Source organism: Campylobacter concisus (assembly GCF_003048615.2).
Taxonomy (GTDB): Bacteria; Campylobacterota; Campylobacteria; order Campylobacterales; family Campylobacteraceae; genus Campylobacter_A; species Campylobacter_A concisus_C.
The window spans coordinates 1-57,671 of sequence record NZ_CP049263.1; the positions used below are offsets into that span (position 1 = coordinate 1).

52 protein-coding genes, 1 tRNA gene, 1 other RNA gene and 4 pseudogenes (1 of these 58 running past the window's edge) are annotated in these 57,671 nt (G+C 37.7%); 40 read left to right on the forward strand and 18 right to left on the reverse strand.

The genetic code is table 11. The annotated features are described in order from the left end of the window. The 5 genes from dnaA to CVS89_RS00025 all read left to right on the forward strand — a co-directional run bounded on the left by dnaA (position 1) and on the right by CVS89_RS00025 (position 6,733). Positions 1-1,311 (forward strand): chromosomal replication initiator protein DnaA, encoded by a 1,311-nt coding sequence (dnaA, locus tag CVS89_RS00005; protein WP_021085683.1) that lies wholly within the window; start codon positions 1-3, stop codon positions 1,309-1,311. A 154-nt stretch (positions 1,312-1,465) separates the two neighbouring features. After that, entirely contained in the window at positions 1,466-2,539 is a 1,074-nt protein-coding gene (gene dnaN / locus CVS89_RS00010; RefSeq protein ID WP_021085700.1) for a DNA polymerase III subunit beta, read from the forward strand. 14 nt (positions 2,540-2,553) lie between these two features. Continuing rightward, positions 2,554-4,863 (forward strand): DNA topoisomerase (ATP-hydrolyzing) subunit B, encoded by a 2,310-nt coding sequence (gene gyrB / locus CVS89_RS00015; RefSeq protein ID WP_103581634.1) that lies wholly within the window; start codon positions 2,554-2,556, stop codon positions 4,861-4,863. Positions 4,864-4,880: 17 nt separating this feature from the next. Then, complete coding sequence (queF, locus tag CVS89_RS00020) at positions 4,881-5,498, forward strand: preQ(1) synthase (protein WP_232523977.1); 618 nt, start codon at positions 4,881-4,883, stop codon at positions 5,496-5,498. Next, on the forward strand, positions 5,498-6,733 hold the full coding sequence (locus CVS89_RS00025; RefSeq protein ID WP_103643788.1) for an HD domain-containing protein: 1,236 nt from the start codon (positions 5,498-5,500) through the stop codon (positions 6,731-6,733). Before queF ends, CVS89_RS00025 begins: the two co-directional genes overlap by 1 nt. Here CVS89_RS00025 and ffs read toward each other — a convergent pair. After that, positions 6,720-6,817: signal recognition particle sRNA small type (gene ffs / locus CVS89_RS00030), an RNA gene on the reverse strand. The genes CVS89_RS00025 and ffs overlap by 14 nt on opposite strands. Positions 6,818-6,930: 113 nt before the next feature. Between ffs and CVS89_RS00035 the strand changes: the two genes are divergently transcribed. Continuing rightward, positions 6,931-7,362, forward strand: a complete 432-nt coding sequence (locus CVS89_RS00035) for a hypothetical protein (RefSeq protein ID WP_103643789.1) — start codon at positions 6,931-6,933, stop codon at positions 7,360-7,362. A gap of 59 nt (positions 7,363-7,421) precedes the next feature. Here the strand turns inward: CVS89_RS00035 and CVS89_RS00040 are convergent, their stop codons facing one another. From CVS89_RS00040 to CVS89_RS10205, 3 genes and pseudogenes are all read right to left on the reverse strand, one after another. After that, a complete protein-coding gene (locus CVS89_RS00040; protein WP_107848023.1) occupies positions 7,422-9,023 on the reverse strand; it encodes a flagellar hook-basal body complex protein in 1,602 nt (533 codons plus the stop codon). Between the two features lie 5 nt (positions 9,024-9,028). Further along, a complete protein-coding gene (locus tag CVS89_RS00045; RefSeq protein WP_103607233.1) occupies positions 9,029-9,736 on the reverse strand; it encodes a flagellar basal body rod modification protein in 708 nt (235 codons plus the stop codon). 8 nt (positions 9,737-9,744) lie between these two features. After that, positions 9,745-10,311: pseudogene (locus CVS89_RS10205) on the reverse strand (flagellar hook-length control protein FliK); the annotation flags it as partial. A gap of 995 nt (positions 10,312-11,306) precedes the next feature. Here CVS89_RS10205 and typA point away from each other — a divergent pair. The 3 genes from typA (at position 11,307) to CVS89_RS00065 (ending at position 16,321) form a co-directional block, all read left to right on the forward strand. Next, on the forward strand, positions 11,307-13,109 hold the full coding sequence (gene typA / locus CVS89_RS00055; RefSeq protein WP_004317297.1) for a translational GTPase TypA: 1,803 nt from the start codon (positions 11,307-11,309) through the stop codon (positions 13,107-13,109). 180 nt (positions 13,110-13,289) lie between these two features. Continuing rightward, positions 13,290-13,859, forward strand: a complete 570-nt coding sequence (locus CVS89_RS00060; RefSeq protein ID WP_103594449.1) for a hypothetical protein — start codon at positions 13,290-13,292, stop codon at positions 13,857-13,859. Between the two features lie 20 nt (positions 13,860-13,879). Beyond that, complete coding sequence (locus CVS89_RS00065) at positions 13,880-16,321, forward strand: molybdopterin-dependent oxidoreductase (RefSeq protein WP_107848025.1); 2,442 nt, start codon at positions 13,880-13,882, stop codon at positions 16,319-16,321. 48 nt (positions 16,322-16,369) lie between these two features. On the opposite strand, the gene CVS89_RS00070 is transcribed toward CVS89_RS00065, so the two are convergent. Together CVS89_RS00070 and CVS89_RS00075 are read right to left on the reverse strand one after the other, a co-directional pair. Further along, complete coding sequence (locus CVS89_RS00070; protein ID WP_233091255.1) at positions 16,370-16,687, reverse strand: YolD-like family protein; 318 nt, start codon at positions 16,685-16,687, stop codon at positions 16,370-16,372. Next, on the reverse strand, positions 16,677-17,945 hold the full coding sequence (locus CVS89_RS00075; protein ID WP_107848026.1) for a DNA repair protein: 1,269 nt from the start codon (positions 17,943-17,945) through the stop codon (positions 16,677-16,679). The genes CVS89_RS00070 and CVS89_RS00075 overlap by 11 nt, the downstream gene beginning before the upstream one ends. 106 nt (positions 17,946-18,051) lie before the next feature. Between CVS89_RS00075 and CVS89_RS10165 the strand changes: the two are divergent. After that, positions 18,052-18,495: pseudogene (locus CVS89_RS10165) on the forward strand (molybdopterin dinucleotide binding domain-containing protein); the annotation flags it as partial. On the opposite strand, the gene aroC reads toward CVS89_RS10165, so the two are convergent. From aroC to CVS89_RS00100, 4 genes are read right to left on the reverse strand one after another with little or no spacing between them, the layout of a single operon-like run. Next, complete coding sequence (gene aroC / locus CVS89_RS00085; protein ID WP_107848027.1) at positions 18,492-19,559, reverse strand: chorismate synthase; 1,068 nt, start codon at positions 19,557-19,559, stop codon at positions 18,492-18,494. The pseudogene CVS89_RS10165 and the gene aroC overlap by 4 nt on opposite strands. A gap of 8 nt (positions 19,560-19,567) precedes the next feature. Next, positions 19,568-20,239, reverse strand: a complete 672-nt coding sequence (rnc, locus tag CVS89_RS00090) for a ribonuclease III (RefSeq protein ID WP_107848028.1) — start codon at positions 20,237-20,239, stop codon at positions 19,568-19,570. Then, complete coding sequence (gene rnhA, locus CVS89_RS00095; protein ID WP_107848029.1) at positions 20,236-20,670, reverse strand: ribonuclease HI; 435 nt, start codon at positions 20,668-20,670, stop codon at positions 20,236-20,238. The genes rnc and rnhA overlap by 4 nt, the downstream gene beginning before the upstream one ends. After that, a complete protein-coding gene (locus tag CVS89_RS00100; protein ID WP_103575680.1) occupies positions 20,648-21,673 on the reverse strand; it encodes a tetratricopeptide repeat protein in 1,026 nt (341 codons plus the stop codon). Before CVS89_RS00100 ends, rnhA begins: the two co-directional genes overlap by 23 nt. A gap of 61 nt (positions 21,674-21,734) precedes the next feature. Between CVS89_RS00100 and dnaG the strand changes: the two genes are divergently transcribed. The 14 genes and pseudogenes from dnaG to CVS89_RS00170 all read left to right on the forward strand — a co-directional run bounded on the left by dnaG (position 21,735) and on the right by CVS89_RS00170 (position 37,871). Continuing rightward, positions 21,735-23,414: a DNA primase gene (dnaG, locus tag CVS89_RS00105; RefSeq protein WP_107848049.1), complete on the forward strand. Its 1,680-nt coding sequence runs from the start codon at positions 21,735-21,737 to the stop codon at positions 23,412-23,414. Positions 23,415-23,520: 106 nt separating this feature from the next. Next, positions 23,521-24,759 (forward strand): M20 family metallo-hydrolase, encoded by a 1,239-nt coding sequence (locus tag CVS89_RS00110; protein ID WP_107848030.1) that lies wholly within the window; start codon positions 23,521-23,523, stop codon positions 24,757-24,759. 2 nt (positions 24,760-24,761) lie between these two features. Then, complete coding sequence (locus CVS89_RS00115) at positions 24,762-26,081, forward strand: amidohydrolase (RefSeq protein WP_103616540.1); 1,320 nt, start codon at positions 24,762-24,764, stop codon at positions 26,079-26,081. Continuing rightward, entirely contained in the window at positions 26,078-26,776 is a 699-nt protein-coding gene (gene pepE / locus CVS89_RS00120) for a dipeptidase PepE (RefSeq protein WP_107848031.1), read from the forward strand. Before CVS89_RS00115 ends, pepE begins: the two co-directional genes overlap by 4 nt. Before the next feature lie 14 nt (positions 26,777-26,790). Continuing rightward, positions 26,791-28,101, forward strand: coding sequence for a C4-dicarboxylate transporter DcuC (gene dcuC / locus CVS89_RS00125; protein WP_107848032.1), 1,311 nt, complete (start codon positions 26,791-26,793; stop codon positions 28,099-28,101). A 9-nt stretch (positions 28,102-28,110) separates the two neighbouring features. Beyond that, positions 28,111-29,334, forward strand: a complete 1,224-nt coding sequence (pepT, locus tag CVS89_RS00130; protein ID WP_107848033.1) for a peptidase T — start codon at positions 28,111-28,113, stop codon at positions 29,332-29,334. Between the two features lie 59 nt (positions 29,335-29,393). Continuing rightward, on the forward strand, positions 29,394-30,383 hold the full coding sequence (locus CVS89_RS00135; protein ID WP_107848034.1) for an argininosuccinate synthase domain-containing protein: 990 nt from the start codon (positions 29,394-29,396) through the stop codon (positions 30,381-30,383). Between the two features lie 105 nt (positions 30,384-30,488). Further along, positions 30,489-30,565: transfer RNA gene (locus CVS89_RS00140), tRNA-Met, on the forward strand. Positions 30,566-30,833: 268 nt separating this feature from the next. Then, positions 30,834-31,985, forward strand: coding sequence for a Cj0814 family flagellar-dependent secreted protein (locus tag CVS89_RS00145; protein WP_107848035.1), 1,152 nt, complete (start codon positions 30,834-30,836; stop codon positions 31,983-31,985). A gap of 104 nt (positions 31,986-32,089) precedes the next feature. Then, positions 32,090-33,844: a response regulator gene (locus tag CVS89_RS00150; RefSeq protein WP_103639020.1), complete on the forward strand. Its 1,755-nt coding sequence runs from the start codon at positions 32,090-32,092 to the stop codon at positions 33,842-33,844. Between the two features lie 91 nt (positions 33,845-33,935). Further along, positions 33,936-35,069 carry a Cj0814 family flagellar-dependent secreted protein gene (locus CVS89_RS00155; protein ID WP_103607123.1) on the forward strand — a complete coding sequence of 378 codons (1,134 nt, stop codon included), beginning with the start codon at positions 33,936-33,938 and terminating at the stop codon, positions 35,067-35,069. Between the two features lie 39 nt (positions 35,070-35,108). Then, positions 35,109-35,873 (forward strand): cell surface protein, encoded by a 765-nt coding sequence (locus tag CVS89_RS00160; RefSeq protein WP_087584893.1) that lies wholly within the window; start codon positions 35,109-35,111, stop codon positions 35,871-35,873. Between the two features lie 16 nt (positions 35,874-35,889). Next, positions 35,890-37,056, forward strand: coding sequence for a Cj0814 family flagellar-dependent secreted protein (locus tag CVS89_RS00165; protein WP_107848036.1), 1,167 nt, complete (start codon positions 35,890-35,892; stop codon positions 37,054-37,056). Positions 37,057-37,068: 12 nt separating this feature from the next. Next, positions 37,069-37,871, forward strand: a pseudogene (locus tag CVS89_RS00170) (cell surface protein). 81 nt (positions 37,872-37,952) lie between these two features. Here CVS89_RS00170 and CVS89_RS00175 read toward each other — a convergent pair. Both CVS89_RS00175 and CVS89_RS00180 read right to left on the reverse strand, forming a co-directional pair. Further along, complete coding sequence (locus tag CVS89_RS00175; RefSeq protein WP_087584840.1) at positions 37,953-38,789, reverse strand: polyribonucleotide nucleotidyltransferase; 837 nt, start codon at positions 38,787-38,789, stop codon at positions 37,953-37,955. Between the two features lie 115 nt (positions 38,790-38,904). Further along, positions 38,905-39,900: a Cj0814 family flagellar-dependent secreted protein gene (locus CVS89_RS00180; RefSeq protein WP_233091256.1), complete on the reverse strand. Its 996-nt coding sequence runs from the start codon at positions 39,898-39,900 to the stop codon at positions 38,905-38,907. Positions 39,901-39,974: 74 nt separating this feature from the next. Here CVS89_RS00180 and CVS89_RS10210 point away from each other — a divergent pair, with 74 nt between their 5' ends. From CVS89_RS10210 to CVS89_RS10220, 3 genes are read left to right on the forward strand one after another with little or no spacing between them, the layout of a single operon-like run. Beyond that, on the forward strand, positions 39,975-41,159 hold the full coding sequence (locus CVS89_RS10210) for a recombinase family protein (RefSeq protein ID WP_021092745.1): 1,185 nt from the start codon (positions 39,975-39,977) through the stop codon (positions 41,157-41,159). Positions 41,160-41,165: 6 nt separating this feature from the next. Further along, entirely contained in the window at positions 41,166-41,561 is a 396-nt protein-coding gene (locus tag CVS89_RS10215; protein WP_429800343.1) for a DUF4368 domain-containing protein, read from the forward strand. Between the two features lie 34 nt (positions 41,562-41,595). Further along, complete coding sequence (locus CVS89_RS10220) at positions 41,596-41,817, forward strand: hypothetical protein (protein ID WP_430393988.1); 222 nt, start codon at positions 41,596-41,598, stop codon at positions 41,815-41,817. A gap of 2 nt (positions 41,818-41,819) precedes the next feature. Here CVS89_RS10220 and dcm read toward each other — a convergent pair whose 3' ends face one another. After that, on the reverse strand, positions 41,820-43,001 hold the full coding sequence (dcm, locus tag CVS89_RS00200) for a DNA (cytosine-5-)-methyltransferase (protein ID WP_009495138.1): 1,182 nt from the start codon (positions 42,999-43,001) through the stop codon (positions 41,820-41,822). Positions 43,002-43,103: 102 nt separating this feature from the next. Between dcm and CVS89_RS00205 the strand changes: the two genes are divergently transcribed. From CVS89_RS00205 to CVS89_RS00230, 9 genes and pseudogenes are all read left to right on the forward strand, one after another. Beyond that, positions 43,104-44,021: a type II restriction endonuclease gene (locus CVS89_RS00205; RefSeq protein ID WP_009495139.1), complete on the forward strand. Its 918-nt coding sequence runs from the start codon at positions 43,104-43,106 to the stop codon at positions 44,019-44,021. A gap of 77 nt (positions 44,022-44,098) precedes the next feature. Further along, positions 44,099-44,452 carry a cupin domain-containing protein gene (locus CVS89_RS00210; protein WP_009295467.1) on the forward strand — a complete coding sequence of 118 codons (354 nt, stop codon included), beginning with the start codon at positions 44,099-44,101 and terminating at the stop codon, positions 44,450-44,452. A 116-nt stretch (positions 44,453-44,568) separates the two neighbouring features. After that, positions 44,569-44,775 carry a hypothetical protein gene (locus CVS89_RS09910; protein WP_035142383.1) on the forward strand — a complete coding sequence of 69 codons (207 nt, stop codon included), beginning with the start codon at positions 44,569-44,571 and terminating at the stop codon, positions 44,773-44,775. A gap of 178 nt (positions 44,776-44,953) precedes the next feature. Further along, a pseudogene (locus CVS89_RS09915) lies at positions 44,954-45,142 on the forward strand (DUF3847 domain-containing protein); the annotation flags it as partial. 769 nt (positions 45,143-45,911) lie between these two features. After that, positions 45,912-46,256 (forward strand): hypothetical protein, encoded by a 345-nt coding sequence (locus tag CVS89_RS09870; RefSeq protein WP_009295465.1) that lies wholly within the window; start codon positions 45,912-45,914, stop codon positions 46,254-46,256. A gap of 200 nt (positions 46,257-46,456) precedes the next feature. Continuing rightward, positions 46,457-46,681: a hypothetical protein gene (locus CVS89_RS10225; protein ID WP_009295464.1), complete on the forward strand. Its 225-nt coding sequence runs from the start codon at positions 46,457-46,459 to the stop codon at positions 46,679-46,681. Continuing rightward, a complete protein-coding gene (locus CVS89_RS10230; RefSeq protein ID WP_223228625.1) occupies positions 46,635-46,994 on the forward strand; it encodes a hypothetical protein in 360 nt (119 codons plus the stop codon). Before CVS89_RS10225 ends, CVS89_RS10230 begins: the two co-directional genes overlap by 47 nt. After that, positions 46,995-47,291, forward strand: coding sequence for an ATP-binding protein (locus CVS89_RS10235; RefSeq protein WP_107698022.1), 297 nt, complete (start codon positions 46,995-46,997; stop codon positions 47,289-47,291). 62 nt (positions 47,292-47,353) lie between these two features. Next, positions 47,354-47,527: a transposon-encoded TnpW family protein gene (locus CVS89_RS00230; RefSeq protein WP_009295461.1), complete on the forward strand. Its 174-nt coding sequence runs from the start codon at positions 47,354-47,356 to the stop codon at positions 47,525-47,527. A gap of 666 nt (positions 47,528-48,193) precedes the next feature. On the opposite strand, the gene CVS89_RS00235 is transcribed toward CVS89_RS00230, so the two are convergent. From CVS89_RS00235 to CVS89_RS00255, 5 genes are all read right to left on the reverse strand, one after another. Next, the gene (locus CVS89_RS00235; protein WP_103606168.1) at positions 48,194-49,786 is read right to left on the reverse strand and encodes a relaxase/mobilization nuclease domain-containing protein; all 1,593 of its coding nucleotides are present in this window, start codon (positions 49,784-49,786) and stop codon (positions 48,194-48,196) included. Between the two features lie 47 nt (positions 49,787-49,833). After that, the gene (locus CVS89_RS10240) at positions 49,834-50,163 is read right to left on the reverse strand and encodes a plasmid mobilization protein (protein ID WP_103606169.1); all 330 of its coding nucleotides are present in this window, start codon (positions 50,161-50,163) and stop codon (positions 49,834-49,836) included. Positions 50,164-50,529: 366 nt separating this feature from the next. Continuing rightward, complete coding sequence (locus CVS89_RS00245) at positions 50,530-50,817, reverse strand: type II toxin-antitoxin system RelE family toxin (protein ID WP_021084979.1); 288 nt, start codon at positions 50,815-50,817, stop codon at positions 50,530-50,532. Beyond that, positions 50,807-51,058, reverse strand: a complete 252-nt coding sequence (locus CVS89_RS00250; RefSeq protein WP_084042015.1) for a type II toxin-antitoxin system Phd/YefM family antitoxin — start codon at positions 51,056-51,058, stop codon at positions 50,807-50,809. The genes CVS89_RS00245 and CVS89_RS00250 overlap by 11 nt, the downstream gene beginning before the upstream one ends. An 81-nt stretch (positions 51,059-51,139) precedes the next feature. After that, a complete protein-coding gene (locus CVS89_RS00255; RefSeq protein ID WP_107848038.1) occupies positions 51,140-52,921 on the reverse strand; it encodes a site-specific integrase in 1,782 nt (593 codons plus the stop codon). 1,306 nt (positions 52,922-54,227) lie between these two features. Between CVS89_RS00255 and CVS89_RS00260 the strand changes: the two genes are divergently transcribed. From CVS89_RS00260 to CVS89_RS00275, 4 genes are all read left to right on the forward strand, one after another. Further along, entirely contained in the window at positions 54,228-54,530 is a 303-nt protein-coding gene (locus CVS89_RS00260; RefSeq protein WP_035142770.1) for a hypothetical protein, read from the forward strand. Beyond that, a complete protein-coding gene (locus CVS89_RS00265; protein ID WP_107848039.1) occupies positions 54,508-55,053 on the forward strand; it encodes a hypothetical protein in 546 nt (181 codons plus the stop codon). Before CVS89_RS00260 ends, CVS89_RS00265 begins: the two co-directional genes overlap by 23 nt. Before the next feature lie 152 nt (positions 55,054-55,205). Further along, positions 55,206-55,568, forward strand: coding sequence for a plasmid mobilization relaxosome protein MobC (gene mobC / locus CVS89_RS00270; protein ID WP_084109992.1), 363 nt, complete (start codon positions 55,206-55,208; stop codon positions 55,566-55,568). Next, positions 55,558-57,671 carry the 5' portion of an aminotransferase gene (locus CVS89_RS00275; protein WP_107848040.1) on the forward strand. The gene runs 337 nt beyond the window's last position, so only the first 2,114 of its 2,451 coding nucleotides appear in the window; it begins with the start codon at positions 55,558-55,560; its stop codon lies beyond the right edge, outside the window. Before mobC ends, CVS89_RS00275 begins: the two co-directional genes overlap by 11 nt.

Sequence of the window (57,671 nt, forward strand, 5' to 3'; positions counted from 1 at the left end):
TTGCTAGCAGACGAAATTTTAGAAAATCTTTCTAACCAAATTTCACCTGAGGAATATCAAAGTTATATAAAACAATTAAAATTTAATGAAAAAGCTTCAGATGATAATTTAATAGTTTTTACTGCACCAAATGAATTAATGGCTAAATTCATTAATACAAGATATTCTGATAAAATCGCCCACTTATACGAAGTTAGAACAGGCATTAAACCAAATATCGAAGTCACAGCTACACAAAGAACTAAAATAACAAAACAAAGCCAAGTAAATGTAAATCAAATAAAAACTCAAAGTAGTATTTTAAATCCAAGCTATACATTTGAAAATTTTGTCTGTGGTGCTTCCAATCAATATGCATTTTTAAGTGCAAAAGCAGCCGCTGAAAAGCCTGGTGTACTCTACAACCCACTTTTTATATATGGTACAACTGGTCTTGGTAAAACTCACTTACTTCAATCAGTAGGAAATCATTGCCTAAATAAAGGCAAAACAGTTATTTGTGTAACTAGTGAACAATTTATGATAGATTTTACAAGCCACATAAATAATCACTCAATGCCAAAATTTCGTGAAAAATATAGAAACTGTGACGTATTACTCATTGACGACGTGCAGTTTCTTGGTAAGACAGATAAGATCCAAGAGGAATTTTTCAACACTTACAACGAACTTTTAGCTAAAAATGGTCAAATTGTTATGACTTCAGATCGTCCGCCAAAAACATTAAAAGGCTTTGAAGATAGGATGATATCAAGATTTGACAAAGCTTTCATGGCTGATATCACGCCACCTGAGCTTGATACAAAGATAGCCATCATCATCAAAAAATGTGAATTTGACAAGATCGATTTAAATAAAGAGGTTATAAACTACATAGCTACAAATATGGGAGATAACATCCGCGAAATCGAGGGAGCTATCATCAATTTAAACGTTTTTAAAACTCTTATGAAAGAGGAGATCACACTTGATCTTGCAAAGAGCATATTAAAAGATCTCATTAAAGAAAAACGTGAAAATATAAATTTCGATACCATCGTAGATATAGTAAGTAAAGAACTTAATATAAAACAAAGCGATATAAAAAGTAAATCAAGAGTCACAAATATTGTAGAGGCTAGACGCATCATCATCTACCTTGCAAAGATGCTCACAACAAATTCTATGCCACAAATTGCAAATTACTTTGGTATGAAAGATCATAGTGCCGTTAGTCATAATATTAAAAAAATTAACGAACTAATACAAACAAATGAAATTTTTAGCCTAAAAGTAACTGAACTAAAAAATAAAATTTTGACAAAAGGATAAAATAGAATATGAATTTAGTGAATAAATGTGAAAAAAATAGTACACATTTTCACGTTGAAAATGGCTATATTTCAATATTGAAATGTGATTTTCACTTTTTAACGCCACCAACTAAAATAAAAAATTTAAATATTAAAATAAGAGGGAGATATTAATGAAAGTTTTAATAAACAAAAACATGCTTGAAAGCATAGTAACAAACACTAATCCATATCTTGAAAAAAGAGATCTTAGTGCTATCACTTCTCACATCTACATCTCTGCAAAAGATGGAGTTTTAAACATAAAAGCGACTGATCACGAGATAGGACTAGCATATAAACTAAGCAATGCAAAGATCGTTGATGAGGGTTATGCAACTGCAAATGGTAAAAAACTACTTGACATCATCAAAAGCTTAAAAGATGAAGAAGTAATGCTTGAGACTGTTAACAACTATCTTTATATCAAGCAAAAAAACTCAAAATACAAACTTCCTATGTATAAATTTGAAGACTTCCCAGAGTTTCCAACGATAGAAGGTAAATCAAAATTCGATGTAGACGCTGTTATGTTAGGCAGAAGCTTAAAGAAAATTTTACCAAGTATAGATAGTAATAATCCAAAATTTGAATTAAATGGAGCGTTTTTAGATATTAAAAAAGATCTTATAAATATCGTAGGAACTGATACCAGAAGACTTAGTGTATTTAAATTTCAAACTCCAACTGAAAAGGAATTCTCATTAATAATCCCTAAAAAAGCCATAAATGAAATTCAAAAGCTATTTTTTGACAAGATAGAAATTTATTATGATGAAAATATTTTGATCGCACAAAGCCAAAATTTTGAGTTTTTCACAAAGCTGATAAATGGCAAATTTCCTGACTATGAGCGTGTCATACCAAAAGAAGTAAGAAAAAGACTTCAACTAAGTAGAGATAAAATGGTAGATGGTATCAAAACAATTTCGATGTTAAGTGATACAATGAAAATAACTTTTGCAAAAGAGAGCATAACATTTGAAAGCGTTATAGAAGACAACTCAGAAGCAAAAACGACGATAGATTATCAAACTGGTTTAGAAGCTGAAGATGAGTTCTTTATAGGTATAAAAAATAGATATTTACTTGATTTTTTAAGTAGTATTGAAGATGAAAATTTTGAGCTTGGATTTAATGAAAGTTCTCTAGCATTTGTTGTAAATTCAAAAGAGTTGACAACAGTAATAATGCCAATAAATTTATAAAATAAGGCAAGATTATGGAAAATAATTACGGCGCAGAAAATATTAAAGTACTAAAAGGGCTTGAGGCGGTTAGGAAGCGCCCAGGCATGTATATAGGCGATACTAACATAAGCGGTCTTCACCACATGATCTACGAAGTCGTTGATAACTCTATCGACGAAGCGATGGCAGGATACTGCGATACGATAGATGTTGAGCTTACACGTGAGGGCTCAGCGATCATTAGCGATAATGGCCGTGGTATCCCAGTAGATATGCACCCAACTGAGAAAATTTCAGCTGCGACTGTTGTTCTAACTGTGCTTCACGCTGGTGGTAAATTTGACAAGGACACTTATAAGGTCTCTGGTGGTCTTCACGGCGTTGGTGTATCTGTCGTAAATGCCCTTTCTAAAAAGCTAGTCGTAAATATCAAACGCGATGGCAAGCTTCACAGACAAGAATTTGCAAAAGGTATCCCTCAAAGCGATCTTGAAGTGATAAAAACTACAAACCGCACAGGTACGCAAGTTGAGTTTTGGCCAGATGATAGCATATTTGAAGTGACTGAATTTGACGATGAAATTTTAGTAAAAAGATTTCGCGAGCTAGCCTATCTAAATCCAAAGATAACTATAAATTTTAAAGATCAAAGAAATGGCAGAAGCGAGAGCTTTCATTTTGAGGGCGGACTTGAGAGCTTTGTAACTGATATGAACAAGGCAAATGCTGTTAGCAAAGCAGTCTCATTTAGCGGCGGCGAAGATGATGTTATGGTTGATTTTGCGCTGCTTTACAACGACACTTATAGTGAAAATTTACTAAGCTTTGTAAATAACATCAAAACTCCAGATGGCGGTACTCACGAGGCTGGCTTTAGAGCGGGTCTTACAAGAGTTATCACAAACTACGTTCAAGCAAACGCTGCTGCACGTGAAAAAGATACAAAGATAACTGGCGAAGATATCCGTGAGGGACTTATCGCAGTTGTAAGCGTAAAGGTGCCAGAGCCACAGTTTGAGGGACAAACAAAGGGCAAACTAGGCTCAAGCTACGTAAAACCTATCGTTCAAAAGATGGTTTTTGACGTGCTTACAAAGTATTTTGAAGAAAATCCTATCGAAGCAAGAGCGATAATGGATAAAGCCCTAATGGCAGCTCGTGGTCGCGAGGCAGCTAAAAAAGCTAGGGATCTAACTCGCAAAAAAGAGAGCATGAGTGTAGGCACACTCCCTGGCAAACTAGCTGATTGTCAGAGTAAAGATCCAGTAATTAGCGAGCTATACCTAGTGGAGGGCGACTCTGCGGGCGGTTCTGCAAAGCAAGGACGTGATAGAGTTTTTCAAGCGATATTGCCGCTTAAGGGTAAAATTCTAAACGTTGAAAAGGCAAGACTAGACAAAATTTTAAAGTCTGATGAGATAAAAAATATGATAACAGCGTTAGGTTGTGGCATCGGAGATGAATTTGATGCTGAAAAGCTTAGATATCATAAGATCATCATCATGACCGATGCTGACGTCGATGGTAGCCACATCCAGACACTTCTTTTAACTTTCTTCTTTAGATTTTTAAATAAAGTTGTAGAAAACGGCCACATCTACCTAGCTCAGCCGCCACTTTACCGCTATAAAAAAGGTAAGAAAGAAATTTATCTAAAAGATGAAAAGGCACTAAATGAATTTCTTATCGAAACTGGCATCGAGGGCGTTGATATAGAGGGTATTGGTAGTGCTGATTTGATTGATTTTTTAAAGATCGTTGCAGCTTATAGAAGCGTCTTAAAAGAGCTTGAAAAACGCTTTAACGTCCTTTCGGCGATCCGCTATATGATAGAAAATCCAGACATCGTCTCAAAAAGCTACAATGAAATTTTTGAAATTTTAAGAGACTTCTTAAAAGCTGAGGGTCACAACATCCTAAACCACTACGTTAGCGAAGATGAGGTTAGAATTTATGTCCAAACTGAAAGCGGCCTAGAAGAGCTTGTGGTAAATGAAAATTTATTTACAAATCCACTCTACGAAGAGGCGCTTTACATCAGCCAAAAGATAAAAGAGCGTGGCCTAGACTTGCATAGTGACGTTATAGACGTGCTTGATGAAGTAGAGAAAAATGCGAAAAAAGGTGCATATATCCAGCGCTACAAAGGTCTTGGTGAGATGAACCCTGAGCAGCTTTGGGAGACTACGATGAACCCTGAGAACAGAAGACTTTTAAAGATCGATATAAACGACGCTATAAGCGCTTCTGATACGTTTAATCTCTTCATGGGCGATGAGGTCGAGCCAAGAAGAAACTACATCCAAGATCACGCAAAAGACGTTAAACACTTGGATATTTAAAAGAAAAAGGATAAAAAATGAGCGAAGAGATGAAGTATGGCGAGAAAATTTTGAAAGAATTTGACGTAGAGAGTGACCTTGAGGTCTGGGAAAATAAGCAAACAAGGGACTATGTCATAAAGATCACTCTGCCTGAGTTTTGCTGCCTTTGCCCTCGCTCTGGTTATCCTGACTTTGCGACGATATATATTGAGTACATACCAAATAAGCTTGTAGTCGAGCTAAAAGCGATAAAGCTTTATATAAATAGCTTTATGAACCGCAACATCAGCCACGAAGATAGTATAAATGAAATTTACTCTGTTTTAGAGAAAAAACTTGAGCCTAAATTTATGAAGATAGTTGGCGACTTTAACCCACGTGGAAATGTCCATACTGTTATCGAGATCAGCTCTGATCTAGTGGTAAAAAAGCCAGCTGAAGAGAAAGAATACGCTCCAAGAAGTAGGGAGAGAAGCTTTAGCGACAAAGCGCGTGAAAGACGTAGCACAAGCGATCGCGCTAGTAGCAGAGGCAGCAGAGATGATAAATTTAAAAAAGATGACAAGCCAAGAAGAAGCTCAAACAAAGAGGGCTTTAGAAAGATAAGCTACGCCGATGATAAGAAGCCAAAAGTAGTCAAAAAGGATAAATAATGATAAGTGCTAAGCTTATAGAACATATCTTTAAAGCAGCATCTATATCACGTTGGAACGACTATCCAAAGATGACGAATTTAGTCGAGCTTGACAAACAGGCTCATAAATTTATCATCGCTTATTTTATAGCAAAACAAGAGCAAAATGCTGACATGAACTACATCATCGAGGCTGGAATTTTTGAGTTTTTAAGCAGGGTCGTAGTCACAGACATACGCCCTGACGTCTTTCACCACATCCAAAAGACAAAAAAAGAGCAGATAAATAGCTGGGTTTTAAGTAACCTTGAGACGCTCATCTCAGATATCGAGGACGGCGAGTTTTTGGAGAGGTTTAAAAACCACTATAAAAACGACAAAACTCACGAAAAAGAGCGCCTTATACTAAAAGCAGCCAGCTATCTTGCCACGAGGTGGGAATTTTCTATCGTCTATCAAACGAGCCAGTTTTTAAGTGACATCGACGAGCTTAAGGCGAAGGTCGAGGAGGAGATGGAGGATTATTACGAGCTAATTGGCGTTAGAAAGATCGCTATGAATCAAAAATTAGCCCGCCTTGTAGATCTAAGTGGCAGGCTAAGGTTTCAAAAGCGCTGGGCACAAACGCCTCGTATCCCTGAAACTGCGGTCTTAGGGCATATGCTAGTTGTTGCGATACTAAGCTACTTTTACTCACTCAAAGCAAAAGCTTGCAAAAAACGGCTAGAAAATAACTTCTTTTGTGCACTATTTCACGACCTACCAGAGAGCCTTACAAGGGATATCATAAGCCCTGTAAAATACGGCGTAAAGGGGCTAAATGAGATCATTAGCGAGTATGAGATGAGGCTTATTGATGAGAGGATTTTGCCATTTGTGCCTGAAAAGATCAAAGATGAGTTTAGCTACATCCTTGGCATCAGAAAAGATGGCGAGAAATTTATCAAAGATGAGTTTGAAAATAGAACTTATGAGCGCAAGATCATCTGCCACGAAGGGACTATGGAAAACGTAAATGAGGATAAATTTAACTCGATCGATGGCAAAGCGCTAAAATACTGCGACAAGCTCTCAGCCTACATCGAAGCTGGAATTTCCATAAGCTACGGCGTCAAGTCAAAAGAGCTAACTGACGGCTTTAATAATATGTATAAATTTTTTAGCGAAAAACCTAAGATCGATGGAGTGGATTTTTTAGAAATTTGCGATGATTTTAATGAGCATTTTGGTTTAGAAAGACCCCCTCTCAGATGACTGCGGCACACACTTAATACAAGTGCTCTGCTGTGTTCCCACCCTGAAGCGGTGCTCATAAAAAGCATTGCACAGGTCTAAGAAGGAGCTTCGCAATCATACAAAAACTATACTTAAATTTAGTTTTATAGTTACATTTTTAAAAATTTAGCTTTAAGAGTATATAATCTCACATAAATTTCACCAAAAGTAGGGCAATGTCAGGAAAGATCAAACTTCGTTTTTTATCGGCCTTTAGAGATTTTTTTGTCTATCATCACAAGTCTTTAGAGTTTCGTGCCAAAATTTTTGCTGCGATTATCTCGGCTAAATTTGACCCAGATGAGGATGATTTTTTCATCTTAAATGACATCGTAAATGAAATTTATGAAAACGATCAGACCAGAAAAGACTTCTTAATCCAAACCGTTAGAGAGTACGTGGCAAGGGTCAAAAGAAACGATAGGATCACGCTTGACACGCTTCTTTTAAGCATAGATAAAGATATGAAAGATCACAAAAGATATGCTAAAAAGATAGACTTTTCGCACCTTCGCCGCTTGATGAGTGGCTGCGAGGAGGAAATTTTAGTACAGCAAAGGGTCTATGAGTTTTTGATAAACGAGGTCAAACTCTACTCGCAAATTTAAAAATATTTTAATACTTTAAATTTTTAAGATTTTATTATCAAAAAGAGCCAAGATGAAGATTATTTCTTCATCTGGATAGCAGTTTGTATCATCTCATCACTTGTAGTGATGCTTTTTGCACTCGCTTCGTAGGCCTTTTGCGTGACGATCACCTCGCTTAGTGCTTGACCAAGATCGACGTTACTCATCTCAAGCTTATTTGCCAAAATTTGCGCCCCATAAACGGTCTCGCCAGCTTTGTTTTTGTAAAAAAATGGCTCGCCAGAGTTGGCTGTGGCTTCATAAAGGTTGTCGCCCACTTTTGCCACGCCTTGCTCGTTTATAAAGTGAAAAAGCGCCACTTTAGCCACCGCAAATGCGCGCGAGTTGTCAAAATTTGCCATGATGTTGCCGTGGTCATCGACGCTATATTTTGATAAAAGCCCCTCAGCGTAGCCATCTCTTTTTATGTTAAAGTCTTTTCTGGCGTTTGCTGAGCTTGTCATGCCGTTATAAACGTCCGCGTCGCCATCGCCTTCGAAGTTTAAATTTACGCCACCAACGCTTGTTAGCGTATTTGCGACAAGCCTGCCGCTGCCATTAAATGTAAGCGAGCCCATCGCCGTATTTTGCACGGCTCCGTTGGCGTCTGTTATGGTCGCCACTGCGTCCCAGATGGTCTGGTTGCCAGTTTGTGGGATCTGCTTGGTTAAATTTATAGTGACCAAACTCTTTGTGCCGTCTGCATTGTAGATATCAGAGGTTAGTTTCTCTTTGTTTGGCACTTCAACGAGCGAGGTGACTTCAGCATTTACCTCTAAATTTGCAAAATCCATAAATTTAAGGCTCTTGTCGTTTATCTGCCAAGTGCCATCACCCTCAAGCGTGGTAGAAAACTCGCTAAATTTACCATCGCCATCTTTTACTTTTACGACCACGCTGTCGCCAGCTTTTGCGCCAAGAGATGTGGTGCTTAGTGGGATCTGTCCGTTTAGTGAGATCGTCTTGTTTGTATTATCAAGTGTGTAGGTGTATTCGTTAGCCTCAAGCGCTGTCGTTTTTTTATCTGTTATGCGGGTTGAGTTTAGGTTGCCTTTTAGGCTGATGTTTGTAGTAGCCTCAGCTGGCATAAATAAAAAATGAGGCAGTGTTATGCCCTTTTGTGAGCCAGGATCGCCAAGACTTAGCTCCTCTTGCGAGACTGTGTAAGCTTGTGGGGCGCTTGAGGTTTGACCATATTTTTTAAGAGCGGTTGCACTTGGCGTGGTCGGAGTGAAATTTGCAAGCGTGCCAAGTAGCATATTTCCCCTAGTATCTACTAAATTTCCAGCCGCGTCTATGTCAAAAGTGCCTGTTCTTGTGTAGTAGTTTTTGCCTGTTTTATCGACAACACCAAAGAAGCCATCTCCGCCTATGGCAAGGTCAAAGTTGTTATCAGTGCTTTGAAAGCTGCCATTTGACATGTCAAGCGCGGTCGTTTGCTTAGTAGCTCCAAGTCCCACTTGATCGCTAGTTGGGCCACTTCCTGCTGATACTAGGTTTTGGTTTATTAAATTTTTAAACTCAGGGATTGAAGCTTTGAAACCGACATTGTTTATGTTTGAGATGTTATTTGACCAAACATCCATGCCAAAGCTTTGCGTCTTGATGCCGCTAACCCCGTTGTAAAAACCTCTCATCATGGCTTTTAGCCCTCGTAATATTCAGATACTTTATCCATAGAAACGTATTCGCCAGCTACTTTCATCATAGCCTTGCCATCTACAAATTTCACCGCCTCGACTGGGTAGTTGCCTATTTGCGTCTTGTACTCTTTGCCATCTTTGCCAGTGTAAGTTGCCGAAATGGTGTATGAGCCATTTGGCACTTGATTGCCAGACGCGTCTTTGCCGTCCCAAGCTAGGTTATGAACGCCTGCATTTGTCTCGTTTAGATCAGTTGTTCTTACGACTTGGCCATTTGCGTTTTTGACCTCGATTTTGCCATTTGCAAGATCTGTTTTAAAGTAAAGCGCAAATTTTGCATCTTTTTTCTCATCTGTTAGCGTGACTGCATTTGAGCCAGTTGAGACCATCTTGCCAAGGGCTGAGATAGCGTAGGCATTTGCGTTTGACTTTAGCTGACTTACTAGCTCTTTCATCGCTTTGTTTGTATTTTCTTGCATCTCGACTGATGCTAGCTGGCTAGTTTGCGTTAGCATCTTTTCAGTATCCATAGGACTTGTTGGGTCTTGGTGCTGAAGCTCGGTTAAAAGTAGCTTCATAAATGCATCTTTATCTAGCTGTCCATTTGGATTAGTTCCTGTGCTAGCTGCAGCGTCTTGTCTTGCTTTTGCCTTTTTCTCGGCATTTTTTTGCTGTGTTGTTTGTGTAGTTATATCTGAAACTGAAGCCATAATCTCTCCTAAATATATCTTGGTATTACTAGCTCAAGCAAGCTTTGTTCCGCTTGAGCGTTTTCGCTCTCGTCGCTTTGATTTGAGCTATATTTGTTCTTTGCTTGTTCTCTTTTTTCTTGTCTTTGGTTTTGGTCTGAGAAATTCATCTCAAGCTCGGTAAATCCCATATTTACAAGGCTGTTTTTAAACTCAGCTTGGTTTTGTAAAAAGAGGTTCATAGTCGCTGTGGTCGAGCTAAAATTTACATGCAAATTATTGCCGCGATTTACCATCGTGATCTCGACCTCGCCTAAATTTAGCGGATTAAGCGTGATGTTAAAGCGAGTGATCGGCGCTTTGTAGTTTTGCACCTGCTCTTTTAGCGTAGAAGAGAAGTTGCTAAGCGTCTCTTTTATCTCTGCCTTTGTTTGAAGCTGGTGTTTAGCGCTATTTGCGATATCTTTTACCATTTGATTTAGCTCTGATTTATTATCACTGCTAAATGTCTCCTCGCTTGGCTCAGCCTCGCTCATCTGCTCTCTTTCTGGAAAGAGTAGTGACTCAAGAGTTGGGGCTTTTTGCGCCTTTTGCTCGTGTAAATTTACCTTTGCTTTTGGCTCTTTTGGCTGCTCATCTGGCTCAACATCCACTATCTCATCATCAAGCTTTACTTCACTATCATCTAGCTTTTTAGGCTCTTCTTTGACTAAATTTTTAACTTCGCTGACTGGATTTGCCACAACCTCTTTTAGCAAAGTATCAAGCTTTACGACCTCTTTTGGCTCGTTTTTGATGATAGTTTGCTCGACCTCGTTTTTTAGCTCTTTTAGATAAAAAGGCTTGTCCTCGGTCTTTATCGGCGTGAAGAATTCCTGCTTGCCCAAATTTTTAAACATCTCGTTTAGTTTTGGCACATCTTCATTTGAAATTTCTATATTTTCAAGGCCAAGGTCAAATTTCTTAGCAAGGTCGATAAGATCGCTAACACTTTTAACGTTGCTAAGCTCTTCGACGTTTTGGGGCACACTTAAGAAATTTGCTATTTTGTCGCTGAAATTTGGAAATTTACTTACTTTTTCATTGCCGTTTAGTATCTCTAAAACTTGCAAAAGCTGCATGAAATTTGCATTTTCATAGAGCTCATTTTTTGTATCTTCGTCCAAATTTTCTTCAAGTGCGGCTGAAATTTTTGCCACGCTTTCGTTTTGCGCCTTTTCTATCGTCTCTTTTTGGATATCAACAGTTTTTACTATCTCTTTGACATCCTTTTCGGTGATCTTTTGACCGCTATTTGCCTTGCTCGCAGCCGCATCCAAAACCATCGACAAAAACTCGCCGTTGTTTTGAGACTTCTTCGCAGCCGCAGGCTTTTTAGTAGCCGCAGGAGCTAGCAAATCTACGTTGTTTTTCGCTGTGTAAGCTTGCATTTAATCCCTTTAAATTTAAAAACTTAACGCTTACATGCAAAATCTATTCCAAAAATTAATTTCTTGATATCAGCTTAAAATTTATAAAAATTTGGCTATAATCTGCCCCTATTTTAAAACTGATAAAGCGAAAAATATCAAACTAATAAACGGAGAAAAATTTGGAAAAGATACGAAATATAGCCGTCATCGCGCACGTCGACCACGGTAAGACAACAATGGTTGATGAGCTTTTGAAGCAGTCAGGAACATTTAACGAGCATCAAAACCTTGGCGAGCGTGTAATGGATAGCAACGACATCGAAAGAGAGCGTGGCATCACGATCCTTTCTAAAAACACCGCCATTCGCTACAAAGATACAAAGATCAACATCATCGACACCCCAGGCCACGCCGACTTTGGTGGCGAGGTAGAGCGTGTTCTTAAGATGGTTGATGGCGTTTTGCTACTTGTCGATGCGCAAGAAGGCGTTATGCCACAAACTAAATTTGTCGTCAAAAAGGCGCTCTCACTTGGACTTCGCCCAATCGTCGTCGTAAATAAGATAGATAAGCCAGCAGGCGATCCAGACCGCGTTATAAATGAAATTTTTGACCTTTTTGTCGCACTTGACGCAAACGACGAGCAGTTAGAATTTCCAGTCGTTTATGCAGCTGCAAAAAATGGCTATGCAAAGCTAAAACTAAGCGATGAAAACAAAGATATGCAGCCACTTTTCGAGACTATCCTAGCTCACGTACCAGCTCCAAGTGGTAGTGACGAGAACCCACTTCAGCTTCAAGTTTTCACGCTTGATTATGACAACTACGTCGGCAAGATCGGCATTGCGAGGATTTTTAACGGCAAGATAGCTAAAAATCAAAACGTCATGCTTGCAAAGGCTGATGGCACAAAGACAACTGGTAGAATTTCAAAACTCATCGGCTTTATGGGACTTGACAGGATCGATATAAACGAGGCTGGCACTGGCGACATCGTAGCGATCGCTGGCTTTGACGCGCTTGACGTTGGCGATAGCGTCGTTGATCCAAACAACCCACATCCACTTGATCCGCTCCATATCGAAGAGCCAACTCTTAGCGTTGTATTTTCTGTAAATGACGGCCCACTAGCAGGCACTGAGGGCAAACACGTTACATCAAACAAGATCGATGAGCGCCTTGCAAATGAGATGAAGACAAATATCGCGATGAAGTATGAAAACATCGGCGAGGGCAAATTTAAAGTAAGCGGCCGTGGCGAGCTTCAGATCACCATTTTGGCTGAAAATATGCGCCGCGAGGGCTATGAGTTTTTACTTGGCAGACCTGAGGTCATCGTAAAAGAGATAAACGGCGTAAAATGCGAGCCATACGAGCTTTTAGTCATCGATGCGCCTGATGATACGACAGGCACAGTCATCGAAAAACTAGGCAAAAGAAAAGCTGAAATGGTCTCTATGAACCCAACAGGTGATGGCCAAACAAGGATCGAATTTGAGATCCCAGCGCGCGGACTTATCGGCTTTAGAAGCCAGTTCTTGACTGATACAAAAGGCGAGGGCGTTATGAACCACAGCTTTTTGGAGTTTAGACCACTAAGTGGCACCGTCGAGCACAGAACAAACGGTGCGCTAGTTTCTATGGAAAATGGCGTAACGCTTGCTTATTCGCTATTTAACTTGCAAGATCGTGGCGTGCTATTTCTTGATCCGCAAGCAAAGGTCTATGTGGGCATGATCATCGGCGAGCACAGCCGTCCAAACGACCTTGATGTAAATCCTATCAAAGGCAAAAACCTAACAAACGTACGTGCCAGTGGCAGTGACGATGCGATCAAACTAGTGCCGCCTAGAAAGCTAAGCCTTGAGCGCGCGCTAGAGTGGATAGAAGATGACGAGCTAGTTGAGGTTACGCCTATAAATATCCGCGTTCGCAAGCGCTATCTAGACCCAACAGAGCGCAAAAGAAAAGCAAAACTATAATCCAAATTTGCTAGCAAAATCCCTTTGGTGCCAGCCAAAGGGCTAGCAAAATTTTTATCTTAAATTTACTTTATACCTTTCAAATCCCCTAAAATACTTACTTTTCTCTAAATATAGCAATATAATTTTAAGCATGCTGGTTATAAAATTCATTTAATTTCTTTTTTTAAGGATTGTCAAATGAAAATGCTATTTTTAGCCCCAGTGCTAGCTTGTAGTCTTGCCTTTGGTGCTGATGTGATCGCAAAAGATGCAAACATAACACTTGATGGCAAGATGATCGGTAAGATCGAGGTTTTAACGCCAGTTGAAGTCTTAGAAAAAGGTGATAAAACGAGTAAGATCAAGGTTAGTGGTGTAGTGTCGGCAAACTACTTGGCTCAGCTTCAAAGAAGCGTAGAAGACCCTGAAGTTTTTGTAGCTTTTGATGACGAGAGCGAGGCAAATTTCAAAAAAGTAAAAGATCTTGAAGATGACTATGGCGAGGTTTGGTACCAAGCTGATGGCGTTTATGAAGTGCCAAATGACGCGCTTGGTGGCAACCAAAAAGAGCTTTACGCAAAGGCAAAGAAAATTTACGAAGAGACCTGCTCAGCATGTCACAGACTGCATGAGCCAAATAGCTTCACAGCTGCTCAGTGGCCAGCAAATTTATCTGGTATGGTCGATGCGAAATTTGTCGCACTTGATGAAACTGATCTAAATTTAGTGCTTAAATACCTACAACACAATGCCAAAAAAGTAAAATAAATTTTCATAAGGGAGAAAATATGAAAAGACGAGATTTTATAAAATTTTCTGCACTTGCTGCCACAGCGGCGCAGGCAAACAAGATAGAGGGCGTGACAAAGACCATCTTTGATCAAAGCAAGACCTTTGGCGCAAATAGATTTGGTCTATTTTGGGCAAATACCAACTCAAACCAAATCGTCTCCGTCGATCCATTTGAGGGCGATAAATTCCCAAATACCATGAACAATAGCTTGCCAGACCTCATCCAAAACGAGAGCCGCGTACTCTATCCATACGTAAGAAAGAGCTATCTAAAAGCAAAAGGCGCAGCAAAGAGCGAGCTTCGTGGCAAAGAGGAATTTGTGCGCGTTAGCTGGGACATGGCCCTTGATCTAGCAGCAAAAGCCTTAAAAGAAAATTTCGACAAATATGGCCCTGAGAGCATCTACGGCGAGTGCTACTGGTGGGGCGGCAGCGGTAAGATCAGCTGGGGTAGGACTGTTGGTCACAGGATGCTAAAAGTGCTTGGCGGATATGTAGAAGAGAGCGGCGACTACTCAACGGGTGCTGGCCTTGTTATCATGCTTCACGTCCTAGGCAACAGCGCCGTTTATGATGCTCCGACAAAGTGGGAGGCTATCGCTAAAAACGCTAAAAATGTTGTATTTTGGGGCACTGACCCACTTGTAACTGATCAAATTTCATGGCAACCACCAACACATGATGGCTATCTTGGCATCAAAAAGATAAAAGAGGCAGGCATAAAAACTTATAGCGTTTGCGTCTTTAAAAACGACACCACAAGATACCTTGACTCTGAAGCTATCATCGTTCGTCCAAATACCGACGTAGCAATGATGCTTGGCATGTGCCACTATCTATATGAAAACAAGCTTTATGACGAAGAATTTATCAAAAAATACACAGTTGGCTTTAATAAATTTAAAGACTACCTGCTTGGCACAACCGACAAGGTAGTCAAAGATATCAACTGGGCTAGCAAAATTTGCGGAGTAAAAGCTGAGGATATCGCAAAATTTGCAACAGCACTTGCAAAAGAGCCAAGCGTCATCATCGCAGGCAGATCACTTCAAAGACAAGATCACGGCGAGATGAGCTTTTGGGGTATCGTAACACTTAGCGCGATGCTAGGTCAGATAGGCAAAGAGGGACTTGGCTTCGAGTTTAACCTCTACCACTCAAATGGCGCTACAGACAAGATCGCTCCGTCACTAAAAGGCATCAGCACTAGCATAAGCGAGAAATACGACAACGTAGATGGCGCTCCTTGGAAGAAATTTAAAAACGTCACCATCCCATCTTCAAGATCGATCGAGGCTTTGCAAAACCCTGGCAAAGAGATAGACTATGACGGCTCAAAGATCAAGCTACCACACATGAGAGTGGCTTACATGGCGTCTGGATCGATGTTTACAAGACATCAGGATGTAAATAACGCCGTAAAAGCGTGGCGTAAATTTGATACCGTAATAACCGCTGAGCCATTTTGGACAAGCACAGCAAAACTAAGCGACATCGTCTTACCAGTAGCCCTTGAAGTCGAGAGAAACGACATCAACCAAAGCGTGCCTACAAACGAATACATCGTAGCTTACAAGCCTGTCGTAGAGCCTATGGGAGAGAGCAGGAGCGACTACTGGATCTGCTCACAAATCTGCAAACGCTGGGGCAGAGAAGAGGTCTTTACAGAGGGCAAAGATGAGCTTGGCTGGGCGAAAGAATTTTACGCAGACGCAGCCGAGCAAGCTAAAGGCATAAATGTCAAGATGCCAAGCTTTGATGAGTTTTGGAAAGAGGGATATGTTAGATTTGAGCAAGATGATGAAGCTAGCAGATACTACACAAGGCTTAGCGCTTTTAGAGAAAATCCTCACAAAAACCGCCTAGGCACGCCATCTGGCAAGATAGAGCTCTACTCTCCAACTATCGCTAAATTTGGCTACAAAGACTTTGCGCCACACGTTGCTTGGATCGAGCCGTTTGAGTGGCTTGGCAGCGAAAAAGCCAAAAAGTATCCATTTAGCGTCACAACCCCGCACTCAAGATACCGCCTCCACTCACAGCTAAATAACTCAATAATCAGAAACTACGCTGAAGTATGCGCACGCGAGCCAATGCTAATAAACGTAAATGACGCCAAAGCAAAAGGCATCGCAACTGGCGACGTGGTGAGAGTATTTAACGACAGGGGCGAAATTTTAGTTGGTGCGCTAGTTACTGACATCATCCCAGAGCACGTCATCGCCATCTGCGAGGGTGCGTGGTACGATCCTGAAGTGCTAGGCGAAAAGAGCCTTTGCAAGCATGGCTGCGTCAATGTCCTAACTCGCGACAAAGGCACATCTAGCATCGCTCAAAGCAACTGCGGACACACGATCCTTGTAAATTTAGAAAAATACAAAGGCGAGATCAAACCGATCACCGCGTTTTCTAAACCAAAAATTTTACAATCTTTGTAGAATTTATATAAATTTAGCCCTCGCTTGGGGGCTAAATTTTAAAATGGTTTAATGTCTTCTAACTATCTCCACCTCATTTATATCCTCAAATTTGATCTTAGTTTTTACGATCATGAGGGTTTTATCTTTGAAATTTACATCTGAGACTAGGCCGCTATTTTTTACGTATGAAAAGCCGTCGTGGTAGCTCACACGCACTTCGTCAGCTATTTTTATCTCGCTTAATTTTTTTAAAATTTCATCGACCTTACTCTCATCAAGCTCTAGTTTTTCGCCCTTTTCTCGCTCTTTTGACCGCAGAGCTCGCTCTAGGGTAGAGAGTGGGTTAAACGAGCTAAAAATTTTCGCCCTATCTTTACTCGCCACTTTTGTGCCCTCCGATCTTTTTGTTTCTGTCCTGCCCAGTCGCTTCTGGAAGCAGGTCTATCGCGCGCAGGATCGAGTTTTTGCCAAATTTCTCTTTTATCAAATTTAGCGACTTTAGCACCGCTTTTTCCTTAGTGTCATCTTCAAATAGGCTAAATTCTGCCAAATTTTCTTTCACCACATCGTTTGCTGATATGCCTATTTGCCTGATTAGCCCAGCATTTTTTATCTTGTTTAAAAGCAGCTCCTCAGCCGCGCTCATCAGCACGCTTGAGACATTTGTGGGCGTTTTAAACCGAACACTCGTACGCTGGTGTGGCTCGAGCTTATCGGCAAATCTTACATTTATCGTTAGCCCACTCGCCCTCACATCTTTGTTTATCATCCTAAGAGCGAGCCTGTCAGCCATCTCTTTTAGCACGATCACCGCCTCGCAGCGCTCGTAGTCTCTGGGCAAAATTTCTGAGCTAAAGTAGGACTTCGTACTTGGTTTATACGCCTTTATCTCAGCTATAGTCGTTGGCTCTATGCCGTTAGCGTGATCTATCGTGATGTAGGCATCGACGCCAAAAATTTTTTCAAGTAGGCTTTTTGGCGCATTTGCAATATCTTTCATGCAAAAGATGCCGCATTTTTCGAGCTTTAGCCTAGTTTGCTTACCGATACGCCAAAAGTCACTTAGTGGCTGGTGCGTCCAGAGCTGCTTTTTGTAAAGCTCTTCGTCAAGGTAGGCGATGCCGTCATCTTGGTGCTTTGCTAATATATCAAGCGCGATCTTTGCGAGGTATAAATTTGTCCCCATGCCGCAAGTCGCCGTCACGCCAGTCGTTTTTAAGATCTCATCCATCATCATCTTCGCCATCTCTTTTGCGCCAAGAGCGTAAAATTTCAAGTAAGAAGTGAGGTCTATGAAGCACTCATCGATCGAATAGACGTAGATGTCCTCTTTGGAGACATATTTTAGATAAATTTCATAGATCCTTGCGGCGTAGTCGATGTAAAACTGCATCCTAGGCGGCGCGATGATAAATTTGACATCTCTTGGTATCTCAAAGAGTCTGCAGCGGTTTTTCACCCCTTTTGCACGAAGCGCAGGGCTGACAGCTAAGCAGATGCCACCACTGCCACGACTAGCGTCAGCCACGACTAGATCAGCCTTAAATGGATCAAGCCCGCGCTCTACGCACTCAACCGAGGCGTAAAAGGACTTTAGGTCGATAACGGCGTAAATTTTGCTCTTTGGATTTTCATTTTTCATGAGAGGATTATAGATGAAATTTGGTAAAAGTTAGTTTGCAAATTTTGTTTGAAATGGCTTAAAAATTTAATAAAAATCTTTTAGAAAAAGGCTAAATTTGAGTGCAAAGACCTCGCACTCAAGATACCGCCTCCACCCACAGCTAAGTAGCTCCGTGATCAGAAACTACGCTGAGGTGAGCGCAAGAGAGCCAATGCTCATAAACGTAAATGACGCCAAGAAAAAGACATCGCAACTGGCGACGTGGTTAGAGTATTTAACGATAGGGGCGAATTTTAGTTGGCGCGCTTGCTACTCATCATCCCAGAGCACGTCATCGCCATCTGCAAAGGCGCATGGTATGATCCTGAAGTGCTAGGCGAGAATTCTAACTCGCGACAAAGACACATCTAGCATCGCTCAAAGCAACTGCAGACACAGGATCTTGGCAAATTTAGAAAAATATAAAGGCGAGATCAAGTTGGTCGCTGCGTTTTCTAAACCAAAATTTTGCAATCTTTGTAGAATTTATAGAAATTTAGCCCTCATTTTGGGGCTAAGTCAAATTTAGCCGTAAATTTTCTTTAAATTTTCAAGCTTTGTGCTTGCATTTAGCAGTAGCATATCAGCAAGAACCAGCCTTATCATCGCGGTTGCTACGACGCTGCCACGTATGCCTATGCAAGGATCATGCCTGCCTCGTAGTTCAAAATCCACCGCCTCGCCAGCTAAATTTAGCGTCTTTTGCTCTTTAAATATCGAAGGCGTTGGCTTAAAATGGCTCTTTAGTACGATTTCAGCCCCGCTACTTATGCCTCCAAGTATGCCACCAGCGTTGTTGCTCAAAAAGCCAAGCTCGTCCATCTCGTCGTTGTTTGCTGAGCCAAGCATAGAGCTTACATTTACGCCAGCGCCGATCTCTACGGCTTTTACGCCGTTTATGCCCATTAAAGCAGCTGCCAAAGCGCTATCAAGCCTATCGTAAAGTGGCTCACCAAGACCAGCTGGCATGCCTCTAGCCACGCTTAAAACCACAGCTCCAACGCTATCGTGCTCGCTTCTAGCTTTATTTACCGCCTCTTTCATCGCCTCTTCGTTGCCAAGGGCGTAAATTTGCGAATTTTTGGCAAAATCAAAATCAACCTTGTCGCTAATAGCTTTGCCAATGCCAAGCACGCCGCTTAAAACTTCTATCTTAAATTCATTCAAAAGCAGCTGCGCAAATGCCCCGCCAGCAACCCTTACTGCAGTCTCTCTGGCACTTGCACGCCCGCCACCTCTGTGATCCCTGATGCCATATTTTTTAAAATAGGTAAAATCAGCATGCCCTGGGCGGAAAATCTCACGTAAATTTTCATAGTCATTTGACTTTTGGTTGTTGTTAAAAATGGCAAAACCTATCGGTGCACCAGTGCTAATGCCGTCAAAGACGCCACTAAAAATTTCTATCTTATCGGCCTCATCTCTTGCCGTTGTGAAGCTGCTTTGCCCAGGACGACGCTTATCAAGCTCGCTTTGGATGTAGTCTGCATCGATCTTTAGCCCAGCAGGTAGTCCGTCTATCACGCCACCGATCGCCACCCCGTGGCTCTCGCCAAAGCTAGTTAAGGTTAGTTTTTTGCCAAAAGTATTCAAAATTTATCCTATTTTTTGATTTTTTCTAGTGCAATTTTTGCTGCGAGCTGTTGGGCTTGCTTTTTCGAGCTACCAACGGCACGTGAAATTTCTTTGCCATTTAACAGCAAGGCTATCTCAAATTCTTTCTTATGATCAGGGCCAAAAGAGCCTATGAGCTCGTATGTTGGTATGACGCCAAGGGTCGCTTGAGTGACCTCTTGAAGGGCTGTTTTGTAGTCCTTTTCAAGGTGTGCAAAGTCGATCTGCGGATAGCAAAGCTCAAGCAAGGCGATCGAAATTTCTCGCACTTTAAGAAGTCCAGCCTCTAGGTAGATAGCGCCCATCACCGCTTCAAATGCGTCACTTAAAATGCTATCTTTCTCTCTACCGCCGTTGTTTTCTTCAGCTTGGCTAAGCCTTAAAAACTCGCCCATTTTTAGCCGCCTAGCCATATTTGCAAAGCTTTTTTCATTGACAAGCGCGGCACGAAGTTTGCTCATATCGCCCTCTGCGATCTTGCTAAATTTCTTAAAAAGATACTCAGCCACGAGCAGATCCATCACCGCATCGCCCAAAAACTCGAGTCTTTCATTGTTTAGCGCCTGCTTAGTGCTTTTATGCGTTAGCGCCTCTTCTAAAAGCTCAGATTTTTTAAATTTATAGCCAAGATTACGTTCAAATTCTTCTAAATTTTTCATATCTTATTCTCATCTTTTATTTTTAATGCCTCGTCCCTTGCCATCTGGTCACACTCCTCATTTTCAGGGTGCCCAGCGTGCCCCTTGACCCAGCTAGCCACGACTTTATGTGGCTTTGAAATTTCTAAATACTCCTGCCAAAGCTCGACATTTTTTACATTTTTAAAATTTCTCTTTTGCCAGTTTGCAAGCCACTCGTTTATGCTATTTGCCACGTATGAGCTATCGGTAAAGAGCCTTACCTCGCATGGCTCTTTTAGCGCTTTTAGCCCCATTATTGCAGCTTTTAGCTCCATTTGGTTATTTGTCGTATATGCCTCACCGCCACTTGCTTTTTTCTGCGCTTCGTTATATCTCAAAATGTAAGCCCAGCCGCCAGCTCCAGGGTTTCCAAGGCATGAGCCGTCGCTAAAAAGTGTTACTATCTTCACTTGGTTTTTCTGTGATGTGGGATAAAATTTTCACACTTCCTAGCTCGTGACAGACCGGACAGCGGTAAAAGTGCATAGGAAATGAGTTTTTGCAGTTTTTGCAAACGTAGTTAAAGCTTAGCCCAGCTGCGTCAAATTTAGCGTCTTTTAGCCTTTTTATGACATTTAGCTCAAAGCCGTAAATTTCACATGGACCTTCTATATCGCCCTTTGCGTAAAAGAGGGATTTGTATTTTGCATCGTCTAAATTTATAGGCGTTTTTAGGTTATAAAGCAGGTCTAGTACATCTTCAAATTTGGCAAAATCTTTTAAATTTTCTAAATTTTCATTGTGTCTTATGAAAAGCGCTAAGATCATGCGCTTTAAAAGCTCAAAATTTTGGCTAAGGTGCGAGAGGATTTCTACCTTTTCGCTAAAGCTTAAATTTCTATCATCAAGCGTGCTGATCGCCTTTATATAGGCCTTTTGATCTTTTACATTTGTCCCTAGCTCTTCAAGAGAATTTAGTGCATAAAGTGCTTCTTTATAGTTTTTAAGCTTCTCATCTATCATCGTTAAAAAGCGCAGTGCTAGGACATTTCTAGGACTTAGCTCAAGCGCTTTTTCAAAGACTTCGCTGGCTTTTTTTAAAAATCCAGCCTTAAAATAGACCTCTCCAAGCTCGTTTAGGATAAATTCCTTCTCGTTTTTATCTTTTACCTTTTCAAGTGCGATGAGATAGACGCCTATCGATTTTTCAAAGTCACCATTTTTAGCAAATGTCTGACCTAGCATGCTAAGGCTTGGTATATCTACTTCTGGGCTTTTTAGCATCTGTTTGTGCTCGTCGCTTATGCCATCTTTGCTGTCAAATTTCTTTATAAATTTCTCGATGCGTTTTTTCTCATCTTTGCTAGAAAATATGCCCCAAGCATAGCTTAAAGCGGCGATCATCAAGATGATGCTAAATAGAATAATAAGGCTAAATATCGGATCTCTGTGTCCAATGAAAAAAATATCCACGCTCGTACTTTGTAATAAAATTTTACTTTAATTATAACAAAGCAGTTGTATAATTTTGCTTATGATAGATCCAAAATCCATTGAAAAACTTAAAAATCAAATTGATATCGTTGACATCATAGAACACTTTTTGCCAGTCAAAAAGATGGGTGCAAACTATAAGTGTGTCTGCCCATTTCACGATGATAGAAATCCTAGTATGAGCATAAGTCAAAGCAAGCAAATTTTTCACTGCTTTGCCTGTAAGGCTGGTGGAGATGCGATTAAATTTGTGATGGATTATGAAAAACTTACCTACCCTGAGGCTATCGAGAGAATAGCTAGTCTTGTAAATTTTAGCCTCGAATATACAAATGATAAAGCGCCAACGCAAAAAGAAAATAAGCACATTTTAGAAAAGGCGAATGCCTTTTATAGGAGCGAATTTTTTAAACATGAAGCCGCTGTGAGATATATTTATTCGCGCGGTATAAATGATGCGATGATAGAGAAATTTGAACTTGGCTGGGCTGGAGATAGCGCTAGTACTATTAGACTTTTGCAAAATGAGAATATCGAGCCTAAAGAGGCGCTTGAAGTTGGCATCGTAAAGCAAAATGAGAAGGGAATTTACGCTAGTTTCATCGAGCGCATAACATTTCCCATCTACTCGCACACGACAAGGCTAGTTGGCTTTGGTGGCAGAACGATCTCAGATCACCCTGCAAAATATGTAAATTCACCTCAAAGTGTGGTATTTGATAAGTCAAAGCTATTCTATGGCTATCACCTGGCTAAGCAAAGTATCTTTGAGAAAAAACAGATAATAATTACAGAGGGCTATCTTGATGTCATTATGCTTCACTATGCTGGTTTTACAAATGCTGTTGCCGTGCTAGGAACTGCACTTACTACAAGTCACTTGCCGCTTTTAAAAAGAGGCGAGATAAGCGTAGTGCTTTGCTTTGATGGAGATGGTGCTGGCATAAATGCGGCTATAAAGTCATCTCGTCTTTTATCTCAAAATGAAATAGATGGAAGCGTGGTTATTATAAAAGGCGGTGCAGATCCTGCTGATATGGTCTTTGCTGGTAGGAGCGAAGAGCTAAAAGAGATGTTTGATTCTGGGACTGAGCTTGGTGAGTTTTATATCGAACAAATCGTTAAAAAATACGATATATCGCGTCCAGTACAAAAGCAAAAGTGCTTAGAAGAGATAATGGAATTTACAAATTCGCTAAAACCAGTGATCTCAAATAGCTATGAAAACCTTGTTGCAAATTTGCTTAAGATAGAAGTTGGTACATTTAGCCTTAGTAATCAAAGACATAGCAGTACACATAGTCAAAATTTTACAAATGCAAATAGACAAACTGAACAAAATTTACAGAAAAAAACAAAGACTGATATTTTGGAATTTAGCATTTTAAAAAGTATGCTCGCAAATAAAGGCTATGAAACTATCGTTCTTAACGAGCTTGAAGAAAAATTCTTTTTGCACCACAAGAACTATTTTCAAGCAGCTCTAGCACCAAAAATTGAAGCTAATGCAGTGCTCGTTAGAGAGATATATGTAGATGATAGCGCAAAAGTAGCGTCTAGTGAAGAGAGCTTGAGAGAGGCTATTTTAAAGCTGAAACTTAAATACTATGAAAAATTTCGTGAAGATACCAAAAATTCTCACAAGCCGCATAAACTTGAAATGATGCAAAAGATTTCAGAGATCATAAAAGGTATACACGAAAAACTTCAAAAAGGTTAATTCTAAAATTCTCACACTTTTTCAGCTTCGAATCATAAAACAAAATGTAAAATATCTAGAAGTAATAAATTTTCTTAAGTTTATTTTTATATTTTAAGGTTCTTTTATGATAAATTCTAAGAGATTTGAGGCAAATTTTAACGCTATAAGCGAGTTTGGAGCGCTAAAAGGTGGTGGGCTGACAAGGCTAGCCTTTAGCAAAGAGGACCTTGAAGCAAGAAAATTTCTTATAAATTTGATAGAAAAAAATGGCTTTAAACTTAAAATTGACAATGTCGGCAACATCTTCGCTATCTATGATGATGGTTGCGAGGCAGACGCGAAGCCAGTTTGCGTGGGCTCTCACATAGATAGCGTGCCAAATGGTGGCTTTTATGACGGCACACTTGGTGTTATGGCTGGTCTTGAGGCGCTAACTGCAATAAAAGAGGCTGGCATCAAGCTAAAGCGCCCACTTTGGCTCATAAATTTTAGCTGTGAGGAGTCAAGCCGCTTTAAGACAGCCACTATCGGCAGCAAGATAATAAGCGGCAAACTAAGCCAGCAAAGACTTCATGAGCTAAAAGATGAAGATGGCATCTCGCTTTTTGAGGCGATGAGTGCGGCTGGGTTTAAACCACAAAATTTAGACGAAGCCATCCTAAAAGAAAACTCCCTACACGCCTATCTTGAGCTTCACATCGAGCAAGGCCCAGTGCTTGAGCGAAGCGGCATAAGCGTTGGCGTGGTAAGCGGGATCGCAGCACCTATTAGATTTGAGATCACAATACAGGGCAAGGCCGATCACAGCGGCGCAACTCCGATGAATATGCGTAGTGACGCTCTGCTTGCCGCTTCACACATTATAATCGCTGCAAATAAATTTGCCAAAAACAAAAAAACAGCCGTCGCAACCGTTGGCTACGTGCATGCAAAACCAGGCGTTTTAAACGTCGTGCCAGGAGAGGCGAGGCTTGGCGTTGATCTAAGAGATATCGATAAGGCTAGCTTAGGGGAGCTAAATTTAGAGCTTAGAAATTTTGTGGGTGAGCTAAGCCGTGAGCTTAAATTTAGCTACGAGATAAGAGAGTTAAGTAGCGACGAGCCAGTAAAACTAAGCGAGCACGCCATAAATTTACTTGAAGATGAAGCCAAAAAGCTTGGTGTAAAAACGCTTACTTTGCCAAGTGGGGCTGGACATGACGCGATGAATTTAACAAAGCTTGCAAGTAGCGTTGGTATGCTCTTTATCCCTTGCGTAGATGGTATCAGCCACAACATTTCAGAGGCGATAAATTTTGAAGATGCAGTAGCCGCAACTAAAATTTTAACAAACGCACTAATAAGACTTTCAAACGAGGAGTAGTCATGGACAAAATAGCAAAATTAGCACTATCTTTAAAAGAGGACATGATCAAAGATCGCAGATACTTTCACTCGCACCCAGAAACTGGCTGGTTTACCTTTTTTACGACTGCGGTTTTGGCAAAAAGGCTTAGCGAGCTAGGATATGAGGTGAAACTTGGCGAAGAGGTCGTAAAGAGCGATGCAAGGCTTGGAGTTGGCAGCAAAGAGCAGTGCCAAAAGGCGATCGAACGGGCAAAAAGTCTTTTAAATCCTGACGAGGCAAAATACCTTGAATGCATGAAAGATGGCCTAACTGGGCTAACAGCCTTCATCGACACAAAAAGGCCTGGTAAATTTAGCGCATTTAGATTTGACATAGATAGCGTTGATGTGACAGAGAGTGCAGAGGCTGCTCATAGACCTTGCAAAGAGGGTTTTGGCTCAGATATCGCTGGTATCACGCATGCTTGTGGGCACGATGGACACATGGCGATGGGTCTAGCGCTTGCAAAGCTGATCGCTAAAAATTTAGACGATTTTAACGGCAAATTTAAATTTATATTTCAAACAGCAGAAGAGGGCACAAGAGGCGCTGTGGCTATGGAGGCTGCTGGGGTGCTTGAGGGGGTTGAGTACCTACTTGGCGGACACATCGGCTTTCAAGCAGAAACAAATGGTGGCATAGTTTGTGGCACAAACAAACTGCTTGCAACTTCAAAATTTGACGTGCATATCACTGGTCGTTCAGCTCACGCAGCAGGAGCGCCGCAAGAGGGAGCAAACGCCCTTTTAGCCGCTGCTCAAATGGCTCTAAACATGCATGGCATCACAAGGCACGCAAAGGGCGTGACTAGGATAAATGTGGGCGTTTTAAGAGCTGGCGAGGGCAGAAACGTCATAGCACCAAACGGCTATCTGGCCTGCGAAACAAGGGGCGAAGATACAAATTTAAATGAATTTATGTATAAAAAATGCATGGATATCGTAAAAGGTGTGAGTGAAATTTATGATGTCCAGAGCAAAGTCGTGATGACTGGTGGCACAAGCGGAGCAAATAGCGACAAAGAGGTGACTGAAATTTTCTATGAGGCAGCAAAGCAAAGTCCGTTTATAGATGATGATAAGATCGTTAAAGAGCTTGATTTTGGCGCTTGCGAGGACTTCGCTCACTTTATGAGAGCTTTGCAAGATAGGGGCGCAAAGAGCGGATATATGATGATCGGTACAAATTTAAAAGCAGGCCATCACAACAGCAAATTTGACTTTGACGAGGAGTGCTTGGTCGCTGGGGTTGATATCTATCTAAGGGCTGCTTACAAACTAAACGGAGCTAAAAAATGAAAAATGCTTTACTAATCAGCGCTTCAAGCTACCAAGATACTGGCTACTTGAGACACTGCAAAAACTGGGTCAAGGACTTCTTGGGCGAGAGTGGCAAGGAGGAGATTTTATTTATCCCTTACGCTGGAGTTAGACGAAGTAATGACGAATACGAGCAAAAGGTGATCGACCGCCTAAAAAATAAAAATATAAAGTCGATCCACCACTACGAGGATAAAATTTCAGCTATCAAAAACGCTAGCAGTATCGCAGTTGGTGGCGGTAATACCTTTATGCTTCTTTACACGCTTTATAAGCTAAATTTGATTGAGCCTATAAAAGAGGCTGTGGCAAACGGCGCAAAATACTTTGGCTGGTCAGCTGGTGCAAACATCGCTGGCAAGACGATGATGACGACAAATGATATGCCTATCATCATGCCAAAGTCATTTGATAGCCTAAATATCTTCCCATATCAGATCAATCCGCACTTTATAAGTGGCAAACTAGCAGGTCATAACGGCGAGAGCAGGGAGGAGAGGTTGGAGGAATTTTTGATAGCAAATCCAAAAGAGACTATCTACGCACTGCCTGAGGGCACGGCTTTGCTTATAGCGGATAGCGAGGCTGAGGTCATAGGACATAGCGAAATTTTAAAATTTGAGTATCAAAAAGAGATAGAAAAAATAGAAGTTGGAACTAAATTTAAAATCTAAACAAGGAGAGAGGTATGGAATCATTCAAGCTAATTGCTGCCATTCTTGGCATCGTTGCAGTTGTAGCACTTCTAGTCTTAAAAAAAGAGACAAGAACGGTGCTAATAGGTGTTGGTTTGGTGCTTTGTATAATCGCACTAAAACCGATGGGAGCACTAAGTGCTTTTACTGACTATATGACTAAAGCAGGGCTTATAAAGGCTATTTGTGCGAGTATGGGTTTTGCTTTTGTTATGAAATACACAATGTGCGATAAGCACCTTGTTGCGCTTCTTACAAAGCCACTTAGAAACGTAGGATTTATCTTGATCCCTGTAACAACCGTGCTAACTTACTTTATAAATATCGCTATCCCTTCAGCTGCTGGCTGCTCGGCTGCTGTTGGTGCGACGCTTATACCGCTTCTAATGGCATCAGGCGTTCGCCCTGCGATGGCTGGTGCGGCTGTTTTTGCAGGCACATTTGGCTCAGTCCTAAGCCCAGGCTCTGCGCACAACATATATGTGGCTGACCTTGTTAAAAAGACAGTTGAGGGATATACAGTTCAAGACATCATAAAAGTGCAAATTCCTAGCGCATTTACAGCTCTTGTTATCGTAGTTGTCATGCTAACTATCGTTGCAATATTATTTAAAGACTATCAAAAAGGTACAAATTTCACTCTTGAAAGCGGTGCCGCAAGCGAAGAGAAGTCAGCGTTTAAAGTAAATTTGATCTACGCTCTTATGCCACTTGTCCCACTTGTCATCTTGGTTATCGGCGGAACAAGCCTAGCAAAAGACTATAGCTTTTTGGCATGGACAAAGATGGGCGTTGCTGAGGCGATGATACTTGGTGCTATCATAGCTATCTTTGCTACGCTTACAAACCCACAAAAGATCACAAAAGAGTTCTTTAACGGCATGGGTCACGCTTACGCTGATGTTATCGGTATCATCATCGCAGCTGGCGTCTTTGTCGCAGGTCTAAAGGCGTGCGGAGCTGTTGATGTGGTCATAGCGTGGCTAAAAACCGATCAAAGCTACGTTAAATTTGGCGGAACATTTGTGCCATTTATCATGGGTATAGTTACAGGCTCAGGCGACGCTGCTACATTTGCATTTAACGAAGCTGTCACAACAAACGCTGCTGCTCTTGGCTTTGAGCAAGATAAGCTTGGTATGGCTGCAGCAATCGCAGGCTCACTTGGACGTTCAGCTTCTCCGATCGCTGGAGCTGCTATCGTTTGTGCAGGTATTGCTATGGTTAGCCCAGTCGAGCTTGCAAAAAGGACATTTTTAGGCATGTTTCTCTCTGTTGTGGCGATCGCATTTTTCGTCATCTAAGGATGAAAGATGGATATCGTAGAGAGATTTATAAACTATACGAAATTTAACACCACGACAAATAAAGAGAATGGATTAAAAGGCATCATGCCTTCTAATCCAACCGAGTATGAGCTAGCCAAATTTATAAAAGATGAGCTTAGCTCGCTTGGCATAAAAGATATCATCTTGCAAGATAGTGCTATCTTGATAGCAAAGATCCCTGCAAACTGCGAAAATGCCCCAAGTATCGCCTTTTTTGCGCACTTGGATACAAGTAGCGAGCAAAAAAACGACACAAAAGCGAAGATAGTAAAATACACAGGCGGCGACATCTGCCTAAACGAAGAGCAGGGAATTTACCTTAAATTTAGCGACAACCCAGAGCTTAAAAAATACGTTGGCGATGATATAGTCGTGACTGACGGCACTAGCTTGCTTGGCGCTGATGATAAGGCGGCGATCGCTAGTATCGTAAATATGGCTAGCTTTTTCATGCAAAATCCTGAGATCAAGCATGGCAAGATCGTGATCTGCTTCGTGCCTGATGAGGAGCAGGGCTTACTTGGGGCAAAAGCACTTGATGTAAATTTGCTTGGAGCCGATTTTGGCTACTGCTTAGACTGCTGCGAGATAGGCGAGCTAATATACGAAAACTGGAACGCAGCTGACTGCACGATGGTATTTAAAGGCGTTTCGGCTCATCCGATGAACGCAAAGGGCAAGCTTGTAAATTCGTTACTTCTTGCGCATAAATTTATCTCACTTTTGCCAGGTGGCGAAGTGCCAGAGTGCACCGAGGGCAAAGAGGGCTATTTTTGGGTGAAAGAGCTTAGCGGAAACAGCGCAAAAACGACGCTTAAGATCGACATAAGAGAATTTGACGAGGTGAAATTTCAAAAAAGGCTTGAGTTTTTAAGTGAGATGGCAAATTCTTTTAATAAAATTTATGCAGATCGCTGCGAGATTACACTAAAAACACGCTATGAAAACGTCTTTAAGTTTTTAAAAGATGAAAACTCACTGCCTATAAAACTGGCAAAAGATGCCTTTAATGAGCTAAATATCACGCCAAACATAAAGCCGATGCGTGGCGGATATGACGGTGCTGCGATCTCTGCAAAGGGCGTGCCAACGCTAAATTTATTCACAGGCGGAAACAACTTTCACTCTATCTTCGAGTACTTGCCAGTTAGCAGCCTAAAAGCCGCAAGCGAAGTGATCAAAAAAATCGTAATTAACGCTGCTAAATAAACTTCATAAAAGCCTAGATTTAGTAAATTTAGGCTTTAAATTTTACTTTCAGGACAAAAATGAAGGCTTTAGCTTTGTTTAGCGGAGGGCTTGATAGTATGCTCTCTATGAAAATAATAAGCGATCAAAACATCGAAGTGGTCGCACTTTATATGGATACTGGATTTGGCGTGGATGAGGAGAAGCACGAAGTTTTAAGGCGCCGTGCAGCCTTGGCTGGGGCTAGCTTAAAAGTGGTTGATATGAGAAACGAGTATCTTCGCGACGTGCTTTTTAACCCAAAATACGGCTACGGTAAGCAATTTAACCCTTGCATCGACTGCCACGGATATATGTTTAAAACCGCTCTTAATATGCTAAAAAGCGAAAATGCAAATTTTATAATTACAGGCGAAGTCGTAGGACAAAGGCCGATGAGCCAGCGTAGAGACGCACTTTTTCAGGTCAAGCGCCTAGCTGATGACGAGGATGATCTAGTGCTTCGTCCGATGTGTGCTAAGCTCTTGCCGCCAACTAAGCCAGAGCGCGAGGGCTGGGTCGATAGAGAGAAGCTTCTTGACATAAGCGGGCGCGATAGAAAGCCGCAGCTTGCTTTGGCGAAGAAATTTGGCTTTGAGGACTTTGCAACGCCTGGAGGTGGGTGTTTGCTAACGATCGAGAGCTTTGCAGTAAAGATAAAAGACTACTTGAAATTTGATAAAGAGATGCGAGATATCGACGTTACGTGGCTAAAGCTTGGTAGGCATCTGCGCTTGCCAGATGGCGCAAAAATGATAATAGGACGTGATGAGAGCGATAATAATGCACTTTTGACGCACCCAAATGATAAATTTGAGCAGGTTAAATTTAAAGAGAGCGATGACATCGTGGGAGCTGTTAGCTTCATAAGCAAAAACGCAAGCAAAGCCGACAAAGAGCTTGCTGCAAGGCTCGCACTTGCTTATACAAAAGCTAGCAAAGATGTTGAATTTGAAGTTAGCATCGCTAATGAGAAATTTATCATCAAACCTGAAGATAAAAAGCTAGCACAAGAGTTTTTTGTGAAGTAAATTTTATCAATTTCTAAGCTAGATTAGTTTATAGACGAAGGAGAAGGATAGTCTTTATCTATAAATAAGTTTATAAATTATATAATCCAAAACTTATTTTAAGTTGTCACGGTAGCTCAGCTGGTTAGAGCGCTGGTCTCATAAGCCGGAGGTCGGGAGTTCAAGTCTCCCCCGTGACACCATAGATGTCCTACTTATCGATACTTTAACTGCCCTTTTTGCAGTTTCCCTTTCTTTAAAATTTCCTAAAAGTATGGTACAGTTTTTATAAAAAGTGGTACATTTTTTCAGGATAGATTTATTTTACAAGATGATTTCTATAAATTTGCTTTTATTTTTACTGATAGATAAAATTTTTATCTCAAAGTGAACAAACTTAAATTTATCTCACTCTTAAATTTACGGCACAACTTTTGCTTACTCTTTGAAGCTAAATTCAAGGAGTAAGCTATGAAAGTCTCTTATAACTCCATCTTAACAAAACAGCACTACCAAAAACATACAAAAAGCGAAGGCTTTGCAAATTTCTTGCCTAACACTCCAAATATAAATTCGATCAGCCAAGTCACTATTCCTAAGAATGATTTTGTTTCATCTAGCAGTATCGACTCTCTTTATCAGGCTAAATTTACTTCACAAGAGGGTTATGGATATAGTGTAGATGCTAAAGGATTTATGGGAGCTGACTTTAACAAAGCTGCAGGCTTGCCACAGGACTTTAAAATCCACAAAAGCACGCTTGATGCGATAGTGCTACACAATCAAAAACACCCAAATAGTATAAATTTTTCAATGGAAACAAAAAAAGATAACCAACTCTTTGGAGAGGATAGCTTTGCAAATATCGATCTAGCAGACACAATAAAGCAATACTATAAAATTTTTGATCAAATTTCAGCTGGAGTTATTAGTAAAGGTAAAGAGTTTTACTCAAATGAAGATCTAGCAAAGATGCCAAAGGGCTACTTTTCAAAAGATAAAAAAATAGAGCATTATGAATACCTAATGGGTAGGATGACTAGCGATGAGCTAGATGGGCTAACTGATAGGAGTAATGAGAAGGTAACTCATATCTTTAGGACAACTCAAGAGGCAGAAGATGCACATAGGCTGTGGGATGATCTAAGCGATATAAATGTAGAAGTTAATGGAAATTTCCTTGACTTTTCTCCAGAAGTGATGACAACTGAGCATACTATCCCTTATATGTGGGTTAGTAGTGCTGGATATGACTTTAAGCCTGATATGTCTGTATATGACAATGAACAAGGCTATACAAAGGAGCAAATCTTTGTAGCATTTTTAAAAAACGAGCAAGGTCTTGTGCTGCAAGGTGGTACAACAAGGATAACCGATGAGGCTCGCAATGTATATAGAGACACGCTTATACTTACAAAGCAAGATAGAAGCGAGATAGGCATACCAAAGGCTTATTATGATGAGATACTATCTGGTAAGAAAGATCTAAAAGATATACTAGCTAGGATTTTAAAGCTTAGAAATTTAGAGCTTAAAAAAGATCAAACGCTTGAGGGGCTAGCAAATAAAATAATGGACGTTTTAAAAGAATTTGATGAGAGGACGAAGACAAGAGAGCTTTAAAAATATAACATAGTAGGCATTCGCTCTAAGCCCTTTTAGCCCCCATACTACTAAACATTTTTTATATTTGCCGATATAAGCTATATATTTTAAAAGGATTTAAAATGACGATATCACCAAATTTAGAGCCCATAAATATAAATCTACCCAAAGATATGATCTATTCAAGGGTCCTTCTTGGTGTAGATAGAGTGCAAACTTTAGACAACATAAATTTAAAGTCTGAGCTTAAAGACATCGCTACTAAGCTCATCTCAAATAGCACCTACTCTATCATCCAAAGTGCAGGCACCAGTGGCGTGAAGTCAGAGTATGCTAAAGCAGACAACGGAACAAACGATGCTTTTTCTTACGTGGATATCCAGCGGAGAAACTGGGACAAAAAGGACTTTGAAAACAAATATCTCTTTGGCGAAGATGCCTCAGCACTAAGGAAAGTGGATCAAACTAGCACCTATTTTTCATCTATAAATTCAAAAACTCCCATTAAGCCCATTGCGGCAGCAGATACTAAATTTACAAATTTAAATGACTACGCCTATGAAAAAACGATAAAAACTTCACTGGGTGATGTAGAGGTCTTTTTGGATCTTTATAACGATAATGACAAACTAGGCATAGGCAAGCTAGATGCAAATGGATTTTTATTTAACTTTGATAGCAACAAGGACGGAGTGATAAATTCTGGTGATAAATACTTTGATAAGCTAAAAGTTAGAGGCTACGATAAAGACGGAAATGAGAAAATTTTCAAACTAAGCGAAGTTGTAAGCGAGATAAACCTTAACGACTTTATCAAAAAAGATATTAGAAATTTAAGCCATGAGGCTATGGACTTTGCTAGCAAAAACACGGTTGATTACAGAGTTAGTTTAAATAACTCAAACCCTTATACTCTATTTTCAGCCGAATATCGCTACCAAAAGATAGACAAAGAAGAGACTAATAAATTTTTCAAAGACCATGCAGACAAAGACGGCTGGGTAGATCTTAGGGATAATAAGATATTTAACGAAGAGAGCGGCTTAAATAACTTTGCCTATGAGAAAGTTGGCTTTGACGGCAAGAAAAAGCTTAGCGAGTTTAACCCTATCATAAAGCCTTCTGGGCCTAAACAAGATGAGAGCTTTTCATACGCAGGCTATCAAAAAGATAGCTTTATGAAATTTTATAACGACTACCAAAAAGAGTCTAGCGCTCACAGCAAAGACGTAGAGTGGATAAGCAAAAATTTAAAAGAAAATGATGTAGAAGACGCAGATGATCTCATCTCAAAGCTAAAAGTCACAAAGTCATCTTATATAATCGCTATGGAGAGTGAGTTTGAAAAAGCGACTGGACTGGAGTTTAGCCTAGAAAATTTAGAAAGAGCAAAGCATGCTTTTGAGAGTGATACTAGCAAGGCAGCAGCTGCGCTAAAGGACACAGACAGCGTAATAGCTATGAAGCTAAACAAAAATGGCACGATCACGCTTAAATTTGATAGCGGAAGAGAGCTAGAGGTAAAAGAAATTTATAGCGACACTGGCAAGCTAATCAGCAAAGATGACAAGGATAGCAAAAGAGCAAGTATAAATTTAGATGCTAAGAGCATGAATGATGTAGAGCTAAATAGACTTGACTTTAAAGATATAGGCATAAAGCAAGATGAGAAGATATCTAGCCTAAAAGAGCTTGGAGCAAAGCTGGTTAAAAACCTCTCTGATAAATTTACAAGCAAATTTCTGATCGGACTTGAAAACGGCAAAAGCATCACCACCAAAGAAATTTACAACATCACCTATCTTGAAAATGACCTAAACTTTAAAGAACTATCTAGTAAAGATAGGCTTTATAAAAAGATAGATGCGAGAGTTTAGGAGTAAATTTATGCAGACTAAAAACCCTTTGCAAAATAAATCTTTTTACAAAAAAGACGATATCTTTAGCATGAAGCTAAAAGGATATTAGATGATAAACGCACTTGGTAGCTACCCCTTAAATTTAGAACAGAGCATAAAGGTATCAACCAAAGTTGCCACCAACCAAACCAGCTCAGAGGTTTTAGGCTACAAGGTAGATAAGGATGGTTATTTTACAGATGAGTTTAACAAGCAAGCTGGCATACCAATTGATTATAAAATTCACTCAAGTACACTGGAGTCGTTAGTCAGATCAAACGACATAATAGACCCAGACATCAAGAATTTTAAAAGTATCGATATAGCTAAAACAGTTGGCAACGCTTATAGGTTGCTAGCTCAAGTGGTTGGCGAAGATACACTAAGCTCAAAGGACAGCTTTAGCGCAGAAGATATAAGAAATTTCCCTCAAGGCTTTTCTTATGATCGTCAAAGTCTGCAAGTAGATCAAAGATATGCTAGTGCTAGTGAGTATTCTGCGGTAGAAGATAGCTTTGTGCATACGCCAACAAAGACCATAAGCACGCTCTTTTACAATGGCTCTTTGTCTATTGCGGCAGATAAGCAGATACATCCAAAAAACGTAACATACATCTTTAACAACGCAAATGGCGGTAAAGAAAACACGGTCATTGGTATATTTATGGATCCACACGGAGAAAAATACACTAACAAAGATGGCTCCATAACTAAAGGTGGTCTTATAGCTGGCGTGCTAAATCACAACCTAGACATATACGAGGGCGAAACCACTGCGATAGGCAAATATGGCGGCTATGATAAAAACATCAACACAAAAGAATTTCAAAGGTCATTTAATGCCTTTAACGCTATGTGGCAAATGGCTTATGGGGTAAATTTCTCAAAAGCAGATGATGGTGCTGTCTCTATGCTGCCTGATTATATGCAAGATTATGTGAGACACAGACAAAGCCTTGATAAATTTAGCGACCAAGAAGACGAACTCTCATTTAAAAAGATGATGGAGCATAATCTAAAAATGCTAAAGCTACTCTTTGGTGAGATAGATAAAGATGGCAAAAAGAGCAAAGACTTTATGGATAGCTTTTTAAAATTTAGTATGCCACCTTTAAATTTAGTAAAAGAGCTAAATGAAAACCCAGCTGGAAAATACCTAATAGATATGCTTGGTATAAAAAGAGATGTTGATATAAAGGCATAAAGGGGAGTTGAAATGTTTATTACTACCTATAATGGATCGATGCAATATAAAGAAATTTTAGATGACTACATAGCTCATGGCAATAAAAATTTATCTGCAGAAGATGAGAAAGCTAAAGTTGATGCTTATATGCAAGGACCATTTGGTGTTGGACTAGATAAGATAATCGGTATAGAAGAAGGAACGGAAGACTGGATAACAAAAACCATAGATAAAATAGATAGTATGCTATCAAACAAATACACCCCAGAAGAGCGAAGAGCTCTATACGGAAAATATCCAGAAACCATAGAAAAAGCGATAGATTGGGAACTTCAAGGCTATATGGATTTTCTGAGGGATAACTCTATAGACGGCAAACCAACAATAGAAGGTAAGATGATAGGTCTTGGTACAAAAGAAGAAGAGGCCGATCTAAGAGCATTTATGGACAGTATGTCTTCTCTTTATCCAAATAATAACAAGGAGTCTCTTAGTCTTTTAAGTAGAACTGATCTAAGCATAGAAGAGTTTAAGACTTTATTTGCCAAAGCAAGAGAAAAAGCAACAAAGGATGTTGAAGAACAAAGAAAGCAGATAATTAAGGAAGAGCAAGAATACAATGCAAATTTTGCTAAAGAGCAAAATGAGAAGACATTTAAACCTATGCAGGTTAAAAAGAAGTATGAGACCTATGATATAAACAAGGATCAAAAATTTCTCTACGCAAGAGAGCTTTTAAATTTCAAAGAAAAAAGAGGCATAGATGTCTTAGAGCTTATGCAAAAGATAGATAAGAAGCAAATTTTAAATAAGATGGTTTAAATTTAAAGGATCTAAGATGATAAACACACTTGGTAGCTACCACTTAAATTTAGAGCAGAACATAAAGGTATCAACCAAAGTTTCTACCAACCAAACCAGCTCAGAGGTTTTAGGCTACAAGGTAGATAAGGATGGCTACTTTACAGATGAGTTTAATAAACAAGCTGGCATCCCAAGTGATTATAAAATTCACTCAAGCACGCTGGAGTCGTTAGTAAATGTTGCAGAGGGGACATCGTTTTTTAGTCGCACCTTTAAAAGCATAGATATAGCAAAGACTGCTGGCAATGCCTACAAAATCCTCTCACAAGTAGTTGGCGAAGATACATTAAATTCAAAGGATAGCTTTAGCTTAGACGAGATAAGAAATTTCCCTCAAGGCTTTTCTTATAACCGCCAAAGTATGCAAGTAACTAAGATCCATAACTCCATTTATGACTTTGATGCAGCTGCTTCTAGCTTTAACTACAAAGAGTCAAACAAGCAGATGATAAGCACACTCTTTTTCAACCCAAGCTTTAATGGCGGAGATGGCAGGCAGCCACTAAAGCCAACAACAGATATCTTTAACAACAACAATGACGGCAAGGAGAGTGTGGGAAGTGGTGTTTTTATCGATCCGCACGGCGAAAGATACACAAACAAAGATGGCTCTATAACCAAAGGCGGACTTTTAGCAGCCGTCATAAATAGCAACCTTGACGTCAAAGAAGGTGAAACCACCGTTTTTGGAAAGAAGCAAGGCTTTGATAAGAGCGTAGATAGTAAAGAATTTAGTAGGGCATTTGAGCTATTTGAGCTTATGGGTGAGATGAAATTTGGAGCAAATTTCAACAAAGCAAGCGACTCTGATCTAGCTGGTATGCCTGAATACATGCAAGAGTATGTTAAGTATAAAAGAGACCTTGTCTATGTAGATCTAACGACTGGGTTTGTTGGTAAGTATTCAGATGAAGAAGACGAACTATCATTTAAAAAGATGATGGAGCATAATCTAAAAATGCTAAAGCTACTCTTTGGTGAGATAGATAAAGATGGCAAAAAGAGCAAAGACTTTATGGATAGCTTTTTAAAATTTAGCATGCCGCCTTTAAATTTAGTAAAAGAGCTAAACGAAAACCCAGCTGGAAAATATCTAGTAGATATGCTTGGTATAAAAAGAGATGTTGATATAAAGGCGTAAGGGGGAGTTAAAATGATAACTAGCATAAACGGACCTAGCAACACACCGATACAAGATAACACTATCCAAAAAGAAAATGCAACAGAAAATATAACCAAAGAAGGTAAGCAAGACAAAAACGCTACCGAAGAAAAATTTGACTACTCAAAGAATCTTTTTAAACCCTGGAGCGAAACTATAAAAGAATTTATAGATATAGACAAAAGTAAAGAGGGCTGGATAGCAGATACTATAAATCGAATTGATAATATGCTATCTAATTACACCATTCAAGAAAGACGAGCTCTATCAGCAAAAAGAGAGCCAGAAAACATGGAAGAATTTAGAGTTCGCGAACTCCAAGATTACATGGACTGGTTGCTTACAAACTCTATAGACGGCAAACCAACGATAGTTGGTAAAATGGTTGGTCTTGGCACAGCAGAACAAGAGGCGGAACTAGAAGCTTTTGTAAAATCATTTTCTGAAGACACAATGATGAGTAATGATGGTGCTGCTTTGTTTGTTAGAGCTGATCTAAGTATAGAAGAGTTTAAAAAGCTTTATAGAGAAGATGTAGAAAAAACTACGAAAGAGCATAAAGAATTTCTAACTAAACTACACAAAGAAGAACAAGAATACAATGCAAATTTTGCCAAAGAGCAAAATGAGAAGAAATTTAAACCTATGCAGGTTAAGAAGAAGTATGAGACCTATGATATAAACAAGGATTCTATGCAAGAGAGCTTTTAAATTTCAAAGAAAAAAGAGGCATAGACGTCTTAGAGCTTATGCAAAAGATAGATAAGAAGCAAATTTTAAATAAGATGGTTTGATGAATAAAACAGAATGAGGATAATCCTCTATCTTGTCATAGGATGACTTAGTGGCGGCTTGCGCTAAATACAAAGATAAATTTAAACCTTTTTATCGACAACCTTTTTACCATTTTCTTCAAGTTTTTGCATGATACGAAGCACATCGATACCTCGTTCTCTCTCAAGTTCTTGAAGCTTAAGTAAATATGAGAATTTCTCATCCTTAGTAATGTCATAAGTTTCAGTGTTTTTGCTTTCAGCTTGGATGGGAGTAAATTTTTTCTCTTTGGTGTCGTCTTTTTCTTCTTCAACGCTCTCTATATCCTGAAGACCTTTTTCATTCATCTCTTTTAGTATATTGACAGCATTTTTGGCATCTTCGCCAGATAAAGTTATGTTAAACCGCTCTTTTAATGCATATTTAGCCCACTCCTCTTTAAACTCATCAACGCTCATATCGCTATCAAGCAGATCAACAGTCCTTGAGTTTTGCATAAATAGCAGTTGTCGATCGCCACTATATTCATTTAAAAATTCATTTACAGTGTATGGGATATCTCTTAAAATTTTTGGCTTATCACTGTCTGGTTTTGCTTGCTGACCTTGTATATACTCTACAAACAAACCCTTGCTTTCATTTATGAAATTTTTAAGATCTGATAGCTGCTCGCTTGTAAAATCAGGATCATAGCCTCTAAGCTTTCCTATGATAGTGACTTTTGCTTCATCGCCTTTTGTAAAGCCAGATAGTGGATATATGTGTCTATCGTAAGCCGCAGCTTGAGCTTTTCTATCAAGCCTTGCGTATTTAGGAAAGCTCATACCATATCCCATGTCGTTACTAAGTATCTCGTTAATATCGTTAAATTTAAACCCCATCTCACTAGCTATGTGTTCTCTAGACAGATAAGGATATGGCGAGCTAGAAATTTGCATTTTACTATCCTTAGTAAATTTTAAACTACTCAACGATTTTCAAAATTTGTTTGAGTAAGGTTTTTCTTTGATTTAAATCGACCTTTCAACAATTTAGTTTATATATAGCCTATCTCTACACAAAAGTATTGCTGATAGCGCTTATCCTCCCACTCCAAGAATTTGCTAGAGAATTTATATCCTCGCTAGTTGGTTTAAATTTCTCATATTCGTTTGAAGTAACACTTTCTGCGCTAGTGTTCTTTGATCTTGCATACATTAAAAGAGTTAGCTCTTTAAGTCTTTCTTTTATGAGTGCTTTTATGCTCTCACTATCTTTACCCACTTTTTCAAAATCCACAAAATACTCTTTATGCTCTCCAGTGCTTGAGATATCATTTAAGGCAGCACTGCTAAACTTAGTCTTTGCACTATCACTTGGTAGCGGTCTAGAGCTGCGCAAAAATCCCATAAAAAGAGCCTCTTTACTGTAACCTTCATCTGCTTGATATACCGACATATCAGGGTTAAAACTAAACTCATCACCTGCTTCGCTCATCGTAAAATCAACCTCTTTTACTATGAGCCTAACGCCTGCACTTGAAAGCTCTTTACTTATAGACTTAGCGCTATTTAGCTCATCAGTGCTAGAGTAGATGTTTGAGATAGTAGAGTTTGATAGATCTTTTAGTAGGTGTCCTTTGGCATCGTAGCTAGTGCCTTTTGTGCTGTAGCCTTTTGGTAGTTTGCCTATATCTGCAAGGGTGTAGCTCTTTTTATCATCACCTAAGGCAGAGGTCATTTGGTCAAATAGTCTGTAGTAGTGCTTTATGGTGTCAGCCATATCAATATTATCAAAGATCTTTATCTGCTCGTCCTTGCTCTTGATGCGATTTAGCACATGGTTGCGCTCGGCAAATCTATTAAGTTCATCAAGCGTGCTTTTATGGATTTTAAAGTCCTTTGGCAAACCTGCTGCTTTGTTAAAATCAGCTCCCATAAAGCCAGCTTTATCTACTGTGTAGCCATAAGCTTGAAGGTCATTAAAATTTAAAGAGCTGAGACTATTTTGTGAAGAAGTAGTATAAGTAAATTTAGCTGGCTCTTGGAGTAATAGAATTAAGGAGAACACTTAATCACTATATTAGTGAAATATGTACTTCTTAATTCTTTTTTATTTAAGAAACTAAGAGAAAGGGGGTAAAAATGAGGAATTATGAAAAGATAACAGCACTCTATGAGAGATTAAGTCGTGATGATGAACTTCAAGGAGAAAGCAATTCTATTGTAAATCAAAAGAAAATCCTTGAAGAATATGCAGGTAAAAATAATTTAAGCAACATCATACATTTTACAGATGATGGAATAAGCGGAACACAGTTTGATAGACCGGGCTTTATGGCAATGATGAACGGAGTTAATCAAGGTAATATAATAGGTTGTATAATCGTAAAAGATATGAGTAGACTTGGCAGAGACTATCTTAAAGTCGGTCAATGTATGGAAATCTTAAGACAAAAGGGCGTTAGGCTCATTGCTATCAATGATAATGTAGATAGCTTTTATAGAGAAGATGATTTTACCCCTTTTAGAAATATTATGAATGAATGGTATACAAGAGATACTTCAAGAAAAATACAATCTACATTCAGGTCAAAGGGGGAAAGCGGAAAGCATACGGCAAGCTCTCCACCTTATGGATATATCAAAGATGAAAAAGACAAAGATAAGTGGATTGTAGATGAAAAAGCAGCGGAGATAGTAAGGAGAATATTCAATCTGACCATGCAAGGCAATGGTCCGTATCGAATAGCAAAGATATTGGAAAGTGAAAAAGTAGATATACCTGCTTACCATCAGCAAAAATTAGGATATGGACTACATCAAAGCAAAGTGTTTGAACATCCTTATCGTTGGTGCAGTTCTACAATTGTAAGTATCTTAAAGAAACAGGAATATTTAGGTCATACTGTAAACTTCAAAACAAGAAAGCATTTCAAGGATAAGAAAAGCAAATATGTATCTGAAGAAAACTGGCTGATATTTGAAAATACCCACGAGGCAATTATAGACCAAGAAACCTTTGATAATGTGCAAAGGATAAGAGGAAATGTAAAAAGGTATCCCGATGGTTGGGGAGAATATCACCCTTTAACTGGGCTTATGTATTATGCAGATTGTGGCAGTAAAATGTATGTTCATAGAACAAGTAATTACAAAAATATTCCCTACTACACTTGCAGTGCTTACACGAAAGTACCCTGTGGAACGCTTTGTCCATCTACTCACAGGATAAAAGCGGAAGCAGTCTTAAACCTTATACAGGAAACCTTAAAAGACATTAAAAAATATCTTGATGAAGATCACGAAGCCTTTATCCGTTCCATTTAAAATGAAATGGAAGAAAAGGAAAAAGTAGAGATAGAAAAGAAAAAAATAAGATTAATGGAAAGTAAAAACAGGCTTCAGGAACTTGAACGATTGATGTGCCGTATTTACGAAGATATGATACTTGAAAAAATACCAAGTAATAGATATGAGATACTTAACAGTCAATATGAAACAGAGCAAATAGCTTTAAGCAAAGAAATTAAAGACTTAGAGTTTGCAATATCAAGATATGAAAAAGAAACAGATAAGGCGAAAAAGTTTATATCTCTAATAAGCCGATATGAAAATTTTGATGAACTTACAACTACAATGATAAATGAGTTTGTAGAAAAGATTATTGTTCATGAAAGGAATAGAAAAGGTAGTCAAACATCAAAGCAAAAAAATAGAGATATATTTTAATTTTATCGGTAACTATGAGCCACCAAAAGAAGAATTGACTGAAGAAGAAGAAAGATTAAAAATTGAGGAAGAAAAGAGAAAAATCAAGGAAAGAAAAGATAGACTTCATCAAAACTACTTAAAGCGTAAAGTAAATGGAAAACAACAGGAATATGAGGAAAGGTATAAGGCAAGGAGAGAACAGAGAAAACAAGAAAAATTAAAGGTTCTGAAAAGGGCAGGTATACAAGTTAATAAGTTAGAAAAAAGAGATTGAAGTTAGTCAATCTCTTTTTTAGTACAGGTATCAAGTATATCAATTATGTTATTTGCAATTGCATGGATAACAGTAACGGCAACAGAATTACCAAACTGTTTGTAACTTTGAGTATCACTTACAGGAATGATATAGTTTTCGGGGAAGCCTTGAAGTCTTGCAGCTTCACGAGGTGTTAGTTTTCGTGGATTTTTTCCTTTTTGCTCAATAAGTATTTCACTCCCGTCTTTATAATATCTTGCAGATAATGTATTTGTATAAGGACTGTTTTCATTGAACAATGTGTAACCAAATCCATTTCCCTTTATTTTATGTTCTTTCTTTCGTCGTTGATGACCTTGCCAAAGTGCATTTGAAATGGTGTATTTAGTATCAACATTTTGCTCTAAAATATTTCCCACAGAAACATCTGGGCAGGGAGGAATTGGAAAAGAAAAATCTTTATAGTTATCTATTTTATCCTTATCAAATCCAACAATGTAAATACGCTCTCTATTTTGTGGAACACCGAAGTCTTTTGCTTTAAGTATAATAGAATGAACATCGTAGTTTAAATCCTTTAATGTTTTTTCTATTGTTTTATAGGTACGACCTTTATCGTGAGATTTTAGGTTTTTGACATTTTCAAGAAGAAATGCCTTAGGTCGTTTCTCTTTAATAATTCTTGCAATTTCAAAAAATAATGTTCCACGAGTATCTTCAAAACCAAGCTTTTTACCGGCTTGACTAAATGCTTGACAAGGAAAACCACCGACAATAATATCATGATTAGGAATATCTTTTTCAGATATTTTTGTAATATCTCCAAAAGGAGTTTCACCAAAATTTGCCTTATATGTTTTTACTGCAAATTTATCAATTTCACTACTGAATACGACATTTGTTTTACCTGTTTGGTAAAATCCAAGCCTTGTACCACCAATTCCGGCAAATAAATCAATGATTTTATAGGGGGCATTTTCATTATTAGGGAAAGGTACTTTTTCAGGAAATGATAAAATATGTTTCAGCTCAATGGACGATGGCTGACTTTCTCCATTTTCCCATCTGCGAATTGTCCTATCTCCGAATTTGGACATACCAACAGCATCAGCTAATTCTTTTTGAGTCATTTGTAATCTGATACGCTTATTTTTTATTAAAATAGCAGGGGAATTATCTATGATTTGTGGTATAATATTCATATATATTCTCCTTTTTATATATGTTATTTCAAGGACTAACTGTCCTCTATTTGACACTATTGTACCATATAGAAGAAAATTTTTCAAGAAAGGAAAAGAGTTATGGCAAATATTTCTCTTGATGAATATAAAAACTTAGTTAAAGAAAAAAGGAAAGAAGGCTTTAAACAGCCTTATGACTTAGTTTATGATAATTTTATTACATTAGGATACGACAAAGTCCCTAAAGAATTCTTTTTAAGTAATGCAAGTGAAGTTGTTGAAAAACTTAGAAATAGCTGTTGGAGTGAATTTCAGCCATTAGAAAAAGACTTTACTTCAAAAATGCTAAAAGAGTTAGTTGATGATGAGTATATCAAAACTCTTACACCAATAGAGGCAATTACTTGGTTTGTGGAAGAATTTCCGGAACATATATATGCTTTGACTTTGTCAAATACTCAAAGTAGGAGGAGTAGAGCAGGTAAAGAATTTGAAAGTATTATAGAACTCATTTTGATTGGTGCAGGGATTCCACTTGACAGTCAAGGTAATATAGGTAAACAAGAGTTTGTCAATAAAGGTCTTGGTAAATTGGTAGATTTAGTTTCTCCGGGTGTTTTAGAATACATTGTAAATAAGAGAAATACTGTCTTAATTAGTGCAAAAACCACATTAAGAGAAAGATGGCAAGAAGTACCTGAAGAAATGGGAAGAACAGGTGCAAGAGAAATGTTTTTAGCAACTCTTGATACTTCTATTAGCTCTGATGTATTGAACACTCTATATGAGGCTAATATACAAGTTACAACAACAAAAAATATAAAAGAAACATATTATTCCGATAATGAAAGGGTATTAACCTTTGAAAAGTTGGTTGAAATATGTTTAGACAATGTTTCTCATTGGAAAAATTTCAACTACACAGTAGAACAAAATGAGCAAATGATAGAGCTTATCACTAAGCAAATTGAAAAACACCAAAATCATAAATTTGTAGAAGAATATTATGATGAACGATTAAAAAACATAAAGAAGTAGACAAATTAGAATTTGTCGGTATATCATTAAATCGCATTTTTTCGATTAAACTATGGAATACAAAGGAGCAAATAATCATGAGCGAACAGAGAATCTATTGCATGGACCTTGTAAAAAAAGAGGATCCGGAAAAGGCTGTCAGAACACCGTTTTATCAGACAGAATCTACAGGCGGATCGGTCTGGGTTATCAAACCCGGTCAGACATTGCAAAAGCACTATCACCACAATTCCGACGATATATGGATCGTCCTTCAGGGAGAGGGAATATTCTACCCCCAGCCTAATGAAGAGGTTCCATTCAAGAAAGGCCATGTCATAGTATCGAAGAAAGACTCCTGCCACGGAGCAAAAAATACTGGAGATGAGGATATCATCTTTGTAAGTATAGTAGCACCTGTCCCTTCCGACTATGATCCTATAAACGAGTGACAGGAGAATAAAATTCCCGTTTGACAAAGGATTGTGATTATACTTGAGAAAGAAAAATGTTTATATAACATTGGGATACATAGCTGTATATCTGGTGATATATTGGTGAGAGCAACTTGATTGGTTGGCTATTTACTAATATTCCAACTGGTGAGCATAGTTATTTATATGGTTGGTTGCTCAGTAGTAATCTGTTTTGGTATGCACTTGCGATTTCTGCGCTTCCTTCTCTTTGGGGTAAGTTTAAGTTTTCGGCTGTTACTACGGCGGGATTTATTGTAGGTATTGTAGCAGGCATAATCGTTGAGAAATACAAGAAGTAAGTCAAATTTCAGTTTGTCGAGCTGAATAATACAGATTCAAGACGATAGAAAGTAAAACATCTATCGTCTTTTCTTATGAAAAAAACTTGAAAGGAGATGAAATTTATGGACAATAAAAACAGAATTAGAAAAAGTAAAAGAAAAGATTGAAAGCAAGTAAGAAGAAAAAAAATATGAAAAGAAACTATCTCAGCTTAAAAATCAGGAAAAGAAAATCAGAAAGCAAACGAGCCTTGAAGAAAGAAAAAAGCGAAACCATAGATTGATAGAGCGAGGAGCAATCTTAGAAAGTTTAATTGAGGGAGCAAGCGAGAAAAGTAATGAAGAAATAAAGGCTATTTTGCAAAGAGCATTTCAAAAAGACTAAGAAACGCAAGGACATAGTATAATTGTAATTCCCTTAGATTTTCTAAGGGCGCAATTATACACCCTTTAGGTGTCCTTGCGACCTGCGGTGCTTTTACCCTTGCGGGGAGCAAAGAAAAAAGCCGAAGCATTTTTCCGTATTAAAGGCAAAAGACAACTGAATATAATTCATTCGCTTTTTTATCATCAAGGGTAAAGCGCATTCACTATCGCTCACCCTTGACAATAAAAATTTGAAACAGATAGCTTACATTAAGCCGACATACTGAAACAACAAAAGTTAAAAGTATAGTCGGCTTTTTCTATTGTACCGTTTCAAAACGCTCATTCAGTTTATAGAAAAGCAAAAGTATTTTTAAGACCGACATCTAAAACAACAAAAGAAAAATAAGAAGATGACAAATGCCACATTCCCAAAATGGGAGTGTACCTAAATCAAAGACAGTACTAATCAAAGGGGGTAGTGAAACACGACTTCCTTAAAAGATAAAAGGAGTAACGATTTGTTGCTACATTTTCATAACAAAAGATAGGAGAGAAAAATGGCAGATAAAAGGATGTTTTCAATAAAGATAGTGGATAGCGACTTATTTTTGGATATGCCATTAAGTAGCCAATGCCTGTATTTTCATCTATCTATGAGGGCAAATGATGATGACTTAAAAATTCTAATTACAAAAGGTTTTGTAATTGTCTTTTAAAGAGGGGTTATAGTCATTACCTATTGGAAGATAAATAACTACATCAGAAATGACAGACGAAAAGAAACGATGTATCTTGAAGAAAAGCAAAGTATAACGCAAACGGAAAATGGAGCATATATCAAGGTTGAAAATCTTGGTATACCAAATGACAACCAAGTGTCAACCGTTTGTCCGCATAGTATAGTTAAGGGTAGATTAGATAAGAGGAGAATAGAACAGGTTGCCCCAGTGTCCCTTTATGGAGAGTATCAAAATATTCATTTAACCGATGAAAAATACCAAAATCTAAAAGATAGGCTGAAAGGTCATACAGATACAATGACTGAAAAGCTATTAAGATATATCAAAAGTAAAGGCACAGACTACAAAGACCACTATGTAACAATCCTTAATTGGTATGAATTGGTATGAACAGGATAAAGAAAAGCTATCACAGAAAAATAATCAAAATAAAAGCCATAGAACCTATTCAACCAACTATGAAGACAGCGACAGCCTATAAAAGGTGTTTTTAAGGGTTTAATCATAAAAGAGGTGTCAGACTATGGTTAAGATAAAAATAAGCCTTAAAACGCATTATAGAGCCTGATGTAGAAAAGGAGACTAAAATTATGAATGATAAAGAAAATATGATTACTACAAAAATTCAAGGGACAGATTTTATCTACAACAAAGATACTCACTATGAAGAAGACGGACATATCTATTGCAAGATTTGTAATGAAAGAATAGACGGTAAGGTAATTCCGATGTTGGATAAGCCTATGATTATCAGAACGGCTTGTAAATGTGATAGAGATAGAGCTGAACAAGAAAAAACTGTTAAAACAAGATAGGTTGAGACAAAGCTGCTTTATATCCAAAAATCAAATAGCCTACACCTTTAAAAATGCCGATGAAGATACAGATAAGGAAATCATCAAAAAAGCAAAGAACTATGTAAAACATTTTGAAGAAATGAGAAAAGATAATGTTGGACTGTTACTTTACGGAAATGTAGGAAGTAGCAAGACCTATGTAGCTTGTGCTATTGCCAACGCTATAATTACAGAATATAGCCATACAGTAAAAATGAGGAACTTTGCACAGATATTAAACGACTTACAAAAAGGTGGCTTTAATCTTGATAGAAACGAATATATCGAATAGATAACAAGCCCTACCCTACTAATTCTTGATGATTTTGGAATAGAGAGAAATACAGAATATGCCTTAGAGCAAATTTACAATGTAATCAATGCAAGATACCTAAAGGCAAGACCAACCATTATAACTACTAACCTTAATTTCAAAGATATAGAAAAAGAACAGGAAGATATAATGCTTGGCAGGATTTATTCAAGGATAATCGAGATGTGTTTACCTCTTAGGATAACGGGACTTGATAGAAGAAAAATACAGAGCAAAGAAAAGCTGAAGAAAGCACAAAACTTAATAGATGAATGAGAGCGATTGGAAAAGTAAAAAAATTCTAATCGCTTTTTAATTGCAAGAAAAGGAATGATGATATGCAAAAAAATAATACAGAAACAAAAACAATAAAGAAGATTGGAAAAACTACCTATGAAGTTGTTGTACATTTTAATAAAAATACTACTGAAACAATGCAAGACAAATTGAAACGCATAATGCTTAGAGAAATTGAGAGTGAAAAACATCAAAAAAATGATAAAAATGATTAGAAAGTCCTTGACAAGTTGTTACAGGTTTGGCTCGCTAATCTTTTCTTTGGTCTTTTGGTTAAAAATATCACTAAAATTTGCAGACCTGCCTTGTTTGTGCTGTTGCTTAGTGTATGAATTTATATTGGTGCTTAAGATGCTAATATCATTCGTGGTTTGCCTCCTAGCTTCTTGCTTTTTAAGTTTTAATTAAAGTAACCATAAAATAATTGACTATCCAAATTTATCAGTCAAAATAAACAAGTGACAAATATGCCAATCACAAAAATTACAAAAATTTACTTTTACTAAGTCATTCTTTGGTGGGACTGATTTAATTCCAGTATGCGCCAAAATTCAATTCAGATATTAGGGCGAGCATACTCTATGTAGCTACAAAATGTTACCATTTGCATCTCCATAGAGGCTCGCAAGGATAGCTTGCCGCTCCCTTGACCCACGCTTAAAAAATATTTTCTTTATTAAAGTGGCCATGCAAGATAGGCTTTTTTTAATAAAAGCTTAAGTTGATTAAAGGCAGCCATAAAAATAAAAATAATTAGACTAAATTATTTTTGTAGTCTGCAAAATATATTTTAATATATTTTTAAAATGGCAACGTAACAAATAATGTTTGGAAGTAATAAATGAGATGATTATGCAATAAACTTAATAGAGTCTCTACGTTTAAAACATATCTAAGCTTTGAGTCTTTTCCTTGCATACATCACTCACATGGTGATACATGCTGGCTTTTTGGGTGTATTCACGCTCCTCTATAAATTCTCTACATATTCTTGTAGCCTCTTGTGCTCTATCTGTAAGCTCTCGTATTCTTCTCTCAAATTTTGGAATTTTTCTTCTAAATTTTCTAATTTTTCTTCCAAGCAAGATATTGAACTCTCGTACATATCTCTTTGTTGCTGCAGAGATTCCGTTAAGGCGTCGTTGCAATCTTTGTTCAAGCTCTTGACTTTCTTTGTTAGCTCTGTCACATTTGTCTGTAATATCGCGAGCTTCTTCTCGCAGTCTTGTTGCAAATTCATTATTTCTAATTCGTGCTTGCTCCTTTCGTCTTCGATCGTCTTCGTCAAGCGCTCGTTCTCTTCTAGCAATGCTTTCTCTAATGCTGTCATCCTCTACTCCATTTTCATTAATATAAATTTCCTGCTCTCGTTCTCTATTATCTCTTCGTCTTTTGGAATCGATATGTAATACTCCCTCTGGGTCTTGTCCGTAGCAGGTTGGCTGTATCTCCATTGTTTTGGTATCGTCCAAGCTACTTCTTCCTTCAATATCATTGCGTGCACTACCCAGCCAATTGCTATTCCCAAAATTACTGAGATAGCCACTGATAGCGAGATTATCACCGATCTGTCCTTGTGATGCAAGGATATTGTTTTTTGAAGTTCTTTCGACATATCTTTTTTGATTAAATCTATCTCTTTTAGCAATAAGCTCCTCAAGTTTTCGCCTATTTTCTCTACACTCTGTTTGTGTATTTCTATCATGGAATTCTCTAATTCTTCTGCTTGAGCTTTGGCTGAGTTCTCCAAGTCTTTGAGCGCTTGTGAAAGTTGCATCGTATATTCCTCCTTTAAGACGATTTTTTGTTTTTTGATTAGGAAGTATTATTGTTATACTTTTACTGGTAGATCTAGCTACTTCAATACCTTGTTGACCAAGAAGTTCGATCATGTGATCTCTATTTTTAATATATCCTTGTTTAACTAGATCGTGCAACTTTTGATCTAGCTCTTCTAAATTTTTATAATGATTGACGTTTTTCTTACTAGATAATATAGTCTGTTCTTTTGCTGGATCATCTGGACTTGATAGTCCATACTCATCGTTAATGATCTTTTTAATTAGATCTATTCTAGTTTGATCATATTTGGCAAAATATGGATTAAATGATTTTCCTGTTTTAAGATCGATCTTGGGAACCAGAAAATTTAACTCAAGCCGACCATCCTTGTCTGAGTGTTCTACCCATAATACATTTGTACGTTCAAGCATATACTCACCCAAAAGAGCATATTCAAAATCCTTGATAATTTTTAATTTCTGCTCCTCAGTCAGAGAGTCATACTTCTCCTCAAATGATAAAACACCAAAACAAGTCTTTTGTTTATAGGTGATGCCTTTTATAATGGCTCTAGTTAAATTTTCATCACCTTTTATAACTTTTGCTGTTCCAGCAGCCTTTCTCTCATTTAAAAGGTAATTTACACTCCCAAGGCCACCACCAGTATAAGTACGAAGGAATTTAACTAGCATCACTAGTGCCTTTATTTGTATTGATACAAGGCAAATCAAGCAACATATTATTTACCCAATGCTTCATAAATTTTATGTAAGATCTTATTATCGTCTGCTATGATCTTGATACCAACTCTATCTAGGCTTTGCCCACTATTTAATTTGGCGGCTATTTGGTTCATGTTTTGTCCTTGTCTAGATAGCTCAATTAGAAGTTCCCTTATAATTGGTGCATAAATCTGCTTAGACAACATAGCTCTTAGGGCAAATTTTGAGAAAGTTAGGCCACTTTCTTGTAATTTATCATTAACTACCAACCATTCTGCATTACTTAGCCTAAGTCTTTTAGTTATGACTTTGGTTACCTTGCGTTTTTTTATCTTTTCAGAACTCACGTAAATTTACTCCCAATCTAAGAAGAAGCCACTCAAAAAATCCTATGCCATAAAAATTTTTGTCAGACTTGCTCTTTAAATATCTTTTAAGGTTATTTTATAAAATTTCATAGCCTAAAACAAGGAATTCGGTAGGCTTCAGGCCGCTAAAATGCGTGTTTTTTAAAAATACTATGAAATATATAATATAATTTTTGTAGCTTTTAAATTTCTCTTAGAGATTTAGTCTGGTATGAAATTAAGAAAATAAAATAATAAAAATGTAGGGGGTTATACTCATCATAAAAGAGCACTTTAGATAGGACAAGCTAGCAATATGAAATTAACTGCTAACAGATCAAAGATAACTAAAGTCTAGCTTTATGCTTAGTTAAATTTATCCTTTAGCATCTCATACACTTCGTTATTCTCTCTTTTGCCGACAACTAGCACCAATACTACGATCTCGTCATCTTTTACTTGATATGCCAAGCGGTAGCCGACATCTCTTAGCTTGATCTTGTAGACATCTTCATAGCCTCGTAGCTTGTCTTTGGTAACCTTTGGGTTTTCTAGACGCTCACTTAGCTTCTTTTTAAACTGCACTTTTATGCTATTGTCAAGCTTTTGCCACTCTTTTAAAGCACTTGGCAAGAACTCTAACTCATAACTCATCTAGACTTACTTTTACTGGTTTTTCACCACTTGCTAGAGCAGCGTCTACTGCTTTACTTAGATGATACTCTTCTATTATCTCTGCCATTTTTTCATAGACAGAGCTGGGTACTAGATAGGCGCTAGGGACATTGTGGTTTAGTATAGCTACAACATTATCTCCAGCTTGTTTTAAAATTTGAGCTGGAGACTTTTTTAGCTCGCTTATGCTAGCTGTGAAATTTGCTTGTATGGTTTGCATTTTTATCCTTTATTTAATACCTAAAATAATACTAAATAAGATATAAAGATAGTCTTAAAACTCATGCTTTGAAATTTGCCCCTATTCATTTTCATACGATACCATCTCTACTTTAGCCTTTAGTGTACTAGCGTTAATGGGCTTGGCATAAGTGTTTAGCAAAATTTTATACTGCTTTTCATGTCCTACTATCTGAGCTATAAGGTTAGCTTCTACCTCGCGCTGCACTAGATAGTCTATAAAGTAGTGTCTAAAAGAGTAGAAGGTCTTTTTAGAGTCTTTGTCTATAAACTTTCTTTGGATCTGGCTTCTAAAAATTTCAGAGAAGTCCTTATTGCTTACCTTAAATATATTTCCGCTTTTCTTGCTATTAACATATTCTAACAAACCTAGATCTATGAGCTTACTATGGATGGGCACAAACCTAATGCTGTTTTTAGTCTTGGTAGTTTTACCATCATTTGTGTTGATGTTAAAGCAGTAAATTCCATCTTTTAAGACTATATCTTCTTTATGAAGTTGTGTGATCTCTTTTATCCTCATGCCACTATAAGCAGCTATCATTGTGACGTAGTAGAGCTCACTAGCCTCTATCCTTGAACTTGGTGATTTACCACTTTGTTTGATACTAGTTACTATCTCAAAGATCTTCCTAGCTTCTGATGCTTCGTATGGAAGCACTGCCCTTTCGCTAGGGTCTATGTCTATCTTGACGTTCATTTTTGCAGTTATGCTTTTACCTATATAGCCACTATCAAAGCAGTAGTTAAAAAACTGAATAACCCTTATCATATATTTTTGGATAGTAGGCTCAGAGAGTTTATCGTCCTTTTCTCCTAGCTTAAGTATCTGAGATAAACTTTTATCTTTATACCTACTCTTTTGAGCTAGCTTAGTTGGAATTTTATAAAGAAGATCTCTAAATTCAAGCAAATTATCTCTTGTGATCTTATACACTGGCGTATCTTCTTTAAAGTATAAAAATAAGAGCTTTTTTACGCCAGTAACTAATCTTTGCGTATCTGTCGACCACTTGTCAGCTCTTTTAGTGTTTGTCTCAAATATCTCGAATGCATCTTTTAAGCTCTTTTGATCTTCTAAATTTAAAGCTGAGAATTGATTGCTAGAGCCAGATGCCACTTGCAATGCTTTTCTAATCTCATACTCTTGTGTTACTTGGGCGCTAGGATTAAAAATACTAAAGCTACTATCTTCATCTAATTTTATCTTGATATTTTTTGGTGGATTTGGATTCATTATGATATCTTCCATGCTTCTATGGCTATTATTTGTTCTTACTAGCTTTAAATTTGAGGTCGAGCCATACTTTTGATCTAGTATGGCATAAACCGTTTCGCTAATCCTCTGAGCCATAGCCTTAAGCTGTCCATCCGTAATGGGCAAACAACCACTATCTTCAAGCTCTTTTATATTTTCTTGGAATGAAGCTATGTCCTTAGCGTCAAACGAACTAGGTTTGGCATGTTTGGCTAAGTTATCGCTAGAATCATCTTCGAGAAAGTATTGCTCACGCTTATCATCAAAGAGCACGCTGCTCTTCTCAAGCTTTGATACAAGATAGTTAAGTGTTAGTATATTCTTCTCTAAAAGAGTTTGCCCTATGTTCTCTTTATCCTTACTACCAAGAGCGCCAGCAGTGTTAGTGATATTGCTTATATCCTTAATTAAAATTTGAGGTAGATCGCCATATATCAAACTTTGTTTAAAGTAGTCATTGAGCGCATTTAGAAATTCTACATCCATCTTCTTGTTAAGAAGAGAGTGCTCTTTGATACTCTTACTAAGCTTCACTTTCATAAACGAATTTACAAAAGATTGGATTATGCTATCACTAAGATTCATGTGAACCGCCCTTTTTATCAGGTAAAGATTATTATCTAGAATTTTAGCCCTTTTTCTGGCTTTTTCCAAGAGATTAGTGGATGTGGAGAAGCAAATTTCTCGCTTTTCGTTAAAAAATTTTCTGATGCTTGGAGCAAGTGTAGCTCGGTAGTAATATATACCGTTTCGCTCCCTTAAGTGTTGTCCCATATTTAATAGTCAACCGGTCAAAAATGGAACAGTTTTACGTAATGACTAAGTAAAAAATCGTCTAAAGTGCGTATTTCAGGCTTTTGTGAGCTCATATAAAAAATCCTCATAAGCCGGAGGTCGGGAGTTCAAGTCTCCCCCGTGACACCATAAATACCTAAACTACGATGTTTCTACAATATTATATTGCAGTCACCTTTCATGAAATATAGCTTAATGTTTGTAGCAAAATAAAATTTTATGTAGCAAATTCTTAAGCTTGCAGTAATTTTAACACGTTTTTGTAAAATTTTTAAAAAACAAGTAAAATTTTTTAACGAATAATCTACTATAATATAATCTGTCACTTTGCTGGGTTAAATTTTTATCATAGTTTAAATAAAATAAGTATAGATGTATAGTAGAAATGGCGTTTGTAGCTATTGAATATTGGCTAAAAAATATTTTTGATGATTATTATACATTCATACCCCTAGCGATAAAACACAAAATAGAGATAGGCTGCATAAGCATCACGAGATCCTGCGTATGTCAAATACTGGCTACCATTTATAAAGATAAAAGAGTCAGAGTATTTAAAGGCAAAATTTGAGAATTTGTTTGGAGAGTATTTGGTGCGCAATTGATGATGATGCAATAATTTTTATTTGGTAATTTTAAGATATTTGTTTCGATTCCTCATATAAATACTAGCATTAAGTAATTCATAAGTATTTTTATGCTATACAATCAATTATAAGCAAAAACCCCTTGATATATCGTGCTTTTTAAAACATAAAATCATTTTTTTATTCTACTTACTATCAAATTCATTGACTCGACTATAAAAAAAGATTATAATGCTCACAATTTTTAAAAATAAAATATTTTTAACCAAAGGAGGTTAAGATGATCAAAATTAGTTAGAAGCAGAGGTTCTGTTTAAGTGTTAGAAAAGAACCTCTACGATAAATTTTAGCGTTTTTATTGTAACCGTTCTCTACTTTTAAACTACTTAAATAAGAACTTCATTAATACCAACCATATTGAGTTTATTGGGCAAACTATAGGTATGTCTATTTTGGTGAGATGGCTATTGCTGTCTTTATAAAATTTTAAAAAGTCATAGGAGAAAAACATGGCTAATAAAAAAATGCTTTTAAATGATTTAAAAGCTATCAGAAAAAATAAAATAAAACAGGAGATTAAACAAGCATGCATTGAAGCCTTGTTTCCACAAAAAGCTACGATCAAAGAGTGCAGGCTAGTAATCGAAGATCGTTTTGGTATCAAGCTATCAAATAATGAGTTTTCCAAATGGAAGAAAGAATATGAGGCAAAAAATGCAAACCAACCCTCTGATGCATGTCATATTCTCGGTTCCAAAGAAGACGAAAAAAACGATGAGGAACTAAGCAATGGCACTAACAATCAAGAGTAGTGATACAGCAGTTGCGGCAAACGCAGTAATTGCTCTACAAGAACATATCGAAATTGGTAATAAGGTTAGTGAAAATATTAGAAATAATATTGAACTTTTTAATCAAGCCGCAGATAGCTTTGATAAAAGCTTTAAAGAAAAAATAGAACTTATAGAGCAAGGAGGTATTGAACTTATAAATGCAACAAAAGAGGTCCAAAACAACTTTCAAAATACTCTAAAGAGTGCAGATAAAACTATATCAAAGATTAACTCATCTTTTACCTCTTTGATGAAAAAGATAGCATATGTGTTAATTACCATTGTGTTTATAGAAGCACTCTTCTTTTTTGGCTACTTGTTTTATGATAGCCATAAGACAAATGAAACCAAATCTTCACTACAAAATAGGCTAGATAAAGCACTTTATAACGTGTCTAATCTTCAAGGCTTTATTATCCATATTTACAACCAAGATGGTCAAAAAGCTAGCGAGGATTTTACTAAATGGCTAAACACAAATGGTGACAGCAATGTTCAGTAGCAAGCAAATTTTTCTAATAGCAAGACACATACAATGTATGACACTTCGTTTTCATACCTTGTATAATCTTGCTCTGCCGAGAGCTACAATGCTAGATGTAAGAAGCGTTAAAACGCTTCTTCTCGCTATCACATTTTATGAAAGGATATCATATGTCAAAAAATGTCAAGGATAAGGTGCTCTCCGCAAGGATCACTTATCAACAATACGATAAGTTATCTAAAATAGCTCTAGAGTTAGATATGTCAAGATCAGAAATCATTTCCTATCTTATAGATAATGGCACTGTAAATTCTGAATCCATAAAAAAGAAAGAGCTATATCCAGCAATCATTGCAAATTTTGCTAGACCTTTTAATAACATTAATCAAATAGCAAAGAAACTAAATATAGCTTATAAGACCAGTGGTAATATAGCTTTAGAAGTGATACTGCGAGCACAAGAAGATTTGTACAAAATTCAATCAGTGCTAACTGAAATTTTAAGCCTAATAAGGAGTAGATATGATAGTTAAGATCTCAAAGGGAGAAAAAGGCATAGCTGATTATCTAAAAACTGGCAAGAAAAGAGATTCAAAGCTAACTAGAGATGAAAAAGATGATAGATTGCCACTGGCTGGAAATTTAGATCTTATCGAGATGTCTGAAAAGCACCAGAGCAAGAAAAAGAATAAGAAACATAACTACTATCATATATCCTTGTCATTTACTTCAGAGGAGTGGAACAAACTATATGAAAGTGGCAATATAGATGAGCTTATAATAGACTTTCTCAGACTCACTTTCCCAAATCACGACATAGATGAGCTACTTTTTTATGCTGAAGCTCATCTGCCTATAATCAAAGAAGAGCCATATATTCCTCGCCCAGAAGGGGCACTAGAAAATAGAACATTAAACAAGAAACATAAAAATGGTGAACCACTAAAAAGAGAGCCTCATGTTCATCTAATAGTCTCTTTTGAAAATATGAAATTTACCCATAGTGTAAAAACCGGTGGAGTTATATATACAAAAGGTGCAGCCAAGCAACAAATAAAAGCTGTTATGGCTAAATCAGCAGAAAAATTTAAAAGAGTAGTTAATGACATCTTATCTAACAAGTATGGATTAAATAATATAGAGCCTTTAAGTATAGATGAAGACCAATTAAAAAAGCAATATGAAAGCTTTAAAAGTGCAGCACAAAAGGTTAAGAAAGGCAAAGAAAAAGATACGCAGATGAAGATAGAAACGGATGTAGTGATCGAGCCAAAAGCAAATACAAAAGAGCACAATATAAGTGTTGAAGAGCTACTAGCTGATGCTAAAAATTCTACAGCTGATTATATATTAAGAATGATAGAAGAAGATGAGAGTTTCAAAAAAGACTACTATGATAGGGCAAAGAGACTTAATGCAGTGGATATAAGGGAATTTTTGCCTATGATCAATGCAAAATTTAACATCACCGCAAAACCTGAAATGGTAAATGACAAATATAAAGTAAGAGTGGATGGTTTTAATGGAACTTATAATCTAACTGACCTAATGTGTAAGATAGTCTATAATGGCAGAAAAGGAGCATTATTTCACGTAGTTAATGAGCTAGAGCAAATGCTTATAGAGCTTGAGGCCAATAAAAATGAGCCAAAGATAACATTAAGTGTAAGTAGTGACTTTAGCACACAAAATCAAGACTCAAAAACTCAAGTGTTAAATAGCTGGAAAACGATACAAATAGAGCCATACAATCTAAAATCAATACTTAAAAACTATTCAGCTATATCAGTGGCAAGTTTCAAAGATAAAAGTGAAGAAGCTAGCAGTATTGATGGCATAACTCCTACGCTTATATATGATATAGATAGCCCCAAATTTACTGCAAATGATGCTCAAAATTTACTACAAAGTAAAGGAATAAAAGGCTTCATATACCCAACGACCTATCAAGCGCCAGACACAAAAGTAGAGAAATTTAAACTCATCATACCCACAACAGATGCTCCAAGCTTAAATGAATATGATGAATACATAAAAGAGATAACAATAGAGCTTGGGTTATGTAACATAGTAAATAACTCCAGCCTATATCCTAGTAAATTTCACTACACTCCAGTGCCAGGATCTGAGGTTGTAAGCATTAGTGGAAAAACTTTTGATAATACAAGAGCCATTGAAGATGCTGGCTTAAAAACAGATATTAATAATATGGATATTAAAGCCATATATGAAGATTTACAAAATCTAAGAAAATATGAGCTTGGTCATGAAACAAAAGATACCAACTCACATATTAAAAGAACAAGCTACCAAGCTATATCATCAAAGATTCCGATAAAAGAGTTAATAGAATACTTTGAAGAAAACACTATGGTTAAAAAATATGAAGATTGTCAAATACTTTTTAATAATAACAGTAGATATCTATACTTGCCAGAAGAAAACACAGCCTATTCTTTTAACCAAAATAGACACTATACTCCATATATCTACATTAGAGATAAATTTTATGAAGCAGCTAGAAAGATAAAAACTGGATTTTATGATGATGATCTCATTCAAAAGCTAAGACTTAAACAAAATGAATATAAAGGCTTCGTAAAAGGTATCGATGATCATCTAGATATAAATAGATA

Excerpts from the sequence above, each read along its gene's own strand:
- dnaN (WP_021085700.1), top strand. The coding sequence starts at position 1,466 with ATGAAAGTTTTAATAAACAAAAACATGCTTGAAAGCATAGTAACAAAC.
- gyrB (WP_103581634.1), top strand. The coding sequence starts at position 2,554 with ATGGAAAATAATTACGGCGCAGAAAATATTAAAGTACTAAAAGGGCTT.
- queF (WP_232523977.1), top strand. The coding sequence starts at position 4,881 with ATGAGCGAAGAGATGAAGTATGGCGAGAAAATTTTGAAAGAATTTGAC.
- CVS89_RS00025 (WP_103643788.1), top strand. The coding sequence starts at position 5,498 with ATGATAAGTGCTAAGCTTATAGAACATATCTTTAAAGCAGCATCTATA.
- CVS89_RS00035 (WP_103643789.1), top strand. The coding sequence starts at position 6,931 with ATGTCAGGAAAGATCAAACTTCGTTTTTTATCGGCCTTTAGAGATTTT.
- CVS89_RS00040 (WP_107848023.1), bottom strand. The coding sequence starts at position 9,023 with ATGATGAGAGGTTTTTACAACGGGGTTAGCGGCATCAAGACGCAAAGC.
- CVS89_RS00045 (WP_103607233.1), bottom strand. The coding sequence starts at position 9,736 with ATGGCTTCAGTTTCAGATATAACTACACAAACAACACAGCAAAAAAAT.
- CVS89_RS00060 (WP_103594449.1), top strand. The coding sequence starts at position 13,290 with ATGAAAATGCTATTTTTAGCCCCAGTGCTAGCTTGTAGTCTTGCCTTT.
- CVS89_RS00065 (WP_107848025.1), top strand. The coding sequence starts at position 13,880 with ATGAAAAGACGAGATTTTATAAAATTTTCTGCACTTGCTGCCACAGCG.
- CVS89_RS00075 (WP_107848026.1), bottom strand. The coding sequence starts at position 17,945 with ATGAAAAATGAAAATCCAAAGAGCAAAATTTACGCCGTTATCGACCTA.
- rnc (WP_107848028.1), bottom strand. The coding sequence starts at position 20,239 with ATGAAAAATTTAGAAGAATTTGAACGTAATCTTGGCTATAAATTTAAA.
- dnaG (WP_107848049.1), top strand. The coding sequence starts at position 21,735 with ATGATAGATCCAAAATCCATTGAAAAACTTAAAAATCAAATTGATATC.
- CVS89_RS00110 (WP_107848030.1), top strand. The coding sequence starts at position 23,521 with ATGATAAATTCTAAGAGATTTGAGGCAAATTTTAACGCTATAAGCGAG.
- CVS89_RS00115 (WP_103616540.1), top strand. The coding sequence starts at position 24,762 with ATGGACAAAATAGCAAAATTAGCACTATCTTTAAAAGAGGACATGATC.
- pepE (WP_107848031.1), top strand. The coding sequence starts at position 26,078 with ATGAAAAATGCTTTACTAATCAGCGCTTCAAGCTACCAAGATACTGGC.
- dcuC (WP_107848032.1), top strand. The coding sequence starts at position 26,791 with ATGGAATCATTCAAGCTAATTGCTGCCATTCTTGGCATCGTTGCAGTT.
- pepT (WP_107848033.1), top strand. The coding sequence starts at position 28,111 with ATGGATATCGTAGAGAGATTTATAAACTATACGAAATTTAACACCACG.
- CVS89_RS00135 (WP_107848034.1), top strand. The coding sequence starts at position 29,394 with ATGAAGGCTTTAGCTTTGTTTAGCGGAGGGCTTGATAGTATGCTCTCT.
- CVS89_RS00145 (WP_107848035.1), top strand. The coding sequence starts at position 30,834 with ATGAAAGTCTCTTATAACTCCATCTTAACAAAACAGCACTACCAAAAA.
- CVS89_RS00150 (WP_103639020.1), top strand. The coding sequence starts at position 32,090 with ATGACGATATCACCAAATTTAGAGCCCATAAATATAAATCTACCCAAA.
- CVS89_RS00155 (WP_103607123.1), top strand. The coding sequence starts at position 33,936 with ATGATAAACGCACTTGGTAGCTACCCCTTAAATTTAGAACAGAGCATA.
- CVS89_RS00160 (WP_087584893.1), top strand. The coding sequence starts at position 35,109 with ATGCAATATAAAGAAATTTTAGATGACTACATAGCTCATGGCAATAAA.
- CVS89_RS00165 (WP_107848036.1), top strand. The coding sequence starts at position 35,890 with ATGATAAACACACTTGGTAGCTACCACTTAAATTTAGAGCAGAACATA.
- CVS89_RS00175 (WP_087584840.1), bottom strand. The coding sequence starts at position 38,789 with ATGCAAATTTCTAGCTCGCCATATCCTTATCTGTCTAGAGAACACATA.
- CVS89_RS10210 (WP_021092745.1), top strand. The coding sequence starts at position 39,975 with ATGAGGAATTATGAAAAGATAACAGCACTCTATGAGAGATTAAGTCGT.
- CVS89_RS10215 (WP_429800343.1), top strand. The coding sequence starts at position 41,166 with ATGGAAGAAAAGGAAAAAGTAGAGATAGAAAAGAAAAAAATAAGATTA.
- dcm (WP_009495138.1), bottom strand. The coding sequence starts at position 43,001 with ATGAATATTATACCACAAATCATAGATAATTCCCCTGCTATTTTAATA.
- CVS89_RS00205 (WP_009495139.1), top strand. The coding sequence starts at position 43,104 with ATGGCAAATATTTCTCTTGATGAATATAAAAACTTAGTTAAAGAAAAA.
- CVS89_RS00210 (WP_009295467.1), top strand. The coding sequence starts at position 44,099 with ATGAGCGAACAGAGAATCTATTGCATGGACCTTGTAAAAAAAGAGGAT.
- CVS89_RS09870 (WP_009295465.1), top strand. The coding sequence starts at position 45,912 with ATGTATCTTGAAGAAAAGCAAAGTATAACGCAAACGGAAAATGGAGCA.
- CVS89_RS10225 (WP_009295464.1), top strand. The coding sequence starts at position 46,457 with ATGAATGATAAAGAAAATATGATTACTACAAAAATTCAAGGGACAGAT.
- CVS89_RS00230 (WP_009295461.1), top strand. The coding sequence starts at position 47,354 with ATGCAAAAAAATAATACAGAAACAAAAACAATAAAGAAGATTGGAAAA.
- CVS89_RS00235 (WP_103606168.1), bottom strand. The coding sequence starts at position 49,786 with ATGCTAGTTAAATTCCTTCGTACTTATACTGGTGGTGGCCTTGGGAGT.
- CVS89_RS00245 (WP_021084979.1), bottom strand. The coding sequence starts at position 50,817 with ATGAGTTATGAGTTAGAGTTCTTGCCAAGTGCTTTAAAAGAGTGGCAA.
- CVS89_RS00250 (WP_084042015.1), bottom strand. The coding sequence starts at position 51,058 with ATGCAAACCATACAAGCAAATTTCACAGCTAGCATAAGCGAGCTAAAA.
- CVS89_RS00255 (WP_107848038.1), bottom strand. The coding sequence starts at position 52,921 with ATGAATCTTAGTGATAGCATAATCCAATCTTTTGTAAATTCGTTTATG.
- CVS89_RS00260 (WP_035142770.1), top strand. The coding sequence starts at position 54,228 with ATGGCTAATAAAAAAATGCTTTTAAATGATTTAAAAGCTATCAGAAAA.
- CVS89_RS00265 (WP_107848039.1), top strand. The coding sequence starts at position 54,508 with ATGGCACTAACAATCAAGAGTAGTGATACAGCAGTTGCGGCAAACGCA.
- mobC (WP_084109992.1), top strand. The coding sequence starts at position 55,206 with ATGTCAAAAAATGTCAAGGATAAGGTGCTCTCCGCAAGGATCACTTAT.